The sequence below is a fragment of the Mucilaginibacter sp. PPCGB 2223 genome, assembly GCF_001705515.1.
In the GTDB taxonomy this organism is placed as follows: domain Bacteria; phylum Bacteroidota; class Bacteroidia; order Sphingobacteriales; family Sphingobacteriaceae; genus Mucilaginibacter.
This window is the reverse complement of the sequence record NZ_MDJS01000001.1, coordinates 2,421,111-2,477,876: the sequence shown is the minus strand read 5'-3', so window position 1 is coordinate 2,477,876 and position 56,766 is coordinate 2,421,111. Positions and strand designations below refer to the sequence as shown.

The 56,766-nt window shown below is 47.4% G+C and carries 61 protein-coding genes (2 of these 61 running past the window's edge); 33 read left to right on the top strand and 28 right to left on the bottom strand.

What is annotated here, in order from left to right; genetic code table 11:
* Both BEL04_RS10810 and BEL04_RS10805 read left to right on the top strand, forming a co-directional pair.
* A protein-coding gene (locus BEL04_RS10810; RefSeq protein ID WP_066003227.1) for a hypothetical protein crosses the window boundary here: on the top strand, positions 1-703 show its 3' portion. Its footprint begins 68 nt before the window's first position; only the last 703 of its 771 coding nucleotides appear in the window; the start codon falls outside the window, past its left edge; the stop codon is at positions 701-703.
* A 78-nt stretch (positions 704-781) separates the two neighbouring features.
* Positions 782-1,564: a hypothetical protein gene (locus BEL04_RS10805; protein ID WP_066003225.1), complete on the top strand. Its 783-nt coding sequence runs from the start codon at positions 782-784 to the stop codon at positions 1,562-1,564.
* A gap of 143 nt (positions 1,565-1,707) precedes the next feature.
* Here BEL04_RS10805 and BEL04_RS10800 read toward each other — a convergent pair whose 3' ends face one another.
* Positions 1,708-1,944 carry a hypothetical protein gene (locus tag BEL04_RS10800; protein ID WP_066003222.1) on the bottom strand — a complete coding sequence of 79 codons (237 nt, stop codon included), beginning with the start codon at positions 1,942-1,944 and terminating at the stop codon, positions 1,708-1,710.
* A 350-nt stretch (positions 1,945-2,294) separates the two neighbouring features.
* Here BEL04_RS10800 and BEL04_RS10790 point away from each other — a divergent pair, with 350 nt between their 5' ends.
* A complete protein-coding gene (locus BEL04_RS10790) occupies positions 2,295-2,507 on the top strand; it encodes a hypothetical protein (RefSeq protein WP_066003217.1) in 213 nt (70 codons plus the stop codon).
* 24 nt (positions 2,508-2,531) lie between these two features.
* On the opposite strand, the gene BEL04_RS10785 is transcribed toward BEL04_RS10790, so the two are convergent.
* A complete protein-coding gene (locus BEL04_RS10785) occupies positions 2,532-2,888 on the bottom strand; it encodes a hypothetical protein (protein ID WP_139112982.1) in 357 nt (118 codons plus the stop codon).
* Between the two features lie 299 nt (positions 2,889-3,187).
* Here BEL04_RS10785 and BEL04_RS10780 point away from each other — a divergent pair, with 299 nt between their 5' ends.
* Positions 3,188-3,766, top strand: a complete 579-nt coding sequence (locus tag BEL04_RS10780; protein WP_066003213.1) for a YceI family protein — start codon at positions 3,188-3,190, stop codon at positions 3,764-3,766.
* 176 nt (positions 3,767-3,942) lie between these two features.
* Here the strand turns inward: BEL04_RS10780 and BEL04_RS24010 are convergent, their stop codons facing one another.
* Positions 3,943-4,185, bottom strand: coding sequence for a hypothetical protein (locus BEL04_RS24010; protein ID WP_139112981.1), 243 nt, complete (start codon positions 4,183-4,185; stop codon positions 3,943-3,945).
* A gap of 163 nt (positions 4,186-4,348) precedes the next feature.
* Here BEL04_RS24010 and truB point away from each other — a divergent pair, with 163 nt between their 5' ends.
* The 5 genes from truB (at position 4,349) to BEL04_RS10755 (ending at position 8,652) form a co-directional block, all read left to right on the top strand.
* Entirely contained in the window at positions 4,349-5,074 is a 726-nt protein-coding gene (gene truB, locus BEL04_RS10775; RefSeq protein WP_066003639.1) for a tRNA pseudouridine(55) synthase TruB, read from the top strand.
* Between the two features lie 145 nt (positions 5,075-5,219).
* Positions 5,220-6,146, top strand: a complete 927-nt coding sequence (locus BEL04_RS10770) for a bifunctional riboflavin kinase/FAD synthetase (protein ID WP_066003211.1) — start codon at positions 5,220-5,222, stop codon at positions 6,144-6,146.
* A 56-nt stretch (positions 6,147-6,202) separates the two neighbouring features.
* Positions 6,203-6,541 carry a hypothetical protein gene (locus BEL04_RS10765; RefSeq protein ID WP_066003208.1) on the top strand — a complete coding sequence of 113 codons (339 nt, stop codon included), beginning with the start codon at positions 6,203-6,205 and terminating at the stop codon, positions 6,539-6,541.
* A gap of 111 nt (positions 6,542-6,652) precedes the next feature.
* Positions 6,653-7,183, top strand: coding sequence for a hypothetical protein (locus BEL04_RS10760; RefSeq protein ID WP_066003205.1), 531 nt, complete (start codon positions 6,653-6,655; stop codon positions 7,181-7,183).
* Positions 7,184-7,401: 218 nt separating this feature from the next.
* A complete protein-coding gene (locus BEL04_RS10755) occupies positions 7,402-8,652 on the top strand; it encodes a DUF2130 domain-containing protein (RefSeq protein WP_066003204.1) in 1,251 nt (416 codons plus the stop codon).
* A gap of 381 nt (positions 8,653-9,033) precedes the next feature.
* Here BEL04_RS10755 and BEL04_RS10750 read toward each other — a convergent pair whose 3' ends face one another.
* Together BEL04_RS10750 and BEL04_RS10745 are read right to left on the bottom strand one after the other, a co-directional pair.
* Positions 9,034-10,746: a hypothetical protein gene (locus tag BEL04_RS10750; protein WP_066003203.1), complete on the bottom strand. Its 1,713-nt coding sequence runs from the start codon at positions 10,744-10,746 to the stop codon at positions 9,034-9,036.
* Positions 10,747-10,786: 40 nt separating this feature from the next.
* Positions 10,787-11,512, bottom strand: coding sequence for a hypothetical protein (locus tag BEL04_RS10745; RefSeq protein ID WP_066003202.1), 726 nt, complete (start codon positions 11,510-11,512; stop codon positions 10,787-10,789).
* Positions 11,513-12,041: 529 nt separating this feature from the next.
* On the opposite strand from BEL04_RS10745, the gene BEL04_RS10740 reads away from it, so the two are divergent.
* Positions 12,042-12,671 (top strand): C40 family peptidase, encoded by a 630-nt coding sequence (locus BEL04_RS10740; RefSeq protein ID WP_066003200.1) that lies wholly within the window; start codon positions 12,042-12,044, stop codon positions 12,669-12,671.
* A gap of 129 nt (positions 12,672-12,800) precedes the next feature.
* Entirely contained in the window at positions 12,801-14,705 is a 1,905-nt protein-coding gene (locus BEL04_RS10735) for an ATP-binding protein (RefSeq protein ID WP_066003199.1), read from the top strand.
* Here the strand turns inward: BEL04_RS10735 and BEL04_RS10730 are convergent.
* The 4 genes from BEL04_RS10730 to BEL04_RS10720 form a co-directional block, all read right to left on the bottom strand.
* Positions 14,702-15,325: a LysE family transporter gene (locus tag BEL04_RS10730; protein WP_066003198.1), complete on the bottom strand. Its 624-nt coding sequence runs from the start codon at positions 15,323-15,325 to the stop codon at positions 14,702-14,704. The genes BEL04_RS10735 and BEL04_RS10730 overlap by 4 nt on opposite strands.
* Positions 15,322-15,528: a hypothetical protein gene (locus BEL04_RS24005; RefSeq protein ID WP_139112980.1), complete on the bottom strand. Its 207-nt coding sequence runs from the start codon at positions 15,526-15,528 to the stop codon at positions 15,322-15,324. The genes BEL04_RS10730 and BEL04_RS24005 overlap by 4 nt, the downstream gene beginning before the upstream one ends.
* Before the next feature lie 35 nt (positions 15,529-15,563).
* Positions 15,564-16,256 (bottom strand): VIT1/CCC1 transporter family protein, encoded by a 693-nt coding sequence (locus BEL04_RS10725; protein ID WP_066003196.1) that lies wholly within the window; start codon positions 16,254-16,256, stop codon positions 15,564-15,566.
* A 121-nt stretch (positions 16,257-16,377) separates the two neighbouring features.
* A complete protein-coding gene (locus tag BEL04_RS10720) occupies positions 16,378-18,309 on the bottom strand; it encodes a gliding motility-associated C-terminal domain-containing protein (protein WP_175404049.1) in 1,932 nt (643 codons plus the stop codon).
* A 166-nt stretch (positions 18,310-18,475) separates the two neighbouring features.
* Between BEL04_RS10720 and BEL04_RS10715 the strand changes: the two genes are divergently transcribed.
* The 3 genes from BEL04_RS10715 (at position 18,476) to BEL04_RS10705 (ending at position 24,521) form a co-directional block, all read left to right on the top strand.
* Positions 18,476-20,590 carry a TonB-dependent receptor gene (locus BEL04_RS10715; RefSeq protein ID WP_066003193.1) on the top strand — a complete coding sequence of 705 codons (2,115 nt, stop codon included), beginning with the start codon at positions 18,476-18,478 and terminating at the stop codon, positions 20,588-20,590.
* A 202-nt stretch (positions 20,591-20,792) separates the two neighbouring features.
* The gene (locus BEL04_RS10710; RefSeq protein ID WP_066003188.1) at positions 20,793-23,276 is read left to right on the top strand and encodes a DUF5686 and carboxypeptidase regulatory-like domain-containing protein; all 2,484 of its coding nucleotides are present in this window, start codon (positions 20,793-20,795) and stop codon (positions 23,274-23,276) included.
* Positions 23,277-23,444: 168 nt separating this feature from the next.
* Complete coding sequence (locus tag BEL04_RS10705) at positions 23,445-24,521, top strand: Ldh family oxidoreductase (protein WP_066003187.1); 1,077 nt, start codon at positions 23,445-23,447, stop codon at positions 24,519-24,521.
* On the opposite strand, the gene BEL04_RS10700 is transcribed toward BEL04_RS10705, so the two are convergent.
* From BEL04_RS10700 to BEL04_RS10670, 7 genes are all read right to left on the bottom strand, one after another.
* Positions 24,518-24,850 carry a DUF5615 family PIN-like protein gene (locus BEL04_RS10700; protein WP_066003186.1) on the bottom strand — a complete coding sequence of 111 codons (333 nt, stop codon included), beginning with the start codon at positions 24,848-24,850 and terminating at the stop codon, positions 24,518-24,520. The two genes, BEL04_RS10705 and BEL04_RS10700, sit on opposite strands and share 4 nt — an antisense overlap.
* A complete protein-coding gene (locus BEL04_RS10695; RefSeq protein ID WP_066003185.1) occupies positions 24,847-25,068 on the bottom strand; it encodes a DUF433 domain-containing protein in 222 nt (73 codons plus the stop codon). Before BEL04_RS10695 ends, BEL04_RS10700 begins: the two co-directional genes overlap by 4 nt.
* 92 nt (positions 25,069-25,160) lie before the next feature.
* Entirely contained in the window at positions 25,161-26,627 is a 1,467-nt protein-coding gene (gene lepB, locus BEL04_RS10690; RefSeq protein WP_066003182.1) for a signal peptidase I, read from the bottom strand.
* A gap of 16 nt (positions 26,628-26,643) precedes the next feature.
* Entirely contained in the window at positions 26,644-27,396 is a 753-nt protein-coding gene (dapB, locus tag BEL04_RS10685) for a 4-hydroxy-tetrahydrodipicolinate reductase (protein WP_066003180.1), read from the bottom strand.
* Positions 27,393-28,088 (bottom strand): DUF5683 domain-containing protein, encoded by a 696-nt coding sequence (locus BEL04_RS10680; RefSeq protein WP_139112979.1) that lies wholly within the window; start codon positions 28,086-28,088, stop codon positions 27,393-27,395. Before BEL04_RS10680 ends, dapB begins: the two co-directional genes overlap by 4 nt.
* An 8-nt stretch (positions 28,089-28,096) precedes the next feature.
* Entirely contained in the window at positions 28,097-29,023 is a 927-nt protein-coding gene (locus tag BEL04_RS10675) for a ParB/RepB/Spo0J family partition protein (RefSeq protein ID WP_066003175.1), read from the bottom strand.
* Between the two features lie 3 nt (positions 29,024-29,026).
* The gene (locus BEL04_RS10670; RefSeq protein WP_066003172.1) at positions 29,027-29,833 is read right to left on the bottom strand and encodes a ParA family protein; all 807 of its coding nucleotides are present in this window, start codon (positions 29,831-29,833) and stop codon (positions 29,027-29,029) included.
* A gap of 161 nt (positions 29,834-29,994) precedes the next feature.
* On the opposite strand from BEL04_RS10670, the gene BEL04_RS10665 reads away from it, so the two are divergent.
* Together BEL04_RS10665 and BEL04_RS10660 are read left to right on the top strand one after the other, a co-directional pair.
* Complete coding sequence (locus tag BEL04_RS10665; RefSeq protein ID WP_066003165.1) at positions 29,995-30,516, top strand: NADPH-dependent FMN reductase; 522 nt, start codon at positions 29,995-29,997, stop codon at positions 30,514-30,516.
* A 105-nt stretch (positions 30,517-30,621) separates the two neighbouring features.
* Complete coding sequence (locus tag BEL04_RS10660; protein WP_066003163.1) at positions 30,622-31,554, top strand: cobalamin-binding protein; 933 nt, start codon at positions 30,622-30,624, stop codon at positions 31,552-31,554.
* A gap of 239 nt (positions 31,555-31,793) precedes the next feature.
* Here BEL04_RS10660 and BEL04_RS10655 read toward each other — a convergent pair whose 3' ends face one another.
* Genes BEL04_RS10655 through BEL04_RS10645 form a run of 3 tightly spaced genes read right to left on the bottom strand, consistent with a single transcriptional unit; the run spans position 31,794 to position 33,744 of the window.
* On the bottom strand, positions 31,794-32,582 hold the full coding sequence (locus tag BEL04_RS10655) for an undecaprenyl-diphosphate phosphatase (protein WP_066003160.1): 789 nt from the start codon (positions 32,580-32,582) through the stop codon (positions 31,794-31,796).
* A 5-nt stretch (positions 32,583-32,587) separates the two neighbouring features.
* Positions 32,588-32,866 carry a DUF3098 domain-containing protein gene (locus tag BEL04_RS10650; protein ID WP_083227849.1) on the bottom strand — a complete coding sequence of 93 codons (279 nt, stop codon included), beginning with the start codon at positions 32,864-32,866 and terminating at the stop codon, positions 32,588-32,590.
* On the bottom strand, positions 32,866-33,744 hold the full coding sequence (locus tag BEL04_RS10645) for an ABC transporter permease (protein WP_066003158.1): 879 nt from the start codon (positions 33,742-33,744) through the stop codon (positions 32,866-32,868). The genes BEL04_RS10650 and BEL04_RS10645 overlap by 1 nt, the downstream gene beginning before the upstream one ends.
* Before the next feature lie 388 nt (positions 33,745-34,132).
* On the opposite strand from BEL04_RS10645, the gene BEL04_RS10640 reads away from it, so the two are divergent.
* The 3 genes from BEL04_RS10640 to leuS all read left to right on the top strand — a co-directional run bounded on the left by BEL04_RS10640 (position 34,133) and on the right by leuS (position 37,715).
* Positions 34,133-34,333, top strand: a complete 201-nt coding sequence (locus BEL04_RS10640) for a hypothetical protein (protein WP_066003156.1) — start codon at positions 34,133-34,135, stop codon at positions 34,331-34,333.
* A 174-nt stretch (positions 34,334-34,507) separates the two neighbouring features.
* On the top strand, positions 34,508-34,699 hold the full coding sequence (locus tag BEL04_RS10635) for a hypothetical protein (RefSeq protein WP_066003153.1): 192 nt from the start codon (positions 34,508-34,510) through the stop codon (positions 34,697-34,699).
* A 157-nt stretch (positions 34,700-34,856) separates the two neighbouring features.
* Positions 34,857-37,715, top strand: a complete 2,859-nt coding sequence (leuS, locus tag BEL04_RS10630) for a leucine--tRNA ligase (RefSeq protein ID WP_066003151.1) — start codon at positions 34,857-34,859, stop codon at positions 37,713-37,715.
* A gap of 263 nt (positions 37,716-37,978) precedes the next feature.
* Here the strand turns inward: leuS and BEL04_RS10625 are convergent, their stop codons facing one another.
* Entirely contained in the window at positions 37,979-38,335 is a 357-nt protein-coding gene (locus BEL04_RS10625; RefSeq protein ID WP_066003150.1) for a hypothetical protein, read from the bottom strand.
* Positions 38,336-38,406: 71 nt separating this feature from the next.
* Positions 38,407-40,314, bottom strand: coding sequence for an acetate--CoA ligase (acs, locus tag BEL04_RS10620; RefSeq protein WP_066003144.1), 1,908 nt, complete (start codon positions 40,312-40,314; stop codon positions 38,407-38,409).
* A gap of 120 nt (positions 40,315-40,434) precedes the next feature.
* Here acs and BEL04_RS10615 point away from each other — a divergent pair, with 120 nt between their 5' ends.
* The 7 genes from BEL04_RS10615 to bshC all read left to right on the top strand — a co-directional run bounded on the left by BEL04_RS10615 (position 40,435) and on the right by bshC (position 46,211).
* Positions 40,435-41,139: a hypothetical protein gene (locus tag BEL04_RS10615; protein ID WP_066003142.1), complete on the top strand. Its 705-nt coding sequence runs from the start codon at positions 40,435-40,437 to the stop codon at positions 41,137-41,139.
* A gap of 124 nt (positions 41,140-41,263) precedes the next feature.
* Positions 41,264-41,497 carry a 50S ribosomal protein L28 gene (rpmB, locus tag BEL04_RS10610; protein ID WP_066003139.1) on the top strand — a complete coding sequence of 78 codons (234 nt, stop codon included), beginning with the start codon at positions 41,264-41,266 and terminating at the stop codon, positions 41,495-41,497.
* Positions 41,498-41,585: 88 nt separating this feature from the next.
* Positions 41,586-41,768, top strand: coding sequence for a 50S ribosomal protein L33 (rpmG, locus tag BEL04_RS10605; protein WP_066003137.1), 183 nt, complete (start codon positions 41,586-41,588; stop codon positions 41,766-41,768).
* 31 nt (positions 41,769-41,799) lie between these two features.
* Positions 41,800-41,967, top strand: a complete 168-nt coding sequence (locus tag BEL04_RS10600) for a DUF4295 domain-containing protein (RefSeq protein ID WP_066003135.1) — start codon at positions 41,800-41,802, stop codon at positions 41,965-41,967.
* 76 nt (positions 41,968-42,043) lie between these two features.
* Positions 42,044-43,009: a signal recognition particle-docking protein FtsY gene (gene ftsY / locus BEL04_RS10595; protein WP_066003132.1), complete on the top strand. Its 966-nt coding sequence runs from the start codon at positions 42,044-42,046 to the stop codon at positions 43,007-43,009.
* Between the two features lie 219 nt (positions 43,010-43,228).
* A complete protein-coding gene (gene rimO / locus BEL04_RS10590; protein ID WP_066003130.1) occupies positions 43,229-44,563 on the top strand; it encodes a 30S ribosomal protein S12 methylthiotransferase RimO in 1,335 nt (444 codons plus the stop codon).
* A 46-nt stretch (positions 44,564-44,609) separates the two neighbouring features.
* Positions 44,610-46,211, top strand: a complete 1,602-nt coding sequence (gene bshC / locus BEL04_RS10585; RefSeq protein ID WP_066003127.1) for a bacillithiol biosynthesis cysteine-adding enzyme BshC — start codon at positions 44,610-44,612, stop codon at positions 46,209-46,211.
* A gap of 168 nt (positions 46,212-46,379) precedes the next feature.
* On the opposite strand, the gene BEL04_RS10580 is transcribed toward bshC, so the two are convergent.
* The 5 genes from BEL04_RS10580 to BEL04_RS10560 form a co-directional block, all read right to left on the bottom strand.
* The gene (locus BEL04_RS10580; RefSeq protein ID WP_175404048.1) at positions 46,380-46,922 is read right to left on the bottom strand and encodes a DUF922 domain-containing protein; all 543 of its coding nucleotides are present in this window, start codon (positions 46,920-46,922) and stop codon (positions 46,380-46,382) included.
* 32 nt (positions 46,923-46,954) lie between these two features.
* The gene (locus tag BEL04_RS10575; RefSeq protein ID WP_066003124.1) at positions 46,955-47,371 is read right to left on the bottom strand and encodes an SRPBCC family protein; all 417 of its coding nucleotides are present in this window, start codon (positions 47,369-47,371) and stop codon (positions 46,955-46,957) included.
* A 211-nt stretch (positions 47,372-47,582) separates the two neighbouring features.
* Positions 47,583-48,035, bottom strand: coding sequence for a PA2169 family four-helix-bundle protein (locus tag BEL04_RS10570; protein WP_066003123.1), 453 nt, complete (start codon positions 48,033-48,035; stop codon positions 47,583-47,585).
* Positions 48,036-48,222: 187 nt separating this feature from the next.
* Positions 48,223-49,851, bottom strand: a complete 1,629-nt coding sequence (locus tag BEL04_RS10565; RefSeq protein WP_066003121.1) for an amidase — start codon at positions 49,849-49,851, stop codon at positions 48,223-48,225.
* A 48-nt stretch (positions 49,852-49,899) separates the two neighbouring features.
* A complete protein-coding gene (locus BEL04_RS10560; protein ID WP_066003637.1) occupies positions 49,900-50,388 on the bottom strand; it encodes a low affinity iron permease family protein in 489 nt (162 codons plus the stop codon).
* A 136-nt stretch (positions 50,389-50,524) separates the two neighbouring features.
* On the opposite strand from BEL04_RS10560, the gene BEL04_RS10555 reads away from it, so the two are divergent.
* From BEL04_RS10555 to BEL04_RS24275, 3 genes are all read left to right on the top strand, one after another.
* On the top strand, positions 50,525-51,742 hold the full coding sequence (locus tag BEL04_RS10555) for an MFS transporter (RefSeq protein WP_066003119.1): 1,218 nt from the start codon (positions 50,525-50,527) through the stop codon (positions 51,740-51,742).
* A 235-nt stretch (positions 51,743-51,977) separates the two neighbouring features.
* Positions 51,978-52,157, top strand: coding sequence for a hypothetical protein (locus BEL04_RS10550; protein WP_066003116.1), 180 nt, complete (start codon positions 51,978-51,980; stop codon positions 52,155-52,157).
* A gap of 33 nt (positions 52,158-52,190) precedes the next feature.
* Positions 52,191-52,349 carry a hypothetical protein gene (locus tag BEL04_RS24275; RefSeq protein WP_175404047.1) on the top strand — a complete coding sequence of 53 codons (159 nt, stop codon included), beginning with the start codon at positions 52,191-52,193 and terminating at the stop codon, positions 52,347-52,349.
* 60 nt (positions 52,350-52,409) lie between these two features.
* On the opposite strand, the gene lpxB is transcribed toward BEL04_RS24275, so the two are convergent.
* The gene (gene lpxB, locus BEL04_RS10540) at positions 52,410-53,525 is read right to left on the bottom strand and encodes a lipid-A-disaccharide synthase (protein WP_066003113.1); all 1,116 of its coding nucleotides are present in this window, start codon (positions 53,523-53,525) and stop codon (positions 52,410-52,412) included.
* A gap of 273 nt (positions 53,526-53,798) precedes the next feature.
* On the opposite strand from lpxB, the gene BEL04_RS10535 reads away from it, so the two are divergent.
* The 4 genes from BEL04_RS10535 to BEL04_RS10520 all read left to right on the top strand — a co-directional run bounded on the left by BEL04_RS10535 (position 53,799) and on the right by BEL04_RS10520 (position 56,136).
* Positions 53,799-54,359: a hypothetical protein gene (locus tag BEL04_RS10535; RefSeq protein ID WP_066003112.1), complete on the top strand. Its 561-nt coding sequence runs from the start codon at positions 53,799-53,801 to the stop codon at positions 54,357-54,359.
* Between the two features lie 95 nt (positions 54,360-54,454).
* Positions 54,455-55,015, top strand: coding sequence for a hypothetical protein (locus BEL04_RS10530; RefSeq protein WP_066003110.1), 561 nt, complete (start codon positions 54,455-54,457; stop codon positions 55,013-55,015).
* A 66-nt stretch (positions 55,016-55,081) separates the two neighbouring features.
* Complete coding sequence (locus BEL04_RS10525; RefSeq protein WP_066003108.1) at positions 55,082-55,648, top strand: hypothetical protein; 567 nt, start codon at positions 55,082-55,084, stop codon at positions 55,646-55,648.
* 5 nt (positions 55,649-55,653) lie between these two features.
* Positions 55,654-56,136, top strand: a complete 483-nt coding sequence (locus tag BEL04_RS10520) for a hypothetical protein (RefSeq protein WP_066003105.1) — start codon at positions 55,654-55,656, stop codon at positions 56,134-56,136.
* Here BEL04_RS10520 and surE read toward each other — a convergent pair.
* On the bottom strand, positions 56,123-56,766 hold the 3' portion of the coding sequence (gene surE, locus BEL04_RS10515; RefSeq protein WP_066003103.1) for a 5'/3'-nucleotidase SurE. 130 nt of this gene lie beyond the right edge of the window; only the last 644 of its 774 coding nucleotides appear in the window; its start codon lies off the right edge, out of view; its stop codon occupies positions 56,123-56,125. The two genes, BEL04_RS10520 and surE, sit on opposite strands and share 14 nt — an antisense overlap.

The window sequence follows — 56,766 nt, the reverse complement described above, 5'->3', positions numbered from 1 at the left end:
GCGCACCTACTCGCGTTTCGAGGCCTGGCTCGATATGATTGCCCTGGCACGGTACGACGATGCCGAAATGAAAACCGTAATCAACAACAGGTTGATAAGCTACGGCCGGGCCGAACTGGCGGCCTCGTTGCGCTTCCTGGGCGCGCGCTGGGGCTGGTCGGTAACTAAGGTTAAAAACTTTTTGGATATGCTTTGCGCTGAAGAAATGATCAGTTTAAGAACAGCCGAAAAAACACAACAAACCATTATACGTATCTGTAAATATGATACTTACAATGCGGTTTATCAAACTCCGCAACAGCAGGTAAAACAGCCGGATAACAGCAAAGCAACAGCCAAAAAACAGCAGGGTAACAAAACTAATAAAGTAAATAATGGCAATAAGGTAAATAAAGATAACAGTAATATCTATCGCGCCTTTGGCCATTTAAGTATCAGGGTTACCGAGTTTGAGCAGCTTGTTAATTCGGGCCACAGCCCGCAGCAGGTAAATAACGTGCTCGACGCTATCCAAAACTACAAACCCAATAAAAACTATACATCCTTGTACCTGACGGCAAAAAACTGGCTTGCCCGGCCGCTGCAAAACTTTAAGCAGCAAAACGCAGCGCCTAAACCAGGCCGCATAAACAACATTGCCGGCGTTTTTGAACAGGCGCTAAATATGGCCCCGCTCAAACCCTCCCCCGAAGGGAGGGCCTAATACTCAATATCATAAAACAAGCTCATCAAAAGCCTCCCCTGACGGGGGAGATTTAGACGGGGGCAAACATATAAGCTAATGAACACCCTTACCAACCCCTTAACTGCAGCAGCCTCCCCGGCGTTTAAGCTGCAACTGGCCCTGCAGGGGCCAAAAGCCATTAACGCCCGGCCCGCCCAGCTGGAGTATGTTTTGGCGCAGGCTATGGCCAAGGCTTTTGCCGATATGGGCCTCCGTGCCGACGATCGTGCCGACGAGATCCAATACCTCGTACAAACCATGCCTGCCGAAGTATGCCGGCACCTGCCCGGCATCAGGCTCAGCGAGATACCCCTGGCCATAAACCGGGGTATCCTGCGCGCCTTCGGCGAATTTTATGGGTTAAACGTGGCCACCTTTATGCACTTTTTAAGCAGCCACTACCACAGCAGCGCCCGCGCCGAAGCCTTAAAACAGCAGCAAGCCCCGGCATTGCCCCCAAAAAAACAACCTACCGAAGCCGAACTGGCCGCCATACGCCGTAACCGTGTTTGCACAGCCTTCAATCAATATAAAAATACCGGCGCATATACTGATTATGGTAACCTGGTGTTCGATATCATTAACCAGGCGGGTAAGATACCCTACGATGAGCAGCGTGAAGCACAGTTTTTTGAGCAGGCAAAGCAAAACCTGAAACGCCGCTACAGCCAGCCATGCATTTACCCCAACGAGCGCGAACGCCTGCGCCAAAACCTTGCCGACCTGCTGGCCGGCAACGCTCAGCAAAAAGTAATTGCCGAAATGAAACGCCTTATCCTCTTCGCCCTGTTTGACGACCTGCTGCTGGCCGGGGTGGATATTGCGGAGTGGTTGGGGTGAGGGGGTTGAAAGAGCAAGGAACAAGGATTAAAGAAGCCTTTGCATTATCCTTACTGCTCCCTTTGTTGGTGTTACCACCAACAAACCGTTCATCCGTGAGGTGTTATTTTTCGTGCCGCTCAGCCCATCACTAACAATAAACCCTACGATACCGCCTGGTTTATGGTACCCTGGAAAGAATACGATGCATTATTGGTAACAAACGGCACGCCGCTTTTTATAAATATGCTGGCAGTACTTTCGTGTGCGTTAGGATGGCTCTTGGCATTAACTTCATTACTGCTTATTAAAACCAGTTCGGGGCCGTTGTTCCAGGCCTTTTTTGCCGTAGCGGCAAACGTCTTGCCGCGCAATGCGGTGTTCTCGGGGTTAATCATCATAAAAAGGGGGATCAAAATTCACAGTCAAAAATAACAAAAAAGGCAGATGTTCATTATCAGGGCGTTTAGGCTGCCTTGCACCACAGGGCCCGTAATATGTGTACCGGCAGGCCGGCCGATAAAAAAAGGTGTTTTTCACTTACCGGTGCTGAAGTGTTCAGCCGCACTTTGTTATCACCTCAAAAAGGCCATGAGGCATTTTAAAGCATATTTGTTAACCGTTAGGGAGGCCAAAAAACGCATCTACAGCAACAATTTTTCGGCAGGCAACCGATAGCAGCTACAGCACGTAACTTATTTAATTTACCTGCCAGGCTCTGCCCCTTGCATGGCAATTACCTGCAACTACTATGAAAAACAACACCGAGCACCGGCCGCAAAACAAACAGCCGGGTAAAAAAACATGGAAAACGCCCGAACTGGTACTCATCAGCCAGTACGATGTAAACCAGCCATCAGATACCTGGCCCGGCACGGGCGACAACAGCCAGCTGGTACAACCGCCTGCCTTCTACCAACTGGTTAAAAAGGCATTGCCGGTTAAGCCGAAAGATAAAAAGTGAAAAAGGAATAACCCGGGGCGCTGATCAGGGTTTGGGCAGTTCGGCGAGCGGGTTTACTACAGTTACCTGTTTAGCCATTTTGTCGTTTGTGCCGCTGGGCCTTACAACAGGCATTTTGTAATTGCCGCCCAGGTGTTTTACGGGCATGGTGCTGTATACCAGCAACGCATTGCCGGGGGCGTTGTTAACGGGGCCCTTTAGCTGCTCGGCTGTGGTAAGCTTATTTAACAACAACTGGTTTAACGCGTTGGGTGTTTGGGGCATGTGCCAGGTTAAACTATCCGTTTTAAATGGCCCGTTGTTTTTGGTGGCGGGAGTTTGTGCCTTAACGCCTGTCGGAGCTAAGCAAAATATCAGTGCGAAGGTAAATGCTGCTTTCATGGTGCTTTTCGGGATTTGATTAAAGGTAACACCCATGGCGATAAAAGGCAAGCTTTTTAATATTTTTAACAGCAGCAGAAGGGGGAACGCGAGCTTTAAAAAAGACGTACCGGTTTACCTTTTTACCGGGCTTGCCCGTAAAGTTATTCTCATCAAAAAGTAAAAAATAAAAAATTAGATGTTGCAACATGTAATAACATCGTATATTTGTGTTACAATTGCAACAGCGCAGACAAGCTGAGCGCAAAAATGCAGCATATTTTAAAAAATCAAACTATAAAAATTAAAAACACAGAAAAATGAAGAAGTTATCATTATTAGCAGCAGTAGCCTTTACGGCGGTATTGTTTTCGTTTAAAACCATTGCACCGGCAACCTGGACGGTTGATAAAGCACACTCAAAATTAACATTTACCATTACCCACATGGGTATCAGCGATGTTGAAGGCTCGTTTAAAAGCTTCGATGCTACCATCACCACATCGGGTGATGATTTCAGCAATGCGGTAATTGATTTTACTGCCGATGCAGGCAGCCTGAACACCGATAACGATGCCCGCGATAAACACGTAAAAAGCGATGCATTTTTAGATGTTGCCAAATACCCAACCCTTACCTTTAAAAGCACCAGCTTTAAAAAAACAGGCGCTAACACTTATACCATTGTAGGTAACTTAACCCTGCACGGCGTTACCAAACCGGTTACTTTAAACGCTGTGGTGCGTACCGGCACCGGCATGAACAAAAAACCGGTTGCAGGTTTTAAAATTGCCGGCAGCCTTAACCGTAAAGATTTTGGCGTAGGCGCAGGCTTTGGCAGCGCTATGTTAAGCGATGATATTACTATTGTCGCTAACGGCGAGTTTGGCCAAAACTAATTAAAGCTAAAAGGTAAAAGGCGAAAGCCGCTTATCTGCTATTATAAAACCCTTGCTGTAACGGCAGGGGTTTTTTGCTTCAGGATAAGGTGATTAAAGATACATGCTCAAATGCTACGCTTGTTGTTGGTGTCGTCACCAACAACAAAGCAGTCGGAGCTGCAATAAAAGCGCCTTTACGATGCTGCCGACGATATATGCCCATGAGGAGATTTAGCTATCCCTGTAGATGTTGAGATAAGGAAGCCTTTGCCCGAAGGGTTAAAAAAATAAGTGTTCGCAACAACTCGTTGAAGATGTCCGGTGCCTTCGTGTACTGATGGATGGTGTTTAACCGCGATGATATTGGCAGATATTAAAACGAGTTCGGGGTTGGTCCAGTTTTTTTTAACCGGAGCGGGGCTGGGTTGGTTGTTCATTAGTTTAGGGGATAAATTCAATACCGAAAAATACATAATAGTTTTTAAAACAGGCAAATTTAACCAGCGGGTTGCCAGTGTTATTACCAACAACGTGCGCGCAATATGTTATTCGAATTTTAAGTGCGATATTTGCGGCGCACTAACAGCTTTTTTTGATTTGATTTCTGTTCCGAACAAATTCCGCGATTTTAACTTTGCCGAAGGCGAACTGCTGCTTGTAAACAAACCCTACCGGTGGACGAGCTTCGACGTGGTAGGCAAGATACGCAACTCGCTCAAACCGCTTAAGCTTAAAGTTGGCCATGCCGGTACTTTAGATCCGCTGGCTACGGGCCTGCTGCTGATATGCACCGGCAAGCTTACCAAACAGATTGATACCTACCAGGCCAGCGAAAAGGAATATACCGGTACCATGATCTTAGGTGCAACCACGCCCAGCTACGATATGGAAACCGAAGTCGGCCAGACTTTCGACATCGGCAATATCACAACCGAACAGATACTGGCCAACTGTGCGCAGTTTACCGGCGATATACAGCAATACCCGCCTGCGCACTCGGCCGTAAAAATAAACGGCGAGCGCCTGTACGAAAAAGCCCGCCGTGGCGAAGAGGTAGAGCAACGCGCCCGCTTTGTCAGCATCAGCGAGTTTGAGCTTACCCGCATCGCCCTGCCCGAAATTGATTTTAGGGTGGTTTGCAGCAAGGGTACTTACATACGCAGCCTGGTGCACGACTTTGGCCGCACCCTGGGCAACGGTGCTTATTTAAGCAAGCTTTGCCGCACCCGCAGCGGAGAGTTTAAGGTGGAGGATGCTTACGAGGTGATGGAGCTGGTGAATTATATCAGGGAGCGGAAAGCAACGGTTGCAGAGTCGGGCGCGTAGTGTTGGAAACGAAATTAAATAAGATTGTCATCTCGAAAGATTTGAGAGATCTTCTTCTGCAGACCGTTCGCCTGCGGAAGATTTCTCTCCCGAAGTGCCGGGATCGAAATCACAGTGAAAAAAGCAAAGGTTGTTATCTAACCTAATGAAAATATACCATAACATCAACGAATTTACGCCCGTGGCAAACGCCGTGGTAACCATTGGCACCTTTGACGGGGTGCACATGGGCCACCGTAAAATCATATCCAAAATAACCGAACTGGCTAAAGAGTCGGGTGGCGAGAGTGTGATACTCACCTTCTTCCCGCACCCGCGCATGATACTGAACCCCGAGGACCAGGACCTGAAACTGATCACCACCATTGCCGAAAAGGCCGAACTGCTGGAGGGTTTGGGAGTCGACCACCTGATCGTGACGCCGTTTTCGCGCGACTTCTCGAACCTGTCGGCACTGGAGTATATCCACGATGTGCTGGTGGCCCGCATCGGCGTAAAAAAAATAGTGATAGGTTACGATCACCGCTTTGGCAAAGACCGCAAGGGCGGCCTGGAAGACCTGCAACGGCTAAGCCGGGAGTTTGATTACGAAGTGATCGAGATACCCGAACAGGACATTAACGCCGTAGCCGTAAGCTCGACCAAAATACGCACCGCGCTGCTGAACGACCAGGTCGACCTTGCCAACCAGTTTCTGGGTTATCCCTTCTTCATCACTGGCAAGGTTATCCGCGGCGACCAGTTGGGCCGTCAGCTGGGTTACCCTACAGCCAATATCCTCATCGGCGAAAGCTATAAACTGATCCCTGCCGACGGCATTTTCGCGGTAACGGTTGATGTGCACGATAAAACCTATAAAGGCATGGCCTACATAGGCCACCGCCCCACTATTAACGGGATGACGCGCAACATCGAAGTGAATATTTTTGATTTCGCCGAAGATATTTACGACCAGAAGATCCGGATGCATTTCCACCATTTTGTGCGCAGCGACATCCGCTTTAACGGCCTCGACGCGCTGATAGCGCAACTGGCTGTGGACAGGGAGAATGTGATGAAGTTGCTGGGGTAAAGATTGCAGGTGACAACACCTGCAACGTGCGGGGTTTTATCAAAAATCTTTCAACCATGAAAACAGACGACCAAATAAACGACAAGAAAACAGTTTTGTTTTTTATCTCATTTATTATCATTTGCATTTTGACGTTGGCCTACTGGTTTATAGGTGATCGTGAAATAGATCGTAAGAATCTAAATATAAATTTTGCCGGAAAGGTTGAAAGTATCTGGTATGACATTAAACAATTTCCAACTATTACTGTAAATGATAGCACTTATTATATTGGTAGTGGTTATGACACGGATCATCAAATCGATATAGGCGATTCTGTAATTAAAAGGAAAGGTTCTGATATTTACATATTGATAAAACACAAGACACATAAAATAATTAAGTTTACCAGATAGGCCAATAAGGGGCGATGGAACACCAAAATTTAGTCCTCTTGCAAATTTTCTCGCCCGTTGTTGGTGTTGTCACCAACAACGATTTTAAACGGTATTTTGTACTTTAGCCTAATGCCAGATATTAATTTCGATTATCATCCTCAATTTTTTACGGCAACCATTTTGAATTGGCAGAAACTGTTGATTGAAGACGACTTTAAGGATATCATTATTGATAGCCTTTTATATTTAAAGAAAGAAGGAAGTATTGTTATCTACGCTTTTGTGATTATGCCAAACCATCTTCATCTGATATGGCAAATACAGGATGGTTATAAACGCGGAAGTATCCAGTTGAGATTTTTAAAATATACCGCTCAAAAGATGAAATTCAGATTGATCGACACACAGGATACACGTTTGAACAAATTCAAAGTTAATAGCACTGATAGAGAATATCAATTCTGGGAAAGGAATTCATTAAGTGTCGATTTATGGACGCCAACTGTTTTAGTCCAAAAGTTAGATTATATTCATAGTAATCCATTGCAGGATAAATGGCAATTAGCAGAATTGCCGGAGCAATATAAATACTCTTCTGCTAATTTTTACGAAACAGGTATTGACAGTTTTGGATTATTAACACATCATTCAGGAAATTAACGGGTTGCTGTGGTAGAGATTGCAGGTGACAACACCTGCAACGTGCGGAGCCCCCTGTAAACCTGCGAAGCAATCATCAACCCCTGCTAATAAATAAAACAAATAACTCGCCCGTTGTTGGTGTTGTCACCAACAACTCCCATACATATTTTCTTACCAACACCACTAACTATACTCCGGTTTAACAATTATCTTTATCATCCTAAAATAACCATTATATGGCAACAGAAGTTAAGTGTCCGGGATGCGGTACGGTTTTCCCTTTGGAGGAAGCCATGACCGAGGAATATAAAAAAGAGCTGCGCGAAAAGATGCTGACCTTCACCAAGCAAAAGGAGGAGGAGTATGCGCGCAAGCTGGATGAGTTTAGCAAAAAGGAGCAGCAGCAGCAACTGCAGTTTGAGCAGCGCCTTACCGAAGAGCGCAAGGCCCTGCAACAAAACTTAGAAGAAAACCTGCGCAAAACCATAGCTGCCGATTTTGAAAACAAATTGCTGCTACTCGAAAATAACCATAAAGACACCGAAGAAAAGCTCAAAGCAGCCCGCCAGAAGGAACTTGAATTTTTGCAGCGCGAACAGCAGCTTAAAAACCGCGAGGAGGAGATGGAACTGCAGCTGCAACGTAAACTACAGGAACAGCGCAACGAACTAAGCGAGCAGATACGCAAGCAGGAAAACGAGAAGAACCAGGCCAAAGAAACCGAGCACCAGTTTAAGATAGCCGAACTGACCAAGCAGCTTGACGACCAGAAAAAACTGGCCGAAGAGATGAAGCGCAAGGCCGAGCAGGGCAGCATGCAGCTACAGGGCGAGGTGCAGGAACTGATACTGGAAGACCTGCTGCGCAACAGTTTCCCATTTGATGTGATAACCGAGGTAGGTAAGGGCGTGCGCGGCGCCGATTGCGTACAGGTAGTGCGCAACCAGTTTGGGCAGGAGTGCGGCAAGATTATCTACGAAAGTAAACGCACCAAGGATTTTGGCGGCGACTGGATAGAGAAGCTGAAAAAAGATATGCGCAGCATCGGTGTGGATGTGGCGGTGATCGTAACCCAATGTTACCCCAAAGGTATGGATTGCTTTGGCGAGAAGGACGGTGTTTGGATATGCTCGTTCGAGGAAGCCAAGGCCGTGGCCTATATCCTCCGCGACAGCGTGATCCGCCTGTACAACGCTACCCGCAGCCAGGAGAACAAGGGCGATAAAATGCACCTATTGTACGATTACCTTACCGGGAGCGAGTTTGCCGAGCAATGGAAAGCCATCCGCGAAGGGTATATGGATATGCGGCAATCGATACTGAAAGAGCGCGAAACCATGGAGCGCTTATGGAAGGCCCGCGAAAAGCAGCTGGACAAAGTATTGCTTAACGCCGCGCACATCCGCGGGTCGGTTGATGGTATTGCCGGCAGCGATGTGGTGCGCCTGAGCCTGACTGACGACAGCGATGCTTTGATGCTGGAGTAGGTGGTGAGTTGTCAGTTGTCAGTTGTGAGTTGTCAGTTGGATGGTGTGGACCCCGCCGCTTAAACCATATTGTCATTTCGATAGAGCAGGGGTTGGGAATGTGCAGCGGCGCGAAAGAGAAATCTTCTGCTACCTGCAAGGTTTACAGGCCTAAAGCAGAAGATACCTCACTGCCGTTCGGGATGACATAGCTTATCATAAACAAAAAAAGCGCCCGCCCTTTGTTGGTGTTGTCACCAACAAAACCCTACGCTTGCCCTTTGTTGGCCTTATCACCAACAAAACCCGCCCTTTGTTGGTGTTGTCGCCAACAAACCCTACGCTTAAACAAAAAAAGCGCCCCGGTTTCCCTGGTGCGCTTTATAAACTCACTATCAATTATTAGTTACATGGTACCGGGATGGTGCCGGTAAAGCTCAACGTGTTGCTTGTGGCATCGTAGGCTGTTGTAACATTAAAGCCTGTTAGCGGTGGTATGGTGATGGCCGCTTTGGTGATGGTAAAGTTGCCTGTTTGGTAATAGGTTTTATTGTAATAGGTGCTCAGGTAATAAGTAGCATTATTATCGAGCTGTGTGCTTGCTTTGCCATTCACAATATTAACCACGCCAATTGGCTGGAACGCCTGGGTGCCGGCAATTTGCTGGTACAGTTGGAATGGCGCCGACGGTAAAACCGAAACCTGTTTGCCATTGCATAAACCGGTAACGCTTACCGATACGTTTACCGGATCGGCAAAGGCGGTTGCGGTAGTAGGCACGGTAATAGCCAACGAACCGGTTGTGCAGGTGGCAAATAAGGTACTTACCGCAGCCTGTTTACCTTTATAATATACCGCAACTTTAGCCTGGGCTATATTAGGCAGGTTTTTAAAGGTAACGCTCGAGCCGTTATGCAGGTCGCCGCCTTTTTTTGAAGCGACGATATTGCCGTATGCCGATAATAAGTATACTGTATAGTTGCCGCCTTTAAAGTTTGCGTCGGCAGTGCTAAGGTTTACGGTAAGGTTGCTGCCACAGGCGGTATAGGCAGCGCCTGCTGTTGATGTGGCGCTCCAGAACCAGCCGCACATCCAGTTTGATAAGTGGCTTATCGGCATTACTACCGATAATTTATTGCTGCCATCTAAAGCAACGGTGGCATTGCCTTCGTATTTCCACTGGCCGGTTAAATCGTTCTGGCTCCAGTAAGGTATTACATCGCCAACTTTTAAAGCGGCGCCGGTAGCAAAGTTAGCGGTGTTGCTGTTTAACTCCATGGTAATGTTTACCGGTTTCGAAAAATTCTTAACGTCGGTACCGTTAGCCGTCATACTGATAGAAAGCAGGCCCGCAGGTACAAAGTTAACGCCGCCGCTAATGGCGTTGCCGCTTTGATCAAGCGCGTCGGCCGCATACAACCCGCCCGGAAAATCGTCGGTTAAAGCATTATTGCCAACGCCTAACTGTACAATGTTAGAGGTTAAAGTACCGGCGTTGATGGTGTTTTTATTAGCATCCTGAAATTGGGTACCGGCTGCAAAAGCCAGGGTAGCATTTTCGGTCATGCTGGCGGTTTTGCTGGTGGTAAGCGTTGTAGCCGATGATACTGTACCGCCGCTTAATGTGGTGGTAGTTTTTAACAGAGTGGTACCTGCTGCAGATGAGGTATAATCCAATGCTTTAACCACATAAAGTGATGGTGCATCCTGTGTAATAACCACAGTTTGGATAAAAGGCGCAAAGCCTGCGGCCTGGCCGGTTACAGTAAAAACCACCGGGTTTGCTACCGAAGGTACCGTACCTTTAACCAGCGACAGCGATAAAATACCGTGAGATACCTGGAAGCTGGTACCGCCCGATACCATTTGTACCAGGCTTGCGCCCGGGCCGGTAATGCTCGCCGTAAAATCGCCTGGTTGGTTTACCGAGGTCGAGTCGGCATTGACGAACGACAGCATGGTTGGGGCCGGAGACAATGATTGCGAATCGACCAGGATGTTGATGCCGTCTGTTGGTTTTTTACAGGCGTACATTAAAATGCTCATCAGCACCAGTGTAGCTACAAACGTTACAATGGGTGCCGAAAACGACTTTATGTTGAATGTCTTTTTCATAATGTGAGGGTTGCCAGTGCGTTTAAAATTTAATTAGGGTTTATTTTAGTTTAAAGTTAAAGTTGAGCTGTAATACAGGCAGCCAGCGGTAATCTTTCAGGTTTTCGTTAAACTGCGGCTCGAGCTGGTAATTATCCGATAGTAAACCGGTGCCGATAATATGGGTATGCGGCTGTGCCAGGTAATAGGTACCCAGGTCGAGGTTAAAGTTAAATACATGGCTCGGGAAACTGCGGAACAAGCCCAGGCCCATATACGGTGCTACGCCTTTCCAGCTTACATTCATGTTCAGGCTGCCGATATCGGTACCGGTAACCGTAACATTGTTGTAATTGTAACTGCCTGTAGGGATAACGTTTAAACCACCGTCGGCTTTGTACAGGTAGGCTCCGCCCAAAACCAAACGCAGGCCGCGCGCACCTTTAAAAGGCACAATATCGGCCAGCAAATGCGCATTGTAAAAATTAACGTTGATAGAGTTGGTGGATTGGAACCCCGGAAGGCTAAGCGCATTGTTCGCAGTAACCGGGATAAAGCTGGCGCCCAGCCTGAACGAGAGTTGTTTAAAAGCGCCGTAACGCAGATCGGCGCCTACGCCCTGTGTGCCGGCTTCGAACTGCATCGACAGGTGATGCTTAAAGGCATCGGTGATGGTTGATGTGCCGGGAGGCATCAGTGCGCGGGCTTTTTTTGTGGAGTCGGGCCCCGGGCCGGCCATGCTCAATAAAGGCAGCGCGCACAAAATCAATAGTAGCTTTTTTTTCATAGCTTTTTAATTTAAAATTTAGAGGGTGTGTTGATTAGCAAAAAATACCTGAACAAAAATAAACAGATCAGTGGCTTAAATATACCGTGTTTTCACCGTTTATTTTAAAAAAATACACCGTAATATCCATTTAGCTCCCCTGGGTTTGCTTTTTTATGATAATTGTAAAAAACTACGCTTTTGCAGCCTTATACTAAGCTCTGGTACAAAGGGTTGCCGCAAGATTAACTTTTTCGTATGGCGTTCAAATATTTCATTATTATAAAATTTAAAGTCGTTTACATGTATATTTTTATACTAAAAAAATATTTTATTTCTGTAGGATAAATAGTTAATCTTTCAGCATACTACCACCCTGCCGACCAATGGTTTATGCCCCGTGCTATATTTTTATCAAAACTAAAATCAAAGTTTGCCGTATACAGACCGGAGTTATCAAAAAGTGTTAATAACTGCCCGATTTTGTTGAAATTTTAGTAGCTAAACATCTTTGTGATAGTTGATATATGTAATATCTTGTCGCTTGTTAATGAAGAAAATCCTACCCTTTATCCTCCTGACCGGTTTAAGCGTTACGGCGTTGTGCGCAAAGCCGCGCAATAAAACAAAACATCGTAAACAGCATCACGTTGCTTTTGTACACCCTAAGGTAGAGTATACCGCTGCCGACCGTGCCATGGCCGATTCGATAGGAGAAAACGTTAACCCCGATCAGTTGCTTAGCTACGCGCAAAAACTGATAGGCACCCCTTATCATTTCGCATCGTCAAACCCGGGTTACGGTTTTGACTGCTCGGGTTTTGTGGGTTATGTTTTCAGGAGCTTTAACATCGCGGTGCCCCGCTCGTCGTGCGAGTATATCAACATAGGCGAAAAACTATCGCTCACCGAAGCAAAACCCGGGGATATCATCCTGTTTACCGGTACCGAGCGCCGCAGCCGCAGGATAGGGCATATCGGCATCATTATGAGTAATGACGATGATGGCGTAAAGTTTATCCACTCTACATCGGGCAAGGAGCACGGTGTTACCATCAGCGCTATGGACGAACGTTACCAACACCGGTTTGTGCGCATAGTACGCCTGTTTAAACAGAACGACGAGGCCCAGATACTGGCATCGGCGCCTAAAGAGCAAGGCCTGGCGGCAGGGCGTTAATTAATAGCCAAAAAATTTGCTTAATAGTACCCCGGATTGCCCCTCCTGTGCAACTAATTGGCAACATCAGCGTATACACGCTTCAACTTAACATTTAAGTTACATTTAAAGGATATATTGCGCTGGTTTATGCTGTTAAATAACAAGGCTTATTTGATTGAGGTTGGATGCCTGCTACTGTGCATTTTGCTTAGCGGGCAGGCCTTTGCCCAACAGCGCGAGATTGACAGCCTGAAAGGGCTGCTTGCCAGGCACCCTAAGGCCGATACCACAAGGGTTATCGTGTTAAACACATTAGCTTACGATTATTATACCACCAACCTGGACGACCTGAAGGTTTATGGCAACCAGGCGCTGTTGTTGGCGAACGAATTAAAATACAGGCAGGGCGAGGCCACGGCCTATAAAAACCTGGGCCTGGGTTACCTGGCTGCAAACGCCAACCCGCAGGCGCTTACTTATTTCGACCGCTCGTTAACCATATTCCGCTCGCTTAACGACAGGGTTGATGCCGGTAAGGTGCTCAATAACATAGGCTATTACTACGGCATTATTAAAGATCACGAACACGAGCTGGCGTATTTTTTACAAGCCATACAGGAAATGCAGGGGCAGGGCGGCGAGCGCGTTAAAGCTGTAATACTGGGCAATATCGGTAACAGCTACGAAGCCGTTGGCAAACTGAAAGAGGCCCGCGATTATTACAACCAATCGCTTAAATTATCCATCGATCATAAGTTCGACGGCGACGAAGCGTCGGCCTATGCCAACCTGGCGTCGGTAGAGCTGAAAGAGCAACACTACGACAGGGCGCTGGCCTACTGCAATAAGGCTTTGGCTATGAAAAAACGCAGCGATAATTTTAAGCCGCGTACCCTGGCCACAGTTTATGGTTTGCTGGGCAAGATCTACTTTCAGCAAAAAAATTATGGAAGAGCACGCGCCGCCCTGCAGCAAAGCGAGGCCATTGCCAACAAGATAGGGAGCATAGAGCAAATCGAATCGAATTATTATGATTTTTACCTGCTCGATTCGGTTAAAGGCGACTACCGCTCGGCCCTTAATAATTATTACCAGTACAGCAAGCTGAACGATAGCCTCATCAGCGTCGACAAAAACCGCGTGGTGACCCTGTACCGCATTAAGTACGATTCGCAGCGGCGCCAGGACGAGAACCAGCGCCTGCGCGTTGAAGACGAAAAAAACCAGGCCGTGATCAGCCAGCAGCGCATTATACAGGCTATACTGATCATCGGCATCATTATCATCTGCGGAGGCGCCATGTATTTAAAATATATTTACGATGATACCAAAGCCAAAAGCAATATCATTAACGAGCAGAACCGGGTTTTGGAGGCCAGTAACCTGGTTAAGGATAAGCTGTTCTCGGTAATATCGCACGATTTGCGCAGCCCCATTACCCAGGTGATAGGCCTGCTTAACCTGCTGGATGCCGGCGAGCTTACCATGAAAGAAATGGCCGAACTTACACCGGCCGTTAAAAGCAGTATAGCCAACACGCTCGAACTGCTGGATAACCTGCTCGTATGGTCGAAAGATCAGATGCAGGGTTTCCATTTAAACCGCGAACCTTTTAACCTGCACCAGCTTACTGCCGAGGGCATAGCCGCATTAAGCCCGATAATTGAACAAAAACAGCTTGAGGTAGAAAATAAAATTACACCCGAAACGGTGATCAGCGCCGACCGCGAAATGCTGCAGATCGTACTGCGTAACCTCATATCCAACGCGGTTAAGTTTACCAGGCCGCAGGGTAAGATCACCATCAGCAACCGGATCGAAGATAATTACAACATCATTTGCGTGGCCGATACGGGCATCGGCATCAAAGAGGCCGATATAGATAAGATATTCTCGTTCACGAGCCACACCACCCTGGGCACCGCCAACGAAAAAGGTACCGGCATAGGCCTTAAAATCTGCAAGGATTTTATCGAGCTTAACAACGGCCGTATCTGGGTCGAAAGCAAAGAGGGGCAGGGCAGTAAGTTTTGCGTGGCCCTGCCGGTTTAGTGCCTCGCGCCAAGCAAATAAACCTGCTTGACCACGTGGTACGCCGCAAACGAAAAAAACAAAACAGCGATACAGGTATTGATGAGGTTGGTGCTCAGCTCAAACCGGGTTTGTATATACCTTGCCGAGCGCGCATAAATAAACAGGCATAAAAAAGCGCCCAGCGCCGAGCCGGCACTGAACAATAGGAGCGGCCATGTGCCGGTAACTATCCAGCCGTGGGTAATTAAATACGTTCCGCTGATCATCCAGAAAGGGATCTGCATCGGGTTGATGATGCCCATCACAATGCCGTGTTTTACACTATGATACCTGGAGACCTTAGCTTTGGGCGGCTTACCGCGGTGCACCCAGGTAATGGCGCCCAGTGCCCCAAAAAGTACCACCATCACCCAATCGATAATTACCTCCAGCTTTAACTGATGCGACAGCCACTCGGCAGCATGGATGATAATGTAGGTAAATACCAGCTCGACGCAGCTAAAGGCGGTAATAAACTGCAAGGCCTGTTTGAGCCCGCGGTTGATGGTTATTTGCACCAGCGTAAGGTTAATGTTGCCCGGAGGCACATAACCGATAAAGTTTACGGCGAGGCCCAGAAATATGGTCAGGAAGATCATTGCGAAGGCAAAGGTATGCTTTTACCGTCGACGGGCATAGTACCGGTATTAGCCCCACCCAAACCCTCCCCGGCAGGGAGGGCTTTAACCTGTGCTTTGCTGGTATCGTCGCCAGCAACAGAAACCGGCAAGCTTGCAGATGACAACACCTGCAAGGTGCAGGGGGAAAAGAGGCTTACGGTTTGGTGCGAAATCAACTTCAACTGACAACCGATAACTGATAACTGGCAACTGCTACTCAGCCTTTCCCTGTAACCATGCGGGCTACAAAAAATGCAGCGGCAGCGGCCAAAGCGCCAATCACCACTACTTTTAATGCGCCCGATACGGGCGGCTGCCCGGTAACTTTGCTCTTAAAGTACCCGAACACGAACAGGCAGATGAGCGTAATGCCGATGGAATAATACAACGCCATGAGCGAGTTATTGATAAAAAAATAAGGCGACAGCGGGATGATGCCACCAACAATGTACGACAGGCCGATGGTGATAGCGCTGCGGGTGGCCCGGTTAGCTTCGGGTTTTTCGAGGCCCAGTTCGTAACGCATCATAAAATCAACCCATTTGTCTTTATCCTTAGCCATTTCGTCGGCTATCTGGTTTTGCAAACTTTCCGAAAGGCCGAACTCGGCAAACACTTCTTTCACTTCCATTTTTTCCTGATCGGGCACGCGCTCCACTTCGTCGTACTCGCGGCGCAGTTCGGAGTTGTAATGGTCGGCATCGGTTTTGCCGGCTAAAAAGCCGCCTAACCCCATGGCAATCGAGCCCGCTACAATTTCGGCAATGCCGGCGGTTACCACAATGGTTGATGAGTTTACCGCCCCGCTTAAACCTGCCGCCAGTGCAAAAGGCACGGTTAAGCCATCGCTCATACCGATCACGATATCGCGTATCGTATCAGAGCTTTTTAAATGTTGTTCGTGATGCATAGCTTAAAGATAAGCATGATTAGGTTATCTGTTACGTCTAATCGCAATTCATTATCGGTCTTAATAAAGCAAGCCACACGTTTTATAAAACAGCTTCCGGCCTCAAGCTTCCATGCTTTTTTTATCTGATGATCGTCACCGCACCGCTCATATTCGGCAGTTTGTTTTTCAGATCGATGATGTAATAGTAAGTGCCCAGTGGCAGGGGTTTATCATGATATTTACCATCCCAGGCCCGGGTATAGCCGGTATCGGTATAAACCAATTGCCCGTCGCGGTTGTAAACGGTGATCACACATTGCGGAAAAGCCGCCAGCGCGTCGATATTCCAGGTATCGTTAATTCCGTCGCCGTTTGGCGAGAAGGCTGTCGGCACGGTTATCTGTTTAAAAACCTTCACAAAAACATCGCTGTTTACGGTATTGCACGAGTCGCTCACGGTAAGCGTGTAGGTAATATCATCGGTAGGTTTGGCAATAGGGTTTAGTATTTTGGCATTGCTCAGGGTTGCTGCCGGCGCCCAGCTGTATTTTAGATTGTTACCGGTAGCCGTGCCGTTCAGTTGAACGGTTTGCCCGATGAAAACAAATTTTTCCGGCCCTGCATTGGCTGTTGGTGCTTTGGGTACGCCGATAGTTACCATGCCCTTGCTGGTGCAGCCATTGGCCGAAGTGCCGGTTACGGTATAGGTTGTGGTATCGGCGGGCGTGGCTGTGGGGTTTGCCGATGTACTGTCGGATAGTGTTTTCCCCGGCGACCAGCTGTAGCTGATGCCACCCGTGGCATGCAGCGTAACGCTTCGCCCTTTGCAAATGGTGGTATCCTTTCCGGCCGATACGGTAAACTGCGGATGAACGCCCACCGTAACCGATGCCGTACCATAGCAGCCTGAAGCTGCTATGGCTTTAACCGTATAAGTGCCGGCCATGGCGGTGGTTACGTTAGGTATAACCGGGTTTTGTGCCGATGAGGTATAGCCATTGGGCCCGCTCCACAGATAGGTGGCACCACCTGCGCCCATCAGCTTAATGGTATCGCCATAACAAACCATATTGTTTGCTGCGCTTGCCGTTGCCGTTGGTATAGGGTTAACAACCACGCTTAAAATATTTGATGCTACCCTGCACGTTGGCGAATTGATATTCACCGCTTCGGCTACCAGCAAACGGTATTGGTAGGTGCCCAATTGCGCGTTAACATAGTTAACCGTATACTGCGTTTGGTTTGCGCCGGGTATATCGGCCCAACCGCTGCCACCGTTAAATTGCCATTGGTAAGCCGGCGTGGTGTAAGTGCTCGCATCAACCGTGGCGCCAATATTAAAACTACCGGTATAGCCTATGCACAGGTTTGACGGCACGTTTGAGTTGGTTGACGAAAAGTTGGCGTTAATGATCGGCCCGCAGGGCCTGAAGGTAATATCGTCTATAGCCAGGTCGTTACCGCAGGTACCCGGCACGGTATTGGCATTGCTCATCTTTAAAACAATATCGGTTACGCCGGGCGGCGTTTTAAAATCAAGGCTGTATTGATTCCATTGCGGGGTAGCGGTAGCCGGTATATCGCCGGTGCTGTAGCTGGCGAGTTGTACGCCGGTTGCAGTTTCGATGGTAAACGCAATATTGGGCAGTTTGGGGTTGCCGTTGCACTGGTTAGGTTTGATCAGGTTTACTATCCAGGCGCCAAACTCGTAGGTGGTACTGTTACAAAGGCCATGTATGGGATAGGTAAAAAATACCCCTGGCGATGGCGACGCGTTAACGATCATCATATACCCGTTCGGGTCGCCGGTATGGTCCTGGCTTAAAGTATGCCAGGCGTTGTTAAAACAGTTGCCGATAGAATGAGCTATCGTATAAAACCCGTCGTTTGGGCAGGGATCTGCAATGTAGGTATAGCTGGTGGTATCTTTCAGGCCTGGCCCTATTGTATTCGTTCCGGAGCCAAAAGTGTGGTTAATTACAGGGTCGCCCAAACTGCCGCTGCATAGTTGGGCGCAGCAATGTGTACAAAACACACCCATAAACACAATCAGGAGCAGATAAAACTTCATTAAACGGGCGTAAAGGCGGTTATTTTGGTATTCCAAAGCTAACATTATTTGCTGCTCATTCGCAAAAAACGAAAAATATTAACAAACGGATTTTCGTGCTGCGCAACATTTACGATGCAATTCATCACCAAAACCAAAAACATTTATCTTTATGGCATAATTACCTATGCCTAAACTTTACCCTATTGTATTTATTGCAACGTTGTTTGCGTGCAACCAGGTTTGTGCACAGGCTACCGCGCCTGCCGATACTGCTAAAAAGCTCAACGAGGTAAGTATCAGCGGCTTTTTTTCGAACATGCAGCTTATTGCCGGCTCGGCTTCGGTATCAACGCTATCGGGCAACAGGCTATCTTTGCAACCTGATAACTCGCTGGTAACCGCCATGAACACGTTGCCGGGCGTGCGCATGGAAGAACGTTCGCCGGGCAGCTACCGGCTGTCTATACGGGGCAGTTTGCTGCGGTCGCCCTTCGGTATCCGCGATGTAAAGATTTATTTTGATGAGATGCCTTTAACCGATGCCGGCGGCAACACTTATCTCAACTCGATCGATATGACGGCCATCCAGGGTATCGAAGTGCTGAAGGGCCCGAACGGAAGTTTATATGGCGCCAACTCGGGCGGAGTGGTATTGGTAAGCCCGAATAATAAATACACCAACTATAACTACAGTACTTTTGGCTTTAACGGCGGCTCGTACGGCCTGCTGCACGAAAACAGCAGCACGCAGGCGGTAAGCAGTAAAAATACAATTGCTATTAACCAGGCCGTCGAAAGTTACGATGGTTACCGGGCCAACAGCGCCATGAACCGCGATTATGTGCAGGTTTATGATAAGTGGCTATATACCAATGCCGGCCAGCTAAAGGTAATGGGCTTTTACAGCGATCTGAACTACAAAACTCCCGGCGGCTTAACCCTGGCGCAATACCAGGCCGATCCTTCATCGGCGCGTTTGGCTACGCCCGCTGTTGCCAGCGCGCAGGCGCTTAACGCTTCCATCCATAACCAAATGGTTTATGGCGGCGTTGTAAACCAATGGCAGTTTAGCCATAATTTAAGTAATGTATTAACCGTGTTTGGCAGCCATGTTAATTTCACTAACCCATCGTTCACCGTTTACGAAGAGCGCCGCGAGGCCACTTACGGTTTCCGCACCTATTTTGAACTGGAGAACCATAGCATCGAAAACCTGACCTGGAAAGCCGACGCAGGTTACGAGTGGCAGCAAACCAACTCAAACATCGGCGATTACGGCAACCACCTCGGCAATAAGGATACTACCCAAACCCGCGACAATATCAACATTAACCAAAACTTTTTGTTCGCGCGCCTGTCGGCCATTATCAACCACGATTGGCAGGTTGAAGGCTCCCTGAGCCTCAACAGTTACCAATATCAGTTTCAAAACCTGTACCCCAATAACGAAAGCGGCTTTACAAACCGCCCTTTCAACGCCCAACTGATGCCACGCCTGGCCCTATCATACAATATACGGTATAACCTGCAATGGCGCGCGTCGGTGAGCCGCGGCTACTCAACCCCAACCAGCGGCGAGGTACATGCTACCGATCATATCATCAACCCCAACCTGCAGGCGCAGGATGGCTGGAACTACGAAACCGGTTTGCGCTTTAACAGCTACAAACCCGGGGTACAGCTTGATGTTGCAGCCTTTTACTACCGCCTCAACAACGCTATTGTGATGCGCCAGCACCCTAACGGCACATCGTACTATGTTAACGCGGGCGGCACTAACCAGCCGGGCATAGAAGTATCGGCCTCGTGGTGGCTGTGGCGGCATTCGCGCTCGTTCGTTCAGGGTTTGCAGCTTACCGAAGGTTTTACCTATGATCATTTCCGCTTCAGCGATTACCAGGATGCAACCACCAATTACAACGGCAATAATTTAACCGGCGTACCCCCGGTAGTTGCCGTTACCGGGATATACCTGCTGCTGCCGCAAAGTTTTTACCTTTTTGCCCAGCACAATTATACTGCGCGGCTGCCGCTTAACGATGCCAATACCGCTTACGCAGATAGTTACCATTTAATTACTGCCAAAGCCGGGTGGAACCACAATTTTGGCCATAGTGCACATATCGAATTATTTGCCGGGGTTGATAATTTACTTAACCGGCATTACAGCCTGGGTAACGATTTAAACGCCGCAGCCAGCCGTTATTATAATGCCGCTGCCTTACGCAACTTTTATGGCGGTATCAGGATGAGCCGGGGTGCCGCACCACAGCCGGTATCCGGCAAAGAAGGGCTTTAAAAGTGTATTACCAACAACAAAAATTGGCATACTTGCGGGTGCTTAACATCATTTAACAAAACCTTTTGTAATATTTGGTTAGATTGCTACTCTAAACAATAATATAGATGAGATATAAGGCTGAATCAGGTTGTATGTGATAAAATATCACTATTGATGCAACCATTATGGTCGAATATCCATCTAAACTAAAAACCTTATCTTGAAAAAAGTATACACCACGACCGCATTTAAATGTTGCCTGGTAATTGCCGGGCTATTGTTTAATTTAAAAGCCCTGGCGCAAACCGTAACCGTTAGCGGTGCCATTACCGATGCAAAGGGTAATGCCGTGCCCTTCGCCAGCATCTACATCCGCAGTACCACCAGGGGCACATCGGCCAACAGCGAAGGCAAATATACCCTGCAGCTGGCTCCGGGAAGTTACGAAATATTATTTAAAGCCATTGGCTATAAACAGGAGAGCCGCAGGGTTGATGCCAAAACCGATCAGGTGGTTAACGTTGCCATGCAGGCCGAAGCTTACCAGCTGCAGGCGGTAAATATCGGCGGGGAGGACCCCGCCTATGGCATCATCCGCAAGGCCATTAAAAAACGCCCTTACTATTTAAAGCAGGTAACCGGCTATAGTTGCGAGGTTTACATTAAAGGGTTGCAAAAACTACTGGCCGCACCTAAAAAGTTTATGGGGCGCGATTTCCAGGAAGCGGCCAGGCAAATGGGGCTCGACAGTAACCGCACGGGCATCATCTACCTGTCGGAGTCGCAATCGAAATACACCTTTGAGCAGCCTGATAACGTACACGAGGAGATGATCTCGTCAAAAGTATCGGGCAGCAACCGGGCCTTCAGCTTTAACCGGGCATCCGATATCAAGCTCGATTTTTATGAGAACATCATCAACTGGCCCGAAATAAGTGCGCGGCCCTTTATATCGCCCATAGCCAACAACGCCATGCTGTATTACCGCTATGAGCTGATGGGCACCACGGTCGAAAACGGCGAAACCATCAACAAAATAAAAGTAACCCCGCGCCGCGATTATGATGCCGCCTTTACCGGGTATATTTATATTTTGGAGGACAGCTGGCGCATTTATGGCTCCGACCTCTATGTAACCAAAAAGGCCAACCTGAACTTTATAGACACCCTGAAGTTCAGCCAGCAGTTTTTACCGGTGAGTAAGGATGTGTGGATGCCTTCGTCAATCAGGTTTGATTTTACCGGTGGTATATTCGGCTTCAAGTTCGGTGGGTATTTTATCGCCATCTATAAAAATTACGATATAAACCCGACTGTTGATCATAAGCTTTTTAACGAGGTGATCCGCATCAGCAAAGGGGTAAATAAAAGGGATTCGGCTTATTGGGCCAGCGAGCGGCCCATCCCCTTGACAAAGGAAGAGACCACCGATTATAAAAAGAAAGAAGTTTTGGCCGCTAAGCGCGAATCGAAACCTTACCTCGACTCGCTGGATAAGCGGAATAACCGGTTTAAGTTTGGCCAGTGGCTTTTGGGCAGCGGCTACAACCACCGTAACCGTTACGATAAAGAGTACATACACTTCAGTTCGGCATTGAGCGCCCTTAACTTTAATACCGTCGAAGGTTTTGTTTTGGATTACGATGCCACGTATACCAAACAGATCGACAGCCTCAACAACAAATACCTCACTTTGCGCGGTAAGGTACGCTACGGTTTTGCCAGCGAAAAGGTGCATGGCAGTGTGAGCGGCAATATCCCGATGAATATGTGGAACCTGGGCTTTAATGCAGGCAGCGATGTGCTCGACATCAACAACCAGGTGCCCTTTGGCAAAAGCGATAACATGGAGTACAGCTTGTTTTCGCGGTGGAACTACGAGAAGTTTTACGATAAGCAGTTTGCCCAGGTAACATTCGGCGGCAGGGTAACGGGCGGCTGGCTGGCCAGCATAGGCGCCGAAGCATCCAACAGGCAATGGCTCAATAATACATCCAACTACTCGTTTTTTTACCAGGATACCAGGCAGTATACCTCGAATAATCCTTTCGACCCGTATCATAACACCGCGTTGTTCCCCAACAGCAAGGCATTTAAGCTGCAGCTCACCACCAGTTACGATTTTAGCAACCGCTACGCCACCTACCCCAACGGCCGGTATTATTTCCGCTCCAAATACCCGCGGGTAACCGTAGGCTATACCAAGGGTATCAAAGGTTTGTTCGGTTCGGATGTGGATTACGATCTGCTGAGCGCCAACATCACCAAAAGCGATATGCAGTTGGGCGTATATGGCTATACGTCGTTTTATGCAGGAGCAGGCAAGTTTTTAAACACCAACAGTATTTTTTATACCGATTACAAACAGTTTAACGGCAACAGCTTACAGCAATATACCCCGGCCGCCAATAAGTTCCTGCTGCTCGACCCGTATAAATTCAGTACGGCCGACGAGTATTTTGAAGGCCACCTGGAGCACGATTTTTCGGGATTTATATTGAACAAGCTGCCGCTGATACGCAAGCTTAAACTGCACGAGATAGCCGACTTTAATTACCTGGCCACACCGGCGCTCAAAAGCTATAGCGAACTTGGTTTGGGAGCCGAATGGTTTGGCATACGTGCAATGTATGGCTGGTCGTGGGATAATGCCGGGCACCAAACCCAGGGCTTCAGGTTCGGGGTGAATCTTGGCGGCAGATAGAGAATCAGGTTTGACCGGCGCGTTATTCCGGCTGGCTCCGCTCCTTGCAGGTGTCATCACCGGCAAGCCATTTCGTTGTTGGTGACAACACCAACAACGGCGCGGGAGTTCCATGCACATCTTGCATCATACCTCTCACATCTTCCATCAAAACAGCTACCTTTGCGCATGGTCATTTCTGAAGGAGATTTACGCGCTTTTACCCACGATATTTTCACCGCTATGGGCTGCAGCAACGAACACGCCGCGCTGGCAGCTGATGTTCTGATCCGCTCAGATATGCGGGGTATCGATTCGCATGGCGTAGCCCGTTTAAGCGGCTATGTGCGCCTGTGGGAAAAAGGCCGCATTAACACCAAACCCAATATGACTATTGTGCACCAAACGCCTACAACGGCCACAATTGACGGCGATGCCGGCCTGGGCCTGGTAGTAGCGCCTTTCGCCATGCAGGTGGCTATCCAAAAGGCAGAGCAATATGGTTCGGGATGGGTATCGGTACGCAATTCCAATCACTTTGGCATATCGGGCTACCACGCGCTGATGGCAGTTGAAAAAGATATGATCGGCTTTGCCATGACCAATGCCAGCCCGCTGGTGGCGCCCACCTTCAGTAACGAGCGCATGCTGGGCACCAACCCCATGTGTTATGCTTTCCCCGCAGGCAAATACCCGCCGGTGGTCGTCGATATGGCTACATCGGCAGCGGCAAATGGCAAACTGGAGATAGCCCAGCGTGCCGGCAAACCCGTTCCCGAAGGCTGGATACAGGACGGGGCGGGCATTTATACTACCGATCCTCATGCCTTAAAAAATGGCGGCTCGCTGCTCCCCCTGGGCAGCGACCGTGAGCATGGCAGCCATAAAGGTTTTGGTTTGAGCGCTACGGTCGATATTTTATCGGCCGTACTGAGCGGCGCCAATTACGGGCCCTGGGTACCGCCTTTTGTGGCTTTCCTGGAGCCGCCTGATGATCCTGTCGGTAAAGGCATCGGGCATTTTTTAGGTGCGATGCGCGTCGACGGCTTCCGCCCGGTGGAGGATTTCAAAAACCATATGGATAACTGGATCGACCGTTTCAAATCCGCGAAAGCGATAAACCCAGATCAGCCGGTCATCATCCCCGGCGAACCCGAACTGGAAGCCGAAGCTTACCGCGCGGTAAACGGCATCCCTTTGGTTGACGCGGTTGTGGAAGATTTGAATGTTTTGGCGGTGAGGTTTGAGATAGAGAAACTAAGTTAGTCTATTTCCAAAAAGACGATTTCAGGATTTGATATAAACTCCTTTATCATAACTTCGTTAGAAAGCAGCTTGTTTACTATTTTCAAATTTGAGGCGTTACCAAATCTCAACCAGATAATTTTCGGAGGGAAACCTTTCATTATTGCAAAGTCAATAAAGTCGCTGTCAAAAGTAATTATGGTAAATCTATTAACTTTTGCATATTGCCAGATTTCCTGATCTGAAGCATCAACCAAACCCAATTGTTTAACATGCTTAACATTTTCAAAGGCTTCTGAAAGGAGGGTGCAAACCCTGAATGAAATATTTTGATCAAGAAGAAGGTTCATGATACTACTCTTAACTTATGCTCTTTATCAGCAGCATAAGCCAGACAAGCCTTTATTTGCTCTTCGTTCAATTCGGGAAAATCAGCAATGATGTCACCTGTAGACATACCTTCTGCAAGCCAATTCAAAACATCGTACACTGATATGCGTGTACCGATGATACAGGGCTTTCCAAACCTTTTGGCAGAATTAATCTCTATAAATGCGGCATAGTTCATTATGCTAATTTACGAAAATTTTAACAATGGTCATATCATAACAGAAGAGTAGGATGCAATCAAATACATCTTCCATCTCACATCTTACCTCATCAATGTATCCCCCTGAACAACCTGCTCCAGCGAATCTTACCCAGGAAACCAGCCTCATCGTCCCAGCTCATCCAGATGAACAGGGCCTTGCCTACGATGTGGTCTTCGGGCACAAAGCCCCAGTAGCGCGAGTCGGCCGAGTCGTGGCGGTTATCGCCCATCATCCAGTAGTAGTTCATTTTAAAGGTATAACGGTCGGTTTTCACGCCGTTGATCATGATCTGGCCGTTGACCACCTGTAGCTTGTTGCCCTCGTAAATTTCGATGGCGCGGCCGTAAATCGGGTAGGTCAGGCTATCCAGCTTTACCGTCCATCCTTTTTTCGGGATCAGGATTGGCCCGTAATTATCCACGTTCCATTTAAACGCGGGTACTTTACTATTCAGGCTGTAAATTTTGTATTGCGAATTAACCGGGTAAACACCCTCGGCCTGACCTTTAGGATGAATATTAGGCGCCACCGATTTCACAACCGAATAACCTTTCAGCGTTGCGGCGGCCTCTTTGGTCATGGTCGGGTTGCTCGAGTTAGGGTCGTAATTGGTGGTTATCTCCAAATCCTGGTATATTTTCGGGTTAAGCTGCGTCGTAGTTTGCAGGGTATAATCAATCTGCTCGCCCGGCGGGTTTGGCATGGCTTTGCCGTTAACGTACACCTGCGCATTAACCACGCTCAGGGTATCGCCCGGTTCGCCCTGGCAGCGTTTAATATAATTTTCGCGCTTATCAACAGGCCGGCAAAGCGGCGTATCGGCATCCATCGGGTAATTAAACACCACCACATCACCTTTTTTAACGGTGCTCAACCCGGGGAAGCGGTAATAAGGCAGCTCCAGGCCATCCCAGTAGGCTTTGGTATTAAGCATAGGCATGGTATGATGGGCAAACGGGAATGCAACCGGCGTCATCGGTGCACGGGGGCCGTAGTTAACCTTGCTCACAAATAAAAAGTCGCCCACCAAAAGCGAGCGCTCCATGGATGGTGTAGGTATGGTATAAGCTTCGATAAAGAAAGTACGGATCAAAGTAGCAGCTACAACCGCGAAGATGATAGCCTCGGTCCACTCACGGGCTGATGATTTTTTCAGGTTGGCTTTATATTTCTCTCTAAACTCATCACTTCTGCTTGGCCCCAAATATTGAACTTTGGGATCAAAGCCCCATTTGGGGAGGTAAATAAACTCCAGACAAACACCGGCGAGAATATCACGCAGGCTCCATTTTCCAAATGATTTAATAAAATCGATAAGAATACCAATACCTACCAAAACACCAACACCAGGAATAAGGAGTAGTATAAACCACCACTTGGGCCGTCCGGTCAGCTCAAGCATTACGTAAAAATTAAAAAGTGGAATTATAGCTTTCCAACCTGGCTCACCAGCTTTCTCAAATAGTTTCCAAACGCCTACATATGGCAATACAATCAGGATGATAAAGGTTATCAAAAATGCTACTACGTTCACTGTATATCTTTTTAAATTACTTCAAATCAAAATTAAACATATCCTTGGCGGTATAAAACCCCTTTCTACCGTTTATCCATTCGGCGGCCATAACTGCGCCCAAGGCAAAACCCGAACGGTTGTGGGCGGTATGCTTAAACTCAATGCTATCCACCTCGCTATCGTAAATAACGGTATGGGTACCGGGCACGCTGTCAATCCGCAGCGATTCGATCAGCACCTGGTTATTTTTTACCTGGCCAATGGTTTCGCCATCATTCTGCTGCAATAAATTCACCCATTCGCTTTTTGCGTCGAGGTTTTCAATAATGCCTTCGGCGATGGTCATGGCAGTTCCGCTGGGCGAATCGAGCTTCTGGGCATGGTGTATCTCTTCAACCTGTACTTCGTAGTACGGATATTTATTCATCAGCCTGGCTAAAACCTGGTTAACGTAAAAAAACACGTTAACGCCAACGCTAAAGTTTGATGCATACAACAAAGCGCTGTCGTACTTTTCGCAATCGTTTTTTACCTGCTGTAACTGGCCGTACCAGCCTGTGGTACCTACTACTATAGGTGTTTGCGCCTCAAAGCATTTTTGTATGTTGCCCAAAACCGAGCCGGGCGTGGTAAAATCAATAGCGGCATCGGCCTTCTTCAGGTTTTCGACTGTAAACTGGTCCAAAGTATGTTCGTCGATCTTTAAAACGATCTCGTGTCCGCGGTCGGTAGCGATCTTTTCGATGATCTTACCCATTTTACCGTATCCCAATAATGCTATCTTCATTTAAACAAAAGTGTAATTTTTAACGCGGGGGTAAAAGTACTATTAAAATTTGATGCGTAAACAGGTGTGCCCATGATAGATGGCGAAATTTTAAAGCTCAGGTTATCGTCCATGGTATACGAGTGCATAAACTTGGCCTCTACATAAGCATCAACAATGTTAATACCCCAAACGGCTACAAAGCCAAAAATGCTCAGGTCGCGGTTACGGCGCAGGTTATCTTTAAAGTTATAGATGGTTTGGTCGGAAATGTTGGTTATAATAGAGCCGTTGTAAACAGGCAATGGCTCTTGCTCGGTGACTGGCCGGCCGTGCGCACGCCATTGCGATTCTTTCAAGAAAGCGTTGTAATCTTTACCGTTGGTGTAAATATTATAGGCCAGCGCACCCAGGCCGCCATACAGGGCGGGCAAACGCCACCACAGGCCGTGCCGGTTGTAAATTTGGCCCAGCCCCGGAAAATACAGCGATCTCATGGCCGCTTTGCGCGGGCTGTGCGTACTATCGGGATGGTAAACGGGCTCCTTCTTTTTCGGCTTTACCCCGGGGGTAAAAAAAGGCTTTTCTTTGGCGGCGTCACGCTTCAGGTTAAGGCTGTCTGTTTTATTGCGACGACGGGTAGTATCGGGTGTTTGCGCTTTTAATACTGATACAGCAAACAGTAAAACAACGATGAGCAAATATCTCTTCATCGGCAGGTTTACCAATCCAGCATTTCCAAAATACGGCCCATATCATCGGCTGATAAAAACGGTATCTCGATGGCGCCTTTACCACCGCTGCCTACTTTTATCTTTACCATGGTGCCAAATTTTGATGCCAGGTCGTCTTGTATCTTTTTAACCTGGAAGGAGATCTCCTCAGGTTTTTTACCTTCTTTTTTAGGCGTATTATGCTGCAGCGCGCGTGCCATCTCTTCAACCTTACGTACCGAAAGCCCCTGCTCAACGATCTGCTTATGCAGGTACAGCTGCGCCACCGGGTCGTTTATGGTGATGATGGCTTTGGCGTGCCCCATCGTGATCTGCCCGTCGCGCAGCGATGCCTGTATATCGGGTGGCAGCTTTAACAAACGCAGGTAATTGGTAACCGTGGGGCGGCTTTTGCTTACGCGATCGCCCAGTTCTTCCTGTTTCAACCCCACCTCATCAATCATCCGCTGAAAGCTCAGCGCAACCTCAACGGGGTTCAGGTCCTGCCGCTGTATGTTTTCGATCAGGGCCATTTCCAGCATTTGCTGGTCGTTAGCCTGGCGCACGTAGGCAGGTATTTGTGTTAAGCCTGCAATTTTTGATGCACGCAGCCTGCGCTCGCCCGATATGAGCTGATAAGCATGGGCGTTAACTTTGCGTACGGTAATGGGTTGTATCAACCCCTGCAGTTTTATCGAGTCGGCAAGCTCCATCAGGGCATGCTCGTCAAACTCGGTACGTGGCTGGTATGGGTTTACTTCGATCTCGGCCAGTTTAATCTCGCTTATCGAGCTCAGGTTAAGATCGTTAACCTCGGGTTTGGCCGCAATATTCCGGGTATTCTCTTTCGTATTGGGTAAAACTGTGTTTACCGAATCATCATTTAACAGGGCGCTTAAACCTCTTCCTAAAACATTTCTCTTTTCTGCGCTCATTTATTATACAGTTGCGGTAGTTACGTTAATTTCTTCTTTTGCCGCCAGGCCGTTGTTACGGATGATCTCGCGGGCAAGGTTAAGGTAGTTGATGGCGCCTTTGCAATTGGCATCGTGCATAATTACCGATACGCCAAAGCTCGGGGCCTCACTTAAACGTGTATTGCGCTGTATAATTGTTTCAAACACTAACGATTCGAAATGATTTTTCACCTCCTCAACCACCTGGTTCGACAGGCGCAGGCGCACATCGTACATGGTCAGCAATATCCCCTCTATCTCCAGTTTGGTGTTCAGCCTGTTTTGCACGATCTTGATTGTGTTGAGCAATTTACCCAAACCCTCGAGCGCGAAGTACTCGCACTGCACCGGTATGATCACGCTGTCGGCTGCCGAAAGGGCGTTGATGGTGATCAAACCTAACGATGGCGAGCAATCGATTATGATAAAGTCAAAATCATCGCGTACCTTGTTCAGCACCGCCTGCATTTTGTACTCGCGGTTCTCCAGGTTGATCATCTCGATCTCGGCGCCCACCAGGTCGATATGCGCCGGCAGTAAAAACAGGTTGGGCGTATCGGTTTTCTGGATGGCCTCGCGCGGGTCGACATCGTTGATGATACACTCGTAAATACTGTTTTTTATGGTACGCGGGTCGAAACCTATACCCGATGTGGAGTTAGCCTGCGGATCAGCATCAACCAATAAGGTTTTAAACTCTAACACAGCCAAACTTGCTGCAAGGTTTATCGAAGAGGTGGTTTTACCCACGCCACCCTTTTGGTTGGCTAAAGCAATAATTTTACTCATTATATCTTATTAATTTTTTAACCGGAAACTGGTTGTAAATTAGCAGCGGCAAAATAGCAACAAAAAGTTCTATTTTCGCAGTTTTTAAACCGGGCTAAAGATACAAAATTATCTAATTAGGTAATCCACAGCTTAAGCCAACTTACAAACATTATACACAGATGGTTACCATTATAGCAGCCACCAACAGGCCCGGTAGTTCGACCCTGAAAGTAGCAAAATATTACCAGAAAACCTTAGCGGCCAAAGGCCTCGATACCGGTTTGCTGTCGCTCACCGAACTGCCCGATACCCTCATCGCTACCGACCTGTACGGCAAACGCAGCGAAGCTTTTAAGCCCATACAGCAGCTGGTAAGCGCTACCGAAAAATTCCTGTTCGTGATACCCGAGTACAATGGCAGTTTCCCGGGCGTGCTGAAGGTTTTTATCGATGCCTGCTCGTTCCCTCAAAGCTTTTACGATAAAAAGGCGGCTTTGGTTGGCGTCTCCTCCGGAAAATATGGCAATATCCGCGGTATCGATCATTTTACCGGCATCTGCAACTACATCCACCTGCATGTCATGCCTTTAAAGATCCACATTACCGATATCAAAAACGAGCTTAACCAAGCCGGCGACCTTACCCATGCCGATACCATACAGTTTACCAACGAGCAGATGGATAAGTTTATACGGTTTTGAGCTGGTACATAGTAGTTAGTATTGAGTATTTAGATAAGAACCCTGCCATTGTTGCCGATAATTTTGTAGCGCGCGCATAGCAGAGATTTGTACCTTTGCCGCGATATGGATCAGCCATCACAAAAAATAATATCGTTATTGCCGGCCGCTACCGAGATCATCTGCGCGCTGGGCCTCGGGCAAAACCTGGTGGGCCGCTCGCACGAATGTGATTATCCCGAAAATGTTAAAAGCCTCCCCGTTTGCAGCGAAGCATCCTTCGGCAACGACATGAGCAGCTCCGACATCGACCGCAAGGTGAAAGAGATTTTAACCGAAGCCCTGTCGGTATACACCATCAACAAAGAAACCATTAAACAGCTTAGGCCCGATGTGGTAATTACCCAGGCACAATGCGAAGTATGTGCCGTGAGCCTGAAAGATGTGGAAGAAGCGCTGGAGAACCTGCTGGATAAAAACGCCCGCATCATATCGCTGCAGCCCGAAACGCTGGAAGATATTTTTAACGATATACGCCGCGTGGCCGGCGAACTTGGCGCAAGCGCTGAGGGCGAAGCCTTGTTCGAAAGCCTGAACGAGCGTGTCGACATCATTCGCCATAAGCTTAAATTTATTGCCGATAAGCCTGCCGTAGCTTGTATCGAATGGCTGGAGCCGATGATGGTATCGGGCAACTGGATACCCGGCCTGGTTGAAATGGCCGGCGGCCGGGCTGTACTTGCACAAAACGGCAAACACTCGCCATACATTAATTGGGATGCTATGCAGGCTGCCGACCCGGATATTATTATCGTAATGCCGTGTGGGTTCGGCATTGGGCGTACATTAAAGGAGATGGATATTTTACTGGCCCTGCCCGGTTTTGCCGAACTGAAAGCGGTAAAGAATAACCGCCTGTACATTGCCGACGGTAACCATTATTTTAACCGCAGCGGCCCGAGGATTGTCGATTCGCTCGAGATACTGGCCGAGATCATCAACCCAAAGCAGTTTATTTTTGGCTACGAAGGGCAAGGCTGGATGAAGTTTGGGATGTAAATAAGGGTTTTTTGGATACTGTTGTTGGTAGTAACATGACAACGCGCAGGTAAATGTTTTTCAAATTATACCCTTAAAATAAACCAACTAATTAAGGTTATACCTTTAAATATGTATAGATAAGCCCCTGTACTTCGCTTTGTTGGTGTTAACACCAACAAAGCACAAAAAAGCCGCCTATCCGGGCAGCTTAAGTATTTTTTTATCAAAATCCGAAATTGAAAATTCGATATTCGAAATCATCCAAACTGTCCTACCGAGTACAATACCAGCAGCACAATGCCTACTATAATACGGTAATATCCAAACAGCCTGAAGCCTCTTTTCTCTAAAAAGGTAATGAAAGTTTTAATAGCCAGCATGGCCACAACAAAGGCAATAACGTTACCTATCACCAAAAACTTCAGTTGCTCGCCGGCAAACAGAACGGCATGCTCTTTTTTATAATCCCAAAGCGCTTTTACGGTAGCGCCAAACATGGTTGGTACCGCCAAAAAAAACGAGAATTCGGCTGCGGCTGTGCGGCTCAGCTTTTGCGTCATACCGCCAACAATGGTAGCCGCCGAACGCGAAGTACCCGGTATGATAGACAAACACTGGAACAACCCTATCTTAAAAGCCGTGCCGTTCGGTATCTTATTCGAATCGTCGACCTCGACCTTGTTAAACCATTTATCCACAAATAAAAGCAGGATACCGTAGGCAAGCAGCGTTATGGCTACAACCACAGGGCTTTCCAGCAACAGGTCGATCTTCTTTTTAAACAGAACGCCCACAATGGCGGCCGGGATAAACGCGATGATGAGCTTCACATAAAAGTCGAACGAGCGCACAAAGCGTTTAAAATATAACACCACAACAGAAAGGATAGCGCCAAACTGTATCACGATTTCAAAAAGCTTTACAAAATCGTCTTTATCGATACCCATCAGCGAGCTGGCAATAACCATGTGCCCGGTTGATGAAATGGGCAAAAACTCGGTTATCCCTTCAATAATTGCCAGGATGATAACATGAAAGATATTCATGGGGCTTAGGCTTTGTTTTCGGGTTTTTTAAATATCGCAAAAAAGCCCACCACAAAGCCCGATAGCACCAGCAGCGGCGCCACTACAATTTTGCGGGTATCGTAAATATCGGTAGTGCCCGTCATGGTGATAAAGCCTATCACTACCAGGGCTATCGCTACAAAAAGCAGGCGGTAGTTACCTTTATCAAAAATAAAATGATGTGCGGCAGGCGCGTTGGTTTTGGGCGGCGTAGCGCCTTTTACAGGCTGTGCAATAACTGCCTTTTTTTCTGGTTGTGCCATTATCTGTATAGATCGTAAATTTTTAAACGTAAAAACTTGCTTACCGCAAGGTAGGTACTAAAGCCCGAAATAAATATGCCGATGCCTATCACCACTAAAAATACCAATGCGAATTCGGTGTAGTTTTGCAGTATCACCAGGTCGGGTATTTGTATGGTGGCCAGGTAAAGCATACCCACCAGCAGTATAATAGCTATCAGCCCGCCCAGCAGGCCGTGCCAAATGCCATATAACAAAAAGGGTTTGCGTATAAAACCTTTGGTGGCGCCAACCAGCTGCATCGATTTGATTAAAAACCTTTGCGAGTAGATGGCCAGGCGTATGGTATTGTTGATCAACGCTACCGATACCACTAAAAATATCGCCGTAAAGGCCAGTATAATTAAGCTGATCGAGGCCAGCTTCTGGTTCATCATGTCCACCAGCGAAGCCTGGTATTTAACCTCCTTCACCACCGGGTTTTTAAGCAATTGTGCTTTAAACTTATCAATAGCCGCGTTGTTGGCGTAATCGGCGTTCAGGTACACGTCGATCGATTCGGGTAGCGGGTTGTAGCCTAAAAAGCTTACAAAATCTTCGCCCAGGTCTTTCTGCAGGTTACGTGCGGCTATCTCTTTAGGTACATACTGCGCGTTTTTTACCGCGGGGTTGGTTTGCAGTTGCTTTTGCAGTTGCAAAACATCAGGCTCGCGGGCGCCGTCGTCAACAATAATATTCAGCACAATGTTCTCTTTCACGTAGTTCGAAAGACGGTTGGCATGCACCAGTATCAAACCCAGTAAACCCACCATCAGCAGCACCATAGCAATACCAAAAACGGTTGATATGTAAATGCTTTTTGTTTTTTTGGCGGATACGCTTGGCTCAAATTCTTCCATTGTTACTATATAGGTTGGGGCGAAAATAAAAAAACCTTAGCGTAAAGGTAAAATATAATTCTGTTTTAATACTGTGCCGTTAAAATGTTGATGCCATATTTAACAAAAATTAACCTATTGGTTTATTTGTTCATTAGTCATTAGTTCATTCGTAGCACCATCACCATCTTGATTCTTGCACCTTGATTCTTTTTAAGGGCGTTGCCTCCGGCCGGGCTATGCGCTCATACTGCACAGGGCCTTAGCCACATGGCCGGTATCCCTGCCTGCCGGCAGGCAGGGATACTATCCCTAACGCAGCCTCGCACAACCTAACCATCGGTTAAAATAAATTAACCAAAACAATTACTTTCTTAACCTGTTAAAACATCAACACATCTGTTCGAATATGAAATTAGCCGAAACAATTAAACCCAATATCGAAAACCTGCTTTGCCCCGATCACGATATACACCCCATTGTTGATACTCTGGGCGACGAATTACAGATCAACTGCTGCTGCAGCAAGTTCCACCGGCTTTGCCGCAAACAGGTCGAGGTCATCCTCCGGGAAATGGATTTCACCCTCAATAATTTAACTATTGTTTAAGAGATGTTTGAAGGTTGGAAAGTTGCAGGGTTGAAACGTTGAGAAAATGCAATGTTGGATAGCTGCCACCTCATCAAAATGAATCTGCTTCATTTACCACTCGCTATCCACAACTCACTACTCACCAAACAAAACTCTTTCCCGTCCCGACCGTTATCCCAATAAACAAACACCATGAAACCAGCCAACAACCCCAATAAACCATCGCCTGCCGATACCCCAACCCATCGCCCGCACGACGAAGGCCATAAAAGCATCGTAAAAAAGCAGGATAAACAATACAAAGGCAAAGAACCTCATACCGGCGATATCACCCAGAAACACGAAAAAGAAGAACAACCCGTGCATCCGGGCGATCGGAAGTAATTGTGAGTTTCAGCTAACCTGAAGTACAATTTGGAGCTGCGCTTCTGCAAAAGAGCAAATCACGATATCTCCTTAATTTCTTGTTACTTGATACTAACTACTCGATACTAACCCAAACTTTACTATTTTCGCAGTTCAATACCCTTTACACGCGAAAATGGATTATCAATTTAAAGATATAGAGAAAAAATGGCAGGCATTTTGGGCCGCTAACCAAACTTTTAAGGCAGATAACAACTCGTCGAAACCCAAATACTACGTGCTGGATATGTTTCCATATCCATCGGGCGCGGGGTTACACGTTGGCCACCCGCTGGGCTATATCGCGTCCGACATATTTTCGCGTTACAAGCGCCTTAAAGGTTTTAACGTATTACATCCAATGGGATACGATTCGTTTGGCTTGCCGGCCGAGCAATACGCCATACAAACCGGGCAGCACCCGGCCATCACCACCGAAGCCAACATTGCCACTTATCGTCGCCAGTTAGATCAGATCGGCTTTTCGTTCGATTGGAGCCGCGAGGTGCGGACCAGCGATCCATCCTACTATAAATGGACGCAATGGATATTCATGCAGCTTTTCAATAGCTGGTACAACAAAACTGCCGATAAAGCCCAAAGTATTGATGAACTGGTAAAACACTTCGAAAGCAACGGTTCGGCAGGCATCAATGCAGTTAGCGATGATGACACCCTGAGCTTTAGCGCTGCCGAGTGGAAAGCCATGAGCTTCGAAGCACAGCAAACCGAACTGTTAAAATACCGCCTCACCTACCTGCGCGAAAGTACCGTAAACTGGTGCCCGGCCCTGGGCACCGTATTGGCCAACGACGAGGTGAAAGACGGCTTTAGCGAACGCGGCGGCTACCCTGTTGAGCAAAAAAAGATGATGCAGTGGAGCATGCGCATCACCGCCTATGCCGAGCGCCTGTTGCAAGGTTTAGATACCATCGACTGGCCCGAACCTTTGAAAGAAATGCAGCGCAACTGGATAGGTAAGAGCGTTGGCGCCATGGTGAAGTTTAGTCTGGAGTCTCAGGTCTTGAGTCCTGAGTCGAAAACGGTAAGTTATATTGAAGTTTTTACAACACGTGTCGATACTATTTTTGGAGTAACTGTATTAGTTATCGCCCCTGAACACGAATTGGTTCAGGCACTAACCACACCCGAACAAAAAGCCGATATTGATGCTTACATCGCCCAAACCAAAAAGAAAAGCGAGCTCGACCGTATGGCCGATACCAAAACCGTAAGCGGCGCCTTTACCGGCAGCTACGTGATCAACCCCGTAAACGGCGGGCGCGTACCTATCTGGATTGCCGATTACGTGCTGGCAGGCTATGGTACCGGTGCGGTAATGGGCGTGCCCAGTGGCGATCAGCGCGATTACCTGTTTGCCAAACATTTTAATTTACCCATCATCCCCATCATCGATATCCAGAACATCGAAACCGAGGCCGACCCTACCAAAGAAGGTAAATACATCAACTCGGGTTTCATCAACGGCATGGAGTACAAACAAGCAACCCAAACCGTAATTGCCGAACTGGAAAAAATGGGCATGGGCTACGCCAAGATCAACTACCGCATGCGCGATGCCATTTTTGGCCGCCAGCGTTACTGGGGCGAACCGGTACCCGTTTACTTTAAGAACGGTTTGCCGCATTTGATCAGCGAAAGCGAACTGCCTTTAATATTACCCGAAGTAGATAAATATCTGCCCACCGAAACCGGTGAACCGCCACTGGGCCGTGCCGAAGGTTGGATGTACAAGCCAGCGGCAGCCCCCTCTAAATCTCCCCCAGTTGGGGAGACTTTAGAGGGGGCTGGCTATGCATACGAACTTTCTACCATGCCCGGCTGGGCCGGATCAAGCTGGTACTGGTACCGCTATATGGATGCCCAAAACAATGATGCTTTCGCTTCCGCGGATGCGATCAAATACTGGAAGGATGTCGACCTCTACATCGGCGGCAGTGAGCACGCTACCGGGCACTTGTTGTACAGCCGTTTTTGGAACAAATTTTTAAAAGATTTGAACCTGGTGGTTGAAGAAGAGCCTTTTAAAAAGCTCATTAACCAGGGTATGATACAGGGCCGATCGAACTTTGTGTATCGTTTGATTGATGCGGAAGGACGTGGCACCAACACCTTTGTAAGTTACGGCTTAAAAGGCCAATACAATACATCGGCTATCCATGTTGATGTTAACATTGTAGAGAATGATATTTTAAACCTCGATAAATTCAAAGCCTGGCGCCCGGAGTTTGCAGATGCCGAGTTTATTCTTGAAGGTGGCAAATACGTTTGCGGTGTCGAGGTCGAAAAAATGTCCAAACGCTACTACAATGTAGTTAACCCCGATGATATAGCCGAGCGTTACGGCGCTGATACCCTGCGCATGTACGAGATGTTTTTGGGCCCGTTGGAGCAAAGCAAACCCTGGAACACCAACGGCATCGAAGGTGTGTTCAAATTCCTGCGTAAATTCTGGCGTTTGTTCCATACCGATGCCTGGGAGCTCAACATCAGCAATGCCGAGCCAACCAAAGCCGAACTCAAATCGCTGCACAAGATCATCCGTAAGGTAGAGGAGGATATCGACCGTTTTTCGTTCAACACCTCGGTATCCAGCTTCATGATCGCCGTTAACGAACTGACGGACCTGAAATGCAACAAGCGCGCTATCCTGCAGGATATGGTCATCATCCTGTCGCCATACGCGCCGCACATTTGCGAGGAACTTTGGGTATTGTTAGGTAACGCCGCAGGCACCTTATCGTACGCGCCGTACCCTAAATTTAACCCCGAATACCTGGTCGAAAACGAGTTTGCCTACCCTATATCCATCAACGGCAAAACCCGTATGAACCTCAGTATCTCTTTAGCTATCGAAGGTAAAGAAGTTGAGGACCTGGTACTGGCCAACGTCGACGTTCAAAAATACCTCGACGGTAAAGCGCCTAAAAAAGTGATCGTGGTTAAAGGCAGGATCATCAATATTGTGGTGTAACACTTTTTCCAGTAATTGTCATATCGAAGGAGGAACGACTGAGAACTATCTCTTGAGCGGGATAGTGCCCTGACTGTGTGTGCGAAAAAATCTTCTGCTGCAGATCGGTTTGAAGCAGAAGATTTCTCACAGCCGATCGGGATGGAGTAACTCCTCAACCATACAAATCTGTCCCCGATGGGGCGATCACCGCCTCTTGCAGGTGCTATCCCGGCAAGCTTATCATTTTGTTGTTGGTGATAACGCCACAGGTGCAGGCGGCATCACTTTTCGGCGAAAAAGCTTTTCGTCACCTCTATCAGCCCTGCAATATGATCGTTAAACTCTTCCAGTTCTTCGGCAGGCACCCACAACTCATTATGGATAGGGCCGCCTACATTCTGCACTACAAACTTATCTATGTAACTTTTCGCCACATCAAATTTGGTAACATAGCCCGAGCCAGATGCGCCAACATTCCAGTCGCGTGCTATCTGAATGGCATATTCCTCGTTCATCACCGGGTAAAATATCGGTTGCTGCATCAGCCTTTTCGGAAAACGCTTATAACCCGAAGCTTCGATCAAAGCCAGCTCCTTCGGGCCAACGGGCCTGTATAATGTAATAGTTTCAACGCTCATTTTTAACACATGCTACACTGCTACTGCCAGTGCCACTCTTGATTCTTGGCTCTTGCCTCTTGATTTTATTCTTATAAGGCCCCGCTTTTGATCTCCTCAACCACACCAGGGTCGAGCAATGTCGAAGTATCGCCCAGGTTCGAAGTTTCGCCTTCGGCTATCTTGCGCAATATACGGCGCATAATTTTGCCCGACCGTGTTTTAGGCAAGCCGCTTACAAACTGTATCTTATCGGGTTTGGCAATAGCGCCGATGATGCGCGATACCGTCATGATGATATCCTTGCGTGTCAGGTCTTCATTGCCGTGTACGTTGGGGCTAACCACAAACGCGTAAACGCCCTGGCCCTTAATATCATGCGGGTACCCTACCACGGCCGATTCGACCACGCTGCTGTGCATGTTAATGGCGTTCTCTACCTCGGCAGTGCCTATGCGGTGGCCCGATACGTTCAGCACATCGTCAACACGGCCGGTAATGCGGTAGTAACCGTCCTCATCGCGCAGGCAGCCATCGCCGGTAAAGTACATATCCGGGTAGGTGGCAAAGTATGCCTGGCGGCAACGCTCATGGTCGCCATAGGTGGTGCGTATCATCCCCGGCCACGGGAAACGGATACAAAGGTTGCCGCTCACGCCGTTACCTTCAATAACCTCGCCCTTTTCATCGACCAGCACCGGCTGTATCCCCGGCAAGGGCAGCATGGCGTAACCCGGTTTGGTAGGGGTAATGCCGGCGATAGGCGTGATCATGTGGCCGCCGTTTTCGGTTTGCCACCAGGTGTCTACAATAGGGCACTTGCCGTGGCCTACCTTTTCGTCGTACCAGTGCCATGCCTCTTCGTTGATCGGTTCGCCTACGGTGCCCAGCTTTTTAAGCGAGCTCAGGTCCTTACCTTCAACAAAGCTGTCACCAAAGCTCATCAGTGAGCGGATGGCCGTTGGCGCGGTATATAAGATGTTTACTTTAAATTTAGCTACGATATCCCAAAAGCGGCCCGCATTCGGGAAGGTTGGTATCCCCTCGAACATTAAACTGGTAGCGCCTTGCGATAACGGCCCGTAAACGATATATGAGTGACCGGTTATCCAGCCGATATCGGCCGTACAGAAATATACTTCGCCCGGTTCGTACTGAAAGGTGTTGGCAAAAGTGTAACCCGCGTAAACCATATAGCCGCCGCACGTATGCACCACACCTTTGGGCTTGCCGGTCGAGCCGGAGGTGTACAGGATGAACAGCATATCCTCGGCATCCATCTCTTCGGGCTCGCAGGTGGTGTTGCGCTGGGTTTCTACTTTTTTGATCTCATCCTCCCACCATACGTCGCGGCCCTTCAGCATGGCAACAGGCGTGCGGGTACGGGTAAGCACAATTACTTTTTTAACCGAGGGGCAGGTAACCAGCGCATCGTCGATCACGTTTTTCAGTGGGATATCCTTAGCGCCGCGGAAAGCGCCATCGCAGGTGATGACCAGCGAGCAATCGGCATCCTGGATACGGTCGGCGATGGATTGCGCCGAAAAACCGCCAAACACGACCGAATGGATCGCGCCTATACGGGCGCAGGCCAGGATGGCGATGGCCAGTTCGGGCACCATGGGCATATAGATACAGATACGGTCGCCCTTTTTTACATTATTATTTTTAAGCACATTGGCAAACTGGCAAACTTTATCGAACAACTGGCGGTAGGTGAGTATACGATGATCTTCACTCGGGTCGTTCGGTTCCCAGATGATGGCCGGGGTATCGCCCAGGGTTTCCAGGTGGCGGTCGAGGCAGTTTTCGGTAATATTGAGCTTACCACCCTGAAACCATTTTACGTTCGGCTCCTTAAAGTTCCACTCCAGGGTTTTATCCCATTTTTTGCGCCATAAAAAATTCTCGGCTATGCCATCCCAAAATTGCTCGGGCTGCTCAACACTTTGTTTATAAACTTGCTTATACTCGTCGAATGAGGATACTTTAAGATTCATTGCGGGTTTTTGATTGTTGGTTGGTTAGACGGCGTTAAATTAGTAATTTCCTACTAAAGACGTATAGTTTATTATATCTTTAACTATTGAATGATGTTATCCAGCCAATAAAACAGCTACATGAAGCATAGCCTACTCCTACTATCTATTTTTATCGGCATCGTTAATTGCAGCTATGCACAATATGTAATCAATATTCACAACAATGTCAGGATAAACGGTAAAGTATCATCTATAGTTACTAAAGACCTTTATCCCCAACCAAACTTCACCGTTGATACTGTAATATTTAAGCAAATATTTGATAACGAAGGCCAGTGCATACGCGAGGACAACAGCCGGATGTACGATTCACATCGCTCAGATACCGCTGCTTTATCAAAAGAGATATATCGAACATGGCACACCTACTATACCTATCATTATAACCATAGTGGCCGGTTGGTAAAAGTTACGTGGATGCGGGATAAGGATGATGCCAAAGGCACCATCAGCTTTGACAAGCAAGGGCGTCCGGTAAAAGACGAATACATTTCTCCCGGTAATTACTGGACCGAGACCAAAAAACATTATGATGCAAACGGAAACATGATAAACCAGTTTACCTATTATCATGATAATTTTATGGTTGAGGATATTTGTAAATACGATGAAAACGGCCGGGTAATAGAAACAGCGCAGGAAGGTCGTAATTGGCACCATACCTTAAATTATTTTGAATATGAAGCCTTCGATGATAAAGGCAACTGGACTACAGTAGTATGGCTAAACAAAGATCATAAACTTGCACACTACAGTTTTCGTGAAATAAAATACGCCGATTAACTGCGTTTTTGTTCATCGAAAAAGAATTTTAAAAATTTTTACATCCGCTATTGAATTATTGACTTAATATCCTGATATTTGCAGTCCCTTTTACAAGAGGGGCAACATTAAAATTTGATTAGTCATGTCAAGAATTTGTGATCTAACAGGAAAAAGCTCGATGAACGGCCATAACGTTTCTAACTCGAACGTTAAAACCAAACGCAGATTTCATCCTAACCTGCAAACTAAAAAGTTTTATATACCAGAAGAAGATAAATGGATCACTTTAAAAGTTTCCGCTGCTGCTATTAAAACTATCAGCAAAAACGGTATAACTGCTTGCATTAACAAGTTTGTAAAACAAGGATACATTTAATAGCAGTTATTGGTTGGCGGCAGGCGTTATTGACGATCAATAATTGCATAACCGGCAAAATTTGATAACTCCATAACATTATAAAGCAATGGCAAAAAAAGGCAACAGAGTTCAGGTGATATTAGAGTGCACCGAGCATAAAACCAGCGGTCAGCCGGGCATGTCTCGCTACATCACTACCAAGAACAAGAAAAATACAACCGAAAGGTTAGAGTTGAAAAAATTCAACCCTATTTTACGTAAAGTAACCGTTCACAAAGAGATTAAATAATTAGTTTTTAAACTAACTATAACAATACAACATGGCAAAGAAAGTAGTTGCAACCCTGAACACAGGTAAAGGTAAAGAGTTTTCGAAAGTGATCACCATGGCTAAATCGCCAAAAACAGGTGCTTACTCTTTTAAAGAAGTAATTGTGCACAACGACGGCATTAAAGATGCAATTGCTGCCGGCACAAAAGGTCAGTAATTCATTTACACAAAAATATTAAAGCCGTTCCGCTATTACCGGGAGGGCTTTTTTTGTTATTAGCATTTTCCAACCGATGGGATTATTTGATTTTTTTAAGAAAAAGGAAAGCACCCCGCAGGAGCAGCAGGCGCTCGATACCGGTTTAGAAAAAACCAAGGAGAACTTTTTTTCAAAGATCACCAAAGCCGTAGCCGGCAAATCGACCGTTGATGACGACGTGCTCGACGACCTGGAAGAGGTACTTGTTACCAGCGACGTAGGCGTGGCCACCACCCTCAAGATCATTGAGCGCATACAAACCCGCGTTGCCCGGGATAAATACGTGGGCACATCCGAGCTGAACGGCCTGCTGCGCGACGAGATACAGCAACTGCTGGCCGAAAACAACAGCAACGATTTTGCCAGTTTTGAATACGGCAACCACAAACCCTATGTCATTATGGTGGTTGGCGTGAACGGCGTAGGCAAAACCACCACCATCGGCAAACTGGCGCATCAGCTCAAAGCTGCCGGCAACAGTGTAGTGTTAGGCGCTGCCGATACTTTTCGCGCGGCGGCTGTCGACCAGATCAAACTTTGGGGAGAGCGTGTTGGCGTGCGCGTGGTAGCGCAGGCCATGGGCAGCGATCCGGCTTCGGTAGCGTTTGATACCTTAAAATCGGCTGTGGCCAATGGCGATGACGTAGCCATTATCGATACTGCCGGCCGCTTGCACAACAAGGTAAACCTGATGAACGAGCTCACCAAGATCAAAAACGTGATGCAAAAGGTAGTGCCCGATGCACCGCACGAAATACTGCTGGTGTTAGATGCCTCGACTGGCCAAAACGCCATCGAGCAATGCAAACAGTTTACCCAGGCTACCGATGTGAACGCTTTAGCACTAACAAAATTAGACGGAACAGCAAAAGGCGGCGTAGTCATCGGCATATCCGATCAGTTTAAAATACCCGTAAAATACATCGGAGTAGGCGAAGGCATGAATGACCTGCAATTGTTTGACCGTAAAGCCTTCGTGGATTCGCTATTCAAACAATAATAACAAAGAGCGCAGGCTGTCATCCTGAGCTTGTAGAAGGACGGCTCGTAAGGCACCTTGCATATATTCAAAGCCTCTCTCCCCCATGTCATTGCGAGGAAGAGCGCGCTGAAAGCAGCGATGACGTGGCAATCCCAGAGAAAGGTCGGCGACATGTCCTCAGGGATTGCTTCTCCCGATATACATCGGGATCGCAATGACATTTAGAAGAAGCAAGTAATGAGAACAAAAAATATCATCCCAACCACTCCAACCGCAAAACCTCGTGTCAATGTAGTTACTTTAGGCTGCTCCAAAAACATCTACGACTCCGAAGTGCTGATGGGCCAGCTTAAAGGCAACCAATTTGATGTAGTACACGAGAGCGGCAACCTGCGCAGCGATGATATCATCGTGATCAATACCTGCGGCTTCATCGATAACGCCAAGCAGGAATCCATCGATACCATCTTACAATACTCCGAGCTGAAGGAACAGGGCAAGGTAGGCAAGGTTATCGTTACCGGATGCCTGTCCGAACGTTACAAACCCGAGCTCGAGGCCGAGATCACCAACGTGGATAATTACTTTGGCACCAACGATCTGCAAAACCTGCTGCACAGCGTTGGCGCCGATTATAAGCACGAGCTTATCGGCGAACGCTTGCTCACCACGCCATCGCATTTCGCTTACTTTAAAATTGCCGAGGGCTGTAACCGTCCATGCTCGTTCTGCGCCATCCCGCTAATGCGCGGCAAGCACGTGAGCACTCCGATGGACGAGTTGGTGAACAATGCCAGATCCTTAGCCAAAAACGGCACTAAGGAGTTGATCCTGATCGCACAGGATTTAACCTACTACGGCCTCGACCTGTATGGAAAACGTAATCTCGACGAATTATTGCGTCGATTGAGTGATGTTGAGGGTATCGAATGGATCCGCCTGCAATATGCCTATCCATCCGGCTTCCCGATGGAGATTCTGGATGTGATGAACGAACGCTCAAACATCTGCAATTACCTCGATATGCCTTTGCAGCACATCAGTGATAACATGCTCAAATCGATGCGCCGGGGCATCACCAAACAAAAAACGATCGACCTGGTAAACGCCATCCGCGATAAAGTGCCCAGCATGGCTTTGCGCACCACACTGATAACCGGCTATCCCGGCGAAACCGAACAGGATTTTGAAGAAATGCTGCAATGGGTTGAAGATACCCGTTTCGACCGTTTGGGCTGCTTTACCTACTCGCACGAAGAAAAAACCCACGCTCACCAACTGGAAGACGATGTGCCCGAAGCAATAAAACAGGAGCGCTCGGACGCCATAATGGAAGTGCAGCAAGGCATCTCGTTCGAGAAGAACCAGGAGCGCATTGGCGAAACTTATAAAGTGCTGATCGATAAGAAGGAAGGGGCGTACTTTGTCGGCCGCACCGAGTTCGATTCGCCCGAGGTAGATAACGAGGTATTGATCGATGCCAGCAAACACTACGCTACCGCAGGCACTTTTGTAAATGTGAAGATAGATACCGCCGAAGACTTTGACCTTTATGGACAAATTGTAAAATAATTTACACATACGGTGTAATTACTTTAATGATTTTACATTTGGGGCAATGGATGCTCACTGTATCAACTATGCCGACACCGGTTTTTTTTCGAAAACCATAACCGACTACCTGGATAACGATCCTGCTCTTGCACCATTTTACGGCCATCGTCCCACGTTTGAAGGCTTTGAACAATTGCTCAAAACCAAAAAAGTAACTGCCGATCGTGAGGTTCTGGTTGAGGTTTTAACTGAACAGTATAATCGGTTGTCGGTGGTCAGTAGTGAGTTATCAGTTCTGTCTACGCAGAATATTGAAGCGCTCCGCGCTAATAATACTTATACTATTACAACCGGTCACCAATTGAATATCTTTACCGGTCCGTTGTATTTTATCTTTAAGATCGCCACAGCCATTAAGCTTGCGCGACAGTTGAAGGAGCGTTTCCCGGATAAAAATTTCGTTCCCGTTTACTGGATGGCGTCCGAAGATCACGATTTTGCCGAGATCAACCACACCAAAACAGGCGATAAAAAAATAGAGTGGCCAATGGAAGCCGCAGGCGCTACCGGCCGTTTAGCCACCAAAACCATCCGCCAGGCGCTTAACCAATACAAAGGTGTTTTAGGCCTGGCAGGCAATGCGCCCCAACTGGCCGAAATTGTGGAGACAGCTTATACCAGATTTGATAAACTGGCCGATGCCACCCGCTACCTGGTCAATGCCCTTTTCGGCGAATATGGCTTAGTGATTATCGATGCCGACGATGCCCGTTTAAAACAACAGTTCGCGCCGATAATTGAGCAGGATATCATCGGGCAAAACAGCTTTAAGCACATATCCGATAGTAACGCCGCGCTGCAAAAGCTGGGCGTACACATCCAGGTTAACCCGCGCGAGATCAATTTCTTTTACTTGTTGGATGGTTTGCGCGAACGTATTGTTTTCGAAAACAACGTTTACGAAGTTTTAGGTTCGGATATCCGTTTTACCGAAGCCGAACTCCGCACCGAAATAGAGCAACACCCCGAAAGGTTTAGCCCCAACGTAGTGATGCGCCCGCTTTACCAGGAAGTAATACTGCCAAACTTAGCTTACATTGGCGGCGGTGCCGAAGTGGTTTACTGGCTCGAGTTAAAATCAAACTTCGATCATTATGGCATCGGTTTCCCGGTATTGATCCTGCGCAATTCGGGCATGTTGGTGACTAAGGAAGTTGCATCGCACATCAAAAATACAGGTTTTATGATCGCCGATATTTTTAAACCCGCCGACGCTTTAAAAACCGGATGGGTAAAACAACATACCGAACAAAACCTAACCCTCAATGCCGAGTGGCTGGAAATGCTTGGTGTTTTTGAAAAAATTAAGGCCCATGCCGCGCACATCGATGCTACGCTTGCCCCATCAACCGATGCTATCCGCGCGCGCCTGAAACACGCCATCGAAAGCCTCGAACGCAAGATGCTCAAAGCCGAAAAGCGGAACCACGAGGTACGCCTGGAGCAAATCGATAAGTTTAAACAAGCGCTCTTCCCCGGCGGTGGCTTACAGGAGCGCAGCCAGAACTTCGGCCCCTTTTACGTAAAATGGGGACAGCAACTGATTACCGATCTGATCGAAAACTTCGAACCGCTGGAATTTAAGTTTACGGTGCTGACGGAATAGCCCATAGTCGATAGTCCATGGTCCATAGCTTTCCACGCGTCATTGCGAACGATAGTGAAGCAATTTCTACAAAGGACAATCGACAACATCCTGCCGCACCTTATAGCGTGGAGAGCGCTTCATACCTTACAGCAATGACGCCCGTAGAAAAAGTGCAGGCTTGGCTATTCATTTTATCTCGGGTGCCGTTTCCAATAAATGTTTAACGTACAACTCCCATTCAGCTTGTTTTATTTTGTTTTTGCTGTGATCTGTCTCTTCGTCATACTTCTGCTGCATCTCTGTTGCCGACTTAAATACACTTGCTACAATATCTAAAACTTCATTCTTATAATTTGCTGTATAGGCCTTTTTATTTAGTTCAATAAACAATTCACGCGCAAATATTTCACTGATATCAAAGTGTAATTGTTCATGTGCCAGTAAAGCATTTGTTTGCTTATCAGCTTTGCTCCATGATCTGCTCCTATCAATCGCTCCCTCCACTTTAAATTTCAGGGTATAAATCCCGTTCTTTAACGACCAATGATATGAATACGGCATGTGCCAGTTCGTCATCGCGCCAAAAGAGCTTGGTGTATCAAGCGTACCCTTAAAATCACTCCACGTTAATAATGAATCTTTTTCCCATTTCTTATAATTGTTTTGTGCAAGCAGATTAGATGTGGTTAACGAAAAAGAGAAAAACATCAAAAATAAAGTCTTTACCATTATTCTTGAAATACTAACGGGAGCCATTAATATCATTTCCCTTCCGTATACTTCTTAAAATTATTTAAAATAGCCTGCCAGCCGGCTTGCTGCATTTCTACCGGGTTAGTGCCCTCGGCTTCAAAGGTTTCAACAATATGGGTGCTGTGGCCATCTTCCGAAGAGAACTTAACCGTTACCTTCCGGCCATCGCCAATAGTATAGGCAATATACTCCTCGGCTTCCACATCATCGTATACACCGCCAAAATCAAAGCTGAAGCTGCCATCTTTCGCAGCCATGGTCGAGCTGAAGGTACCGCCTTTGCGCAGGTCATTTTCGGCTGCCGGACAATGCCAGTCGTCGGATGCGAAGGCCCATTTTGTGATATGTTCCGGTTCGTTCCAGTATTCCCACACCCGGCCTATAGGTGCATTAACGGTTGCTTCGACAGTGATCCTGGTAGCCATAACTTCTTGATATTGGTTTATACAGCGATTTACAAAAAATCGGCAAGATATATACTTACACAAATGTTATTTGTTTGTTATTTTTTTGAAAATAGCTTTTATCAGCTCAAACAGGCTGATCTTGATGAAGCAAACGGCAATTATAAAACCAGCCAAAAAAGCCGCCTGCTATGAGCAATAACAGGCGGCCATTCAATCTTACTTACCTCAATTATGCGACATCGCGCATAGCCTTAATTTCGTCGTGGTCGCTTCGTAAGCGCATTTGTTGCCGGGTGATGATCTCACGCAGGAAGGCCGGCAGTTCATCGTCATCCAAAGCTTCGCGGTAAGCACGCTGGGCGGCATCTTCGCCGTACTCGCAGCTCTCTAAAATAGCTTTACGGCCGTTGCCGGTAAATACAGCTTTGACCTCCATCCAGGCGCGGTAAATTTTACCGCTTGTGGTGCTGCCGGTATCCATATCTTCGCCCAGGGCCTGAATCTCGGTACCCAGTTCCATTTTGCATTGGTGGCTGTCGGCAATAAAACGGCTGAAGACCTCTTTCAGGTCGGCATTTTCGTCGCCGGCTTCTTTTATCGCACGTTCGTAACCCGCTATACGGTCGTTATTGATCTGAACCAGGTCGTTCAGTACATCGATTGTTGCTTCCTTGGTTTCCATAGTATTTCTGTTGTTTATACTATCTACAACCAAAGCGCAAATGTAATGTTTTGATTAATTTAATTTCTTTTAGAGAAATTATAATGAGATAAAACAGCCGGGTGTATCATGATGAGCTTGCCGAAATAGGGTAGGCAAGCCATCACGCTACCTTCGACGTGCTCAGTAAGACATCGGGTTTTATCTGTTACCCCAGTAAATTCTTGACAAATTCGGGTTTTTGGCGGCAGTTGGTAGCCTGTTCAAAAGCATAAGCTAACTTAATCAGCTCACCTTCGCTGTATGCTTTGCCGAAGAATGAAAAACCGATAGGCAAATGGTGCACCGCACCCATCGGCACGGTAATATGCGGGTAACCGGCCATGGCAGCAGGCGAGGAGAACGAAAATCCGGTATCGTAATCGCCATTGGCCAGATCGATGGTACAGGCCAGCCCGTTGGTGGTGCCGCAAATCGCATCAAGGTTGCTTTCTTTCATAACGGTGTCGATAGCTTTGCGCGTACCGTCGCGGCTGATCTTCAGGGCGTCGAGATATTCTTTGCTGTTCAGGTCGCCTTTGGTAAGGGCAAGTTCCAGTGTTTCCTGCTTAAAATAAGGCATGGTTCTATCCTTATTGTTTTTGTTGAACTCTACCACATCTTTAATGTTTTTGATTTGATTGGTAGAGCCTGCCAGGTATTTATTCAAACCATCCTTAAACTCGTACACCAAAACCGTAAACTCGGCCTTGCCCATATCTTTCAGCTTGCCGAGCAGGTCGATCTCAACAATTGTTGCGCCTTGCGCTTTGAGCACATCAATGGTTTTGTTCAGCAAAGCAACCACATCCTCGTTGGCGCCTTTGAGGAAGGATTTTTCGAATCCGAGGCGTTTACCTTTTAACCCCTTGCTATCTAAAAATACTGTGTAATCTTTTTCAGGTTTGCTATCGGCTGTAGCCGGATCATTTGCATCAACGCCGGTTAAAACACTTAGCAAAGTAGCTGCATCGGCAACGGTGCGCGCCATCGGGCCGGCGGTATCCTGTGTTTTGGAGATAGGGATGATGCCCGAACGGCTCAGTAAACCCACTGTAGGTTTGATGCCAACCAGCCCGCTTACCGACGATGGGGATACGATAGAACCATCGGTTTCGGTGCCGATACCCACGGCGCATAAGTTTGCCGCGATGCCCGCGCCTGTGCCCGAGCTCGACCCGCTGGGGTTGCGATCGAGAATGTACGGCATGCGCGTTTGCCCGCCGCGGCTGCTCCAGCCGCTGGTCGAGCGGCTCGAACGGAAGTTGGCCCACTCGCTCAGATTGGTTTTACCCAGTATTACCGCGCCTGCGGCGCGCAATTGCTTAATAATAAATGCATCATCGGGCGCGTGGTTGCCTTTAAGCGCCAGTGCCCCGGCGGTTGTCATCATTTTATCTCCCGTGTTGATATTATCTTTGATGAGCACAGGTATGCCATGCATCGGCCCGCGCAGTTTCCCGGCCTGGCGTTCTTTATCCAGTTTATCGGCAATGTGCAGCGCATCGGGGTTGAGCTCAATAACGGCGTTGAGTTTTGGCCCCTTTTTATCAATAGCCTCAATGCGTTTTAAATAGCGTTCGGCAATTGAGCGGGCGGTGTATTCGCCGCTTTTCATTTTATCCTGCAAAGCGGCAATCGTAATCTCGTTCAGTTCAAAGTTATCCGTGGTATCGTTGTCGTTGCTGTCTTTTTGCTGTTCGGCAGGGGCGGGAGCGGTGTTGCACGATGCGGCCAGAACCGATGTTAAAGCCAGGCCCGCCAGCGAGCCCGCTTTGATAAAGTCTTTACGGAGCATATTTTATAGGATAAGGTACTGATATACCCTATAAATATAACAACAAAATTATTCTTCGGCTTTCTCTTGCTCTGCTTTATTTGCGGCATCCAGTTCTTCGTTCAATATGATCGCTTCTTCGACCGAATGGCTCTGGGTGTTGGATGGCGCTTTTTGCGTAAGTTCGACCAGTTTGCGGTAATGCTCGTACAGGGTATTTAATTCGGTTTCGCTCAGGTCCTGGATGTTGAGCAGGCGGTTACTGGCCGAGTTGTTGGCAGCGATGAGCTCATTCAGTTTTAATTGTACAGCTATCGACTCTTTATTTTGCGAACGCTGGATGAGGAACACCATCAAAAAGGTAATGATGGATGTACCGGTGTTGACAATAAGCAGCCAGGTGTTAGAGTAGGCGAACACCGGCCCCGTAACGAGCCATATCAATACCAGCCCTGAGGCTATACCAAACATGGCGCTGGTAGCGCTGAAGTTGATGATAACGGTGCTGATCCGCTCAAATCTGGAGGTTTTCTCCTTAATATCGTCATTAGGGTTCATAACATAAAAAGTTTGGTTAGTGCTAAACAATTTATACGCTGTATAGTTTTTGCCGCATGAGCAGGGATATATCTGTAAATCGTCAAAAAACAAACCCAATATCGACGGGTAAAAGCTAATTGTAGTTATTTGCGGCATGAATACCTCTGCCGAAAAACATGAGCACCCTCAGCTCACTAATGTCATCCTTTGGGTAATGACCATAGCCACTGGTTTGGTAGTAGCCAATTTATACTATAACCAGCCCTTACTCGGGCAGATATCGGTCACCTTTCATATCGGCGAAGATAAAGCGCAACTGGTATCGATGCTTACGCAGATGGGCTATGCCACCGGTATGCTGCTCATTGTACCTATGGCCGATATGAAGAGGCGCAAAAAGCTGATGATGGTGGATTTTATTTTTATTGTGATGGCGCTATTGCTGGCAGCGTTTTCGCCAACGATCAATATATTAATGGCGGCCAGTTTTTTGATAGGCGCTTCATCCACCATACCGCAGATGCTGGTACCCATGACGGCCCACCTGGCCCGGCCGCACGAGCGGGGTAAAAAAGTGGGCGTGGTAATGAGCGGCTTGTTAATCGGTATTTTGCTTTCGCGAACGGTTAGCGGCTTCATAGGTTTTCACTTTGGCTGGCGGGGCATGTTTTTAATTGCCGCGGGTTTGATGCTGGTGATCTGGCTGCTGTTGTTTTTGATGCTGCCCGAAATAGAGCCCCAGTATGAAGGCAATTACGGCGCCCTGATGCGCTCGCTGCTTACGCTGATTAAGGAAGAACCTAAACTGCGTTTGGCAGCAGTTCGCGGCGCATTATGTTTTGCCTGCTTCGGCGCTTTTTGGACCACGCTCACCTTTCTGCTCAAGCAACCGCAATTTGGTGGCAGCAGCCAAATGGCGGGTATGTTTGGCCTGGTAGGCGTATTCGGCGCGCTGGGCGCATCGGTGATGGGGCGTGTGAGCGATAAGATGAACCCCCACCACGTTATCACACTGGCAATATCGCTTGTGGTGCTTTCGTTCATCATATTCGGTTTATCGAGCCATAGCCTGGTGGGTTTGGTTATCGGCGTTATCCTGCTGGATATGGGGGTGCAATCGACCCACATCAGCAACCAGATCATGATATTTGCTTTAAGGCCCGAGGCCCGTAACCGGCTCAATACGGTTTACATGGTATCGTATTTTTTAGGCGGAGCGTTTGGTACGTATATCGCCAGCTTGTTGTGGAACGATTACCAATGGACGGGCGTTTGCATAATGGGCGGTTCGTTTTCGGCCCTTGCTTTACTCATCCATGTATTCAGTCACAGCATTGTGCACGATCAGGAAACAGTTATGACCGTCGAATAGAAAGCGGTCCTTATCATTTGCACATCTGCACATTTTCATTAATCATTGACCACTACCGCCGACACGGTGTAGCTTTTTACAAACTATTTTCCGGGCGGGATAACCGCGGAACGATTTATCGAACGGTTTAAAAAATCGCTTTAAACCGCTGGTACGTAAATCAGTCAAAAAAACCGGGCCGCTTTAGCGATGATTGGCATTTATTTGGCAATAGTATCCACGAAAGGATACAACGATGGAAACTGTCAAGAAAAGCGTACCTGCTGCCGACGATCAGACATGGGAAAACCCGGCGAACCCGGAAGCCCCGTCAGATGAGCGGGAGAAAGAGCAAATCGAGCGTCAGTTTGAAGAGGCCAAGAGAAGAAACGATAACCTGACCGATAGCGAAGAAATAAAGAAACAACAACATTAAAAATCAAACGATAACCTTAAAAACAAACTGACCATGAAAGCTATAAAATCAACACCGGTAACCCAGAAAATGATCAATCGTTTCGACAGGGAATTAAAAGCACTTTTGATGAATGATTTGAAAGCCATTAAAGCTGCCAAAACAAAAATATTAAGCCGCATCCACCAGGCCACTAACCTATCGGTTGCCTGATCATCATATATTTTCATCTACCTCTGAAAACATCAGGCCCCGGGGATATCTCCACGGGGCCTATTTTTTTGAGGTGAATTTTACGATCAGTGCGGCTGCTTTGGCCGATGCGCCGGGCTGGCCCATCCGCGCGTCGAGTTCGTCATAACTTTTAAGCATGGCCTGGCGGTAATCCTGATCATGCAACAGGTTGTGCAGCTCGGTTTTAACGTTTGCTTCGTTATAATCGCCCTGTATCAGTTCCTTCACCACCAGCCGGTCCATAATTAAATTTACGAGCGATATAAAACCAATTTTGATGAGCACCCTGGCTATACCTATAGTTAGCGCGTTCCCTTTATAAACCACAACCTGCGGCACGTTAAACAAAGCGGTTTCGAGCGTTGCGGTGCCCGATGCTACGATAGCCGCTCGGGCGTTGCTCAGTAAATTATACGTATTGTTAAACACCACCGGGATAGGGGCGCTACCCGTAAAAAACCGGTTATAAAATGCGATATTAAACGATGGCGCTCCCGCAATCACAAATTGATACTGCGGAAACTGTTTGGCGACGGATACCATCAGCGGAAGCAGGTAATTGATCTCCTGCTTGCGGCTGCCGGGCAAAAGGGCCACGATAGGTTTATCGGTAAGCAAACTGTTTGCTATAAAACCAGGGTCGGGCTTAAAAGCGGCTATGGCATCCAAAAGCGGGTTGCCGATATAATCCACATCCATACCCCACGATTTATAAAAATCAACCTCGAACGGCAGGATACAGAACATGTGGTCGACCACGCGTTTGATCCTGAGTACGCGCTTCTGGTTCCAGGCCCAAACCTTGGGCGATATGTAATAGCAAACCTTAATGCCCTGCTGTTTGGCGAATGAGGCTATCTTGAGGTTAAAACCCGGGAAATCGATGAGGATCAGTACATCGGGCTGATATTTCAGGATATCCTGTTTACAGGTTTTTAAATTATTTAAAATAGCGGGCAGATTGGCCACCACCTCAACAAAACCCATAAAGGCCATATCGGCATAATGTTTTACCAGTCTGCCGCCCTGGGCCTGCATCAGGTCGCCACCAAAATAGCGGAAACCGGCCTGCGGGTCGCGCTCCTTCAACGCTTTCATCAGGTTGGCGCCGTGCAGGTCGCCCGAGGCTTCGCCGGCTACCAGGTAATATCGCATGCTATATGGTTTTGTGTGCTGTTCATCGCGAAAGCAAAAATGTAAAATATTTTACCACCTGCACTATGCAGCTGTAATTTTTATGGTTGCGTAACACAAAGGCATGTTGTAATTTGGGCGTATTGAATTGATCCGACCGCGTTTGTATAATGGCTTGTTTTTTAGTTGATTGTAATCTGGTGGGATAACAATTCGGTTACAAGTTCAACCCCGGAAGCCTTTGGCAGTCTAATTGATTGAATTAAACAGCAACGATCGACCTTTAAAAAGAAAATGAAAAAACTCGCGTTCATCATGACCGCTATGGCACTGGGTGCTACGGCGTTTGCACAAAAGATAGTTCCGAAGATCAAATCGAACAGCGTGATCAACTACGTGTACAGCAGCGATGGGCAATCGCTGCCTATGGTACTGACGTTTAACAGCCTTGGCAACCCGACTAAAATGGACTGGAGCATTGACGGTTACGGGCAGGGGTCGTACGAAATGTCGGCAAAGGCACTTGAAAGCGGTAAAGGGATGGATTTTAAAGCACCCGAGCCAGATGTGCTTACCAAACTACCCGATTACAAAACCGTGGCCTGTATATCAAAAAACGCCTTTAACAACCTGGTGAAAACCAAAGAGTTTGAATACAACGATATTAAATACAGCGTTGCAGCGACAGATACTGCCGATATTAAAATCAACAACCAGGCGCTTGATGTGATACACGCGGTGGCTACCAACGGTAAAGGAGAGATGTGGGTGCTGAACAACCCCGATTTCCCGCTGATATGCCGCACCAAAAACAACGCCGACGGTACCGACCTTAACCTGGTAAGCATACAGTAAGCCGTTGGTTATCAACATAAACAGTATTTTTCAACAGCACCGAAAGACAACCTTTTGTTAATCTGCCCTTAACAGGCCGTGCCTAATTTCGGGGCATGAAAAAAATTTACGGATGCTTGTTACTCGCGCTTACCGGCCAGGCCGCATTGGCGCAAAAGTTTGTTCCGCAAATTAAGAGCGGAACCGAGATGGGCTACACCATCTCGTTAAAAGACCAGGCAGTAGCTTTTTCGTTAACGCTGAGCGCCACGCGCGACTCGCTGAAAATGAAATGGCACGTTGAAGATTACGGATCGGGCAACTATGTGATGAGCACTAAAAGCCTGCAAAGCGGAATAGGGATGCACCTGGAGTCGCCCGAGCCTAATGCCAACATCGAACTCCCCGAAACCGAAACCCTGGCCTTTATTTCGAAGGATGCTTTTAAGGACATCACCCAGAAACAGGAGATGGAGTTTGGCGATGTGAAATACGTGCTGAGCAAGAACCAGTTATCGGATATAAAGATCGGCAACAAGCAGCTTGATGTGATACACGCCCAGGCGGCTAACGGCAAAACCGAACTTTGGATTTTGAATAACCCCGATTTTCCGCTCATCTGCAAAACCAAAAACGGTTCGGAAGGTGTCGATCTGGAAATTGACTATATAAAATAAGATAAGCAGGCCGCTTGTTTTTTGCAGTGTTATTGTATTTGTAGAAATATAATTACATTTAACACTATGAAAAAAACCGGCCTGTTTGTTTTTATGCTTTTTGCTATCCGGATAGCCGCTGCGCAAAACATTGTGCCCCAGATTGGCGTTGGCAGCGTGCTTAACTACACCGTAATTTCTACAGCAACAGGCCAGCAAATACCCCTTACGCTTAACTTTATATCGATGAACGACCCGATGAAGCTGAAATGGACGCTCACCGGGTTGGGAACGGGCAGCTTTATTATCCCTGCTAAAGCTTTGGAAAGCGGCACCAAAATGCGCCTTGAAGAACCTATGCCCGGTACCGATACCCAGTTTGGCGATAGCGAAACCATTATGTTCATATCAAAAGCAGCGTTTAGCGATATGCTGAAAACCCGGCAGCTTGCCATTAACAGGGCAAAGTTTACGGTTAATCAAACCACCGAAGCACTACAGGTTAACGATAAACCCATCGATGTTTACCATGCAGTTACTGCTAATGGCAAAGTTGAGGTATGGATATTGAACAATCCGAATATGCCGTTGATATGCAAATTTAAAGGTAACCCCGGTGGCATCGATTTCGACCTGACGCATTATAAAGAGTAAGCAATATGACAGCTAAAAAAAGTAAAGCAAGCGTAGCCGTAACTGTTTTGTGGTGCGGTTTGTTGGTAGGTACTTTAGATATCCTGGCGGCATTTGCCAATGCTTATCTGTCGTTTGACAAAGGCCCTATATTCGTATTGAAATATATTGCTACATCTTTGTTTGGTGTATCTGCATTTAACGGTGGCACCGAGATGGTGGTATGCGGCTTGTTGATACACTATGCTATAGCGTACTTTTTTACAGCCTTGTTTATTGTTTTATACCCGCGCCTGGGTGGGGCAAGTCAGAATAATATACTGATCGGGGTATTGTACGGTATAGGTATATGGTTATTGATGAATTTGATAGTTGTTCCTTTAACTAAAACACCCGCAGGCCATATACACGCAAAGCAGGTTATCATCAACTGTTTGATACTTATTGTGATGATCGGTGTGCCCTTATCTATTTTTACCAGTAATTTTTATTCCGCTAAGAAACGCTAAAGCTCCAGCTGTTTAAGGTGGGGATGGCGTGATGCGCCGTGAGATCGAACTGCACGGGTACTACCGATGCATAATTGTGATCGAGCGCCCAGATGTCGGTATCTTCGCCTTTATCGTTGTTTTCGAGCACGCCGGTAAGCCAGTAATAATGGCGCTTGTAGGGGTCGAGCCGCTCGTCAAACTCTTCGGCCCACTTGGCGTTGGCCTGGCGGCATATTTTAACCCCTTTGATATCTTTAGTGTTCGGAAAGTTGACGTTAAGCAGCGTGCCTATCGGCAAGCCGTTTTGCAGTACCTGCAGGGCTATAGTTTTAACAAACTTAAGGCAATGGCTAAAATCAGCTTCGAGCGTATAATCATCCAGCGAAAAACCGATGGATGGAATACTTTCGATAGCGCCCTCTACAGCTGCCGACATCGTGCCCGAATACAAAACGTTGATGGCATTATTTAAACCATGATTGATACCTGATACACACAGATCCGGCTTTTTACCTTTAAATATTTTGGTGACGGCGAGTTTAACACAATCAACCGGGGTGCCCGAGCAGCGGTACATTTCGACACCCTCGTAAATATCAACCCTGTCGAGCCGCAACGGTTTACCAATGGTGATGGCATGGCCCATGC

Coding starts and splice junctions, on each gene's coding strand:
- BEL04_RS10760 (WP_066003205.1), top strand. CDS start 6,653: ATGCCAGATATTAATTTCGATTATCATCCTCAATTTTTTACGGCAACC.
- BEL04_RS10740 (WP_066003200.1), top strand. CDS start 12,042: ATGAAGAAAATCCTACCCTTTATCCTCCTGACCGGTTTAAGCGTTACG.
- BEL04_RS10645 (WP_066003158.1), bottom strand. CDS start 33,744: ATGGAAGAATTTGAGCCAAGCGTATCCGCCAAAAAAACAAAAAGCATT.
- BEL04_RS10675 (WP_066003175.1), bottom strand. CDS start 29,023: ATGAGCGCAGAAAAGAGAAATGTTTTAGGAAGAGGTTTAAGCGCCCTG.
- BEL04_RS10550 (WP_066003116.1), top strand. CDS start 51,978: ATGGAAACTGTCAAGAAAAGCGTACCTGCTGCCGACGATCAGACATGG.
- lpxB (WP_066003113.1), bottom strand. CDS start 53,525: ATGCGATATTACCTGGTAGCCGGCGAAGCCTCGGGCGACCTGCACGGC.
- BEL04_RS10750 (WP_066003203.1), bottom strand. CDS start 10,746: ATGAAAAAGACATTCAACATAAAGTCGTTTTCGGCACCCATTGTAACG.
- BEL04_RS10555 (WP_066003119.1), top strand. CDS start 50,525: ATGAATACCTCTGCCGAAAAACATGAGCACCCTCAGCTCACTAATGTC.
- BEL04_RS10535 (WP_066003112.1), top strand. CDS start 53,799: ATGAAAAAACTCGCGTTCATCATGACCGCTATGGCACTGGGTGCTACG.
- BEL04_RS10655 (WP_066003160.1), bottom strand. CDS start 32,582: ATGAATATCTTTCATGTTATCATCCTGGCAATTATTGAAGGGATAACC.
- rpmB (WP_066003139.1), top strand. CDS start 41,264: ATGTCAAGAATTTGTGATCTAACAGGAAAAAGCTCGATGAACGGCCAT.
- BEL04_RS10580 (WP_175404048.1), bottom strand. CDS start 46,922: ATGGTAAAGACTTTATTTTTGATGTTTTTCTCTTTTTCGTTAACCACA.
- BEL04_RS10720 (WP_175404049.1), bottom strand. CDS start 18,309: ATGAAGTTTTATCTGCTCCTGATTGTGTTTATGGGTGTGTTTTGTACA.
- BEL04_RS10790 (WP_066003217.1), top strand. CDS start 2,295: ATGAAAAACAACACCGAGCACCGGCCGCAAAACAAACAGCCGGGTAAA.
- BEL04_RS10570 (WP_066003123.1), bottom strand. CDS start 48,035: ATGGAAACCAAGGAAGCAACAATCGATGTACTGAACGACCTGGTTCAG.
- BEL04_RS10660 (WP_066003163.1), top strand. CDS start 30,622: ATGGATCAGCCATCACAAAAAATAATATCGTTATTGCCGGCCGCTACC.
- BEL04_RS10565 (WP_066003121.1), bottom strand. CDS start 49,851: ATGCTCCGTAAAGACTTTATCAAAGCGGGCTCGCTGGCGGGCCTGGCT.
- BEL04_RS10725 (WP_066003196.1), bottom strand. CDS start 16,256: ATGCATCACGAACAACATTTAAAAAGCTCTGATACGATACGCGATATC.
- BEL04_RS10615 (WP_066003142.1), top strand. CDS start 40,435: ATGAAGCATAGCCTACTCCTACTATCTATTTTTATCGGCATCGTTAAT.
- BEL04_RS10770 (WP_066003211.1), top strand. CDS start 5,220: ATGAAAATATACCATAACATCAACGAATTTACGCCCGTGGCAAACGCC.
- BEL04_RS10530 (WP_066003110.1), top strand. CDS start 54,455: ATGAAAAAAATTTACGGATGCTTGTTACTCGCGCTTACCGGCCAGGCC.
- BEL04_RS10780 (WP_066003213.1), top strand. CDS start 3,188: ATGAAGAAGTTATCATTATTAGCAGCAGTAGCCTTTACGGCGGTATTG.
- BEL04_RS10700 (WP_066003186.1), bottom strand. CDS start 24,850: ATGAACCTTCTTCTTGATCAAAATATTTCATTCAGGGTTTGCACCCTC.
- ftsY (WP_066003132.1), top strand. CDS start 42,044: ATGGGATTATTTGATTTTTTTAAGAAAAAGGAAAGCACCCCGCAGGAG.
- BEL04_RS24275 (WP_175404047.1), top strand. CDS start 52,191: ATGAAAGCTATAAAATCAACACCGGTAACCCAGAAAATGATCAATCGT.
- BEL04_RS10735 (WP_066003199.1), top strand. CDS start 12,801: ATGCTGTTAAATAACAAGGCTTATTTGATTGAGGTTGGATGCCTGCTA.
- BEL04_RS10695 (WP_066003185.1), bottom strand. CDS start 25,068: ATGAACTATGCCGCATTTATAGAGATTAATTCTGCCAAAAGGTTTGGA.
- BEL04_RS10525 (WP_066003108.1), top strand. CDS start 55,082: ATGAAAAAAACCGGCCTGTTTGTTTTTATGCTTTTTGCTATCCGGATA.
- BEL04_RS24010 (WP_139112981.1), bottom strand. CDS start 4,185: ATGAACAACCAACCCAGCCCCGCTCCGGTTAAAAAAAACTGGACCAAC.
- BEL04_RS10755 (WP_066003204.1), top strand. CDS start 7,402: ATGGCAACAGAAGTTAAGTGTCCGGGATGCGGTACGGTTTTCCCTTTG.
- BEL04_RS10705 (WP_066003187.1), top strand. CDS start 23,445: ATGGTCATTTCTGAAGGAGATTTACGCGCTTTTACCCACGATATTTTC.
- BEL04_RS10670 (WP_066003172.1), bottom strand. CDS start 29,833: ATGAGTAAAATTATTGCTTTAGCCAACCAAAAGGGTGGCGTGGGTAAA.
- BEL04_RS10575 (WP_066003124.1), bottom strand. CDS start 47,371: ATGGCTACCAGGATCACTGTCGAAGCAACCGTTAATGCACCTATAGGC.
- BEL04_RS10640 (WP_066003156.1), top strand. CDS start 34,133: ATGAAATTAGCCGAAACAATTAAACCCAATATCGAAAACCTGCTTTGC.
- BEL04_RS10730 (WP_066003198.1), bottom strand. CDS start 15,325: ATGATCTTCCTGACCATATTTCTGGGCCTCGCCGTAAACTTTATCGGT.
- BEL04_RS10600 (WP_066003135.1), top strand. CDS start 41,800: ATGGCAAAGAAAGTAGTTGCAACCCTGAACACAGGTAAAGGTAAAGAG.
- acs (WP_066003144.1), bottom strand. CDS start 40,314: ATGAATCTTAAAGTATCCTCATTCGACGAGTATAAGCAAGTTTATAAA.
- rimO (WP_066003130.1), top strand. CDS start 43,229: ATGAGAACAAAAAATATCATCCCAACCACTCCAACCGCAAAACCTCGT.
- bshC (WP_066003127.1), top strand. CDS start 44,610: ATGGATGCTCACTGTATCAACTATGCCGACACCGGTTTTTTTTCGAAA.
- BEL04_RS10520 (WP_066003105.1), top strand. CDS start 55,654: ATGACAGCTAAAAAAAGTAAAGCAAGCGTAGCCGTAACTGTTTTGTGG.
- BEL04_RS10665 (WP_066003165.1), top strand. CDS start 29,995: ATGGTTACCATTATAGCAGCCACCAACAGGCCCGGTAGTTCGACCCTG.
- dapB (WP_066003180.1), bottom strand. CDS start 27,396: ATGAAGATAGCATTATTGGGATACGGTAAAATGGGTAAGATCATCGAA.
- leuS (WP_066003151.1), top strand. CDS start 34,857: ATGGATTATCAATTTAAAGATATAGAGAAAAAATGGCAGGCATTTTGG.
- BEL04_RS10625 (WP_066003150.1), bottom strand. CDS start 38,335: ATGAGCGTTGAAACTATTACATTATACAGGCCCGTTGGCCCGAAGGAG.
- BEL04_RS10800 (WP_066003222.1), bottom strand. CDS start 1,944: ATGATGATTAACCCCGAGAACACCGCATTGCGCGGCAAGACGTTTGCC.
- BEL04_RS10680 (WP_139112979.1), bottom strand. CDS start 28,088: ATGAAGAGATATTTGCTCATCGTTGTTTTACTGTTTGCTGTATCAGTA.
- BEL04_RS10745 (WP_066003202.1), bottom strand. CDS start 11,512: ATGAAAAAAAAGCTACTATTGATTTTGTGCGCGCTGCCTTTATTGAGC.
- BEL04_RS10785 (WP_139112982.1), bottom strand. CDS start 2,888: ATGAAAGCAGCATTTACCTTCGCACTGATATTTTGCTTAGCTCCGACA.
- rpmG (WP_066003137.1), top strand. CDS start 41,586: ATGGCAAAAAAAGGCAACAGAGTTCAGGTGATATTAGAGTGCACCGAG.
- BEL04_RS10805 (WP_066003225.1), top strand. CDS start 782: ATGAACACCCTTACCAACCCCTTAACTGCAGCAGCCTCCCCGGCGTTT.
- BEL04_RS10560 (WP_066003637.1), bottom strand. CDS start 50,388: ATGAACCCTAATGACGATATTAAGGAGAAAACCTCCAGATTTGAGCGG.
- BEL04_RS10765 (WP_066003208.1), top strand. CDS start 6,203: ATGAAAACAGACGACCAAATAAACGACAAGAAAACAGTTTTGTTTTTT.
- BEL04_RS10635 (WP_066003153.1), top strand. CDS start 34,508: ATGAAACCAGCCAACAACCCCAATAAACCATCGCCTGCCGATACCCCA.
- BEL04_RS10650 (WP_083227849.1), bottom strand. CDS start 32,866: ATGGCACAACCAGAAAAAAAGGCAGTTATTGCACAGCCTGTAAAAGGC.
- BEL04_RS10715 (WP_066003193.1), top strand. CDS start 18,476: ATGCCTAAACTTTACCCTATTGTATTTATTGCAACGTTGTTTGCGTGC.